Raw genomic sequence first — 55,404 nt, forward strand, 5'->3', positions numbered from 1 at the left:
TTCAAATAACGTAGAACGATTTGTATTTTTTCATCAGCTGTAAATTTAGCCATAGAAAAACTGCACCTCCAATTGTTAGACTGTGTCTAACAATTGGGGTGCAGTTCAATATTACATGGTCTCTTTTTATTATTCATTAATACTAAGTAAATGTGGAAAATATAGGGTGATTTGTAGTTTAATAGTAAAGAGAGTGATTAGTGTTAATTTACTTAGTTTTTAAAAAAGGATATAAATGTTTTAATAGGGGGGAGTAAAGTGAAATTTGTAAGCATTGAAAAAGAGGAGATCCTAATTGGAAATATGGCAAATTTGTATTGTAAAGTATTTGAGAAAACAAATTTCAATGAAATGATCAAGCGAATGAATAGGCATATAGAATATACAGGTTTTAAAGGTATAGTAGCAATAAATGATGAAAATGAAGTAGTTGGTTTTACTTATGGTTATCGCTCAATGGAGGGACAGTACTATAATCAATTAATGAGAGAAGCGTTACATCTAGAGCAAGTAGACGAATGGTTGCAAGATTGTTTTGAATTTGTAGAGTTAGCAGTTCACCCACAATATCAAAATAAAGGTCTTGGAACGAAATTACATAATAAATTACTAGAAGGGGTTTCAAATAGAACGAGTGTTTTAACAACACAAATAAACAATGAAAAAGCACGTTCGTTATATGAAAGATTAGATTGGATAAATGTATTGGAGCCATTTCATCCAAGTAAAAATGATGTTCCATATGTAATAATGGGAAAAGCATTAAAAACAAAAGTGAATTGATAATTATGGCATTCACAAAAATTATTGGTTTGTAATAATGAAGGGGAAAACAACAATGATATCTATAGAAAAAGCTACAATTTTAGATGCTGAGAAATTAACAGAAATAATGAAAAGAACATTTGATGCAGAAGCAAAACAATGGCTATACGGCCAAGATGATGTCATTGATTATAACATTCAACCGCCAGGATATTCTTCAGTTGAAATGATGGAATATTCCATTGAAGAATTGGATTCTTTCAAAGTTGTAATGGATAAAGAAATAATCGGAGGGATAATAGTTACGATTTCTGGTAAGTCGTACGGTCGAATTGATCGTATTTTTGTAGATCCTGTTTATCAAGGAAAAGGAATTGGATCACATGTTATGAAATTAATAGAAAAGGAATATCCAAACATAAAGATTTGGGATCTCGAAACATCTAGTAGACAAATTAATAATCATCACTTTTATAAAAAGATGGGCTACCAAATGATTTTTGAATCGGAAGATGAGTATTGTTACGTGAAAAGAATAAAAACAAGCTCAAATAAAGAGAGTGTAGTTGCAAATAAAGATATGAAAAATAGTCAATACGAAAACTGTAATTTAGCAAATACAGAGTATTATCAAGTGAATTTAAAAAACAGTTCATTTGTTGGTAGCAATATAATGAATACGAATATGAGTAATTGTAATGTAAGTCAATCAAAGTTTAGAAATATAAATTTTAGATGGTCATCATATGCAGATTTAAATCTTTCTGGTAGTAAATTTAATTTGGTGACTTTAGGTGGAGTGCAATTTAAAAATACAAGTCTCGGAGATGAGAAGGAACCTATTTTATTCGATAAATGTGATTTGGAAGGTAGCACCATAAGTAATAGTAATCTGAAAAATATTGAAATAGAAAATTGTGATATAGTCGGCATGAAACTAAATGGTATTCTGATCGAAAATTTGCTTAATTTATATAACAAGGTGAAAAGTTAACCATATAGTTGTTAATCTTTTTGGAAATTAAGTATTATATCGAAATAATTATGTAAAAATGACATAAAGAAATACGGTCGAGAAGGTCATTCGTGAACGTTTCTAGAATACACACAAATATATTGTTATTTATATGGAGGAGAGAAAGATGGGGATCAACGTTAGAGCAGTAGAAATACAAGATGCTAGAGCAATTCATCGTATATGTATACAGGATGACGTTTTACCGTATATGGTTTTCTTACCTAGCATGCGTGTAGAAGCTATGGAAAATAGAATTCGAAATTTAGCACCAAATCAATTTGAATTTGTTGCAGAATATGATGGAGAAATTGTTGGGTTTGTAGGTTTAACACAAAGTCCGGGACGAAGATCTCATTCAGGCGATTTATTCATTGGGGTTGATAGTGAATATCATAATAAAGGAATTGGGAAAGCACTTCTTACGAAGATGCTTGATTTGGCTGATAATTGGTTAATGTTAGAGAGAGTAGAACTAGGTGTGTTAGAAACGAATCCAAAAGCAAAAGCTTTATATGAAAAATTTGGATTTGTAGAAGAGGGAGTAAAGATAGGGAATTTGAAAGCTCACGGAAAGTTTATTAATGAAATTATGATGAGTCGTTTTAGACCGGATGGTTTAATTGTACATAATTAGCAGTTAAAAGCATGACATTATACTGTCATGCTTTTTTATTAGAATTTGGCTGTATTAAAAATAATACTAAACCAATAAAAATAACGGTAATTCCTAGTCCTTGTTGTAACGAAATGGTCTCATGTAATATAAAGTACGCTAGTATACAAGTGCCAATTGTTTCACCTAAAATACTCATTGAAATTACAGTAGCACTTATCCATTTTAATAACCAATTAAAAATGGTTTGTCCTAAAATTGTAGCAATGAAAGCTAATCCAATAAAGCACAACCAAGTTTGTGTAGAGTAATGGATGAAAGATTCTTGTTGCGTGAAAGCAAATATGCCAAGAAAGCCAGCACTACTTCCATAACTAATTATCGAATATGGTATAAGTGACAAATCTTTACGAACGTGTTGGCTAATGAAAAAGTAAGCAGTAATGATACCGGCAGCGATAAGTGCTAAAATATCTCCATATAAAGCTTCTCCACTAATTTGGAAATCTTGCCAGCCAATGATGATACTACCTGAAATAGCGATGAGGCAACCAATAACTGCTCCTTTCGTAAATCTCTCCTTAAATAAAAAATAACCACCAATCATTGAGAACAAAGGTTGTAACGTTACGATAACTGTAGAGCTTGCTACAGAAGTATATTGTAATGATTCAAACCATAGTACATAATGTGCAGCTAAAAATAGCCCAGATACGAATCCAAGTGCCCATTGTTTTTTCGTTAAAGTTTTTAGCTCATTTCGACTATTTTTATTAAATAGTAATAACGGTAACAGAATTAGTGTGGCAAAGAATAATCGGTAAAAAGCAATGATTGTCGCAGGAGCATCTGCCAATTTTACAAAAATAGCTGAAGTTGATAAGGCGAATACACCAAAAAATAAGATGCAATATGAAAGAATAGGTGATTTCAAAGTTTGTCCCTCCGATAGAATGTTTATTATAATAAACTTAATACGATATAATGTACAAAAGTAAGTATATAAGTCCCGGAGATAATAGGGAAGGGTTATTTGCCTTTGTTTAGTATGTCAGCACAAAGACAACGAAACATGCATTATGAGGGACGAAAGGAAGTTTTACTATGGTACATGATAGGCTTGGACAAACGGTATTAAGTTATCGTAAGAAAAATAATATGACAATTCGTGAATTTGCTGATTATGCAGGGATTAGTACGTCGTTAATTAGCCAAATTGAAAGAGGACATGCTAATCCTTCTTTAAATGTTTTGGAATTAATTGCAAAAGCATTAAATGTACCGCTGTTTACACTTTTTATTAACGATATTGATACAGATTCGCTCATTTCTAAGAAAAAAGATCGAAAAAAAGTATATCGGGAAAACAATGATCACATTGTATATGATGTATTAACACCTGATTTTATGAAAGCACGTATTGAAATGCTAATGATGGATTTAAATAAACAAGCAAACACAACAGAAAGCCATTATTCCCATGAAGATAAGGAAGAGATTGCTGTTATTATGAAAGGGGAAGTGTATGTGGAATTGGAGGGAAAAGAATATTTTTTAGAAGAAGGCGATGTTGTACGTATTCCACCGAATGTGAAGCATCGATTTTTGAATAAAAGTGATGAATCGAATCACATTTTATTTGTCCTGACACCATCTTTAGGATGAAAATATAGTGATTTTTATTAGGAGAGGAAGAAAATAGAAAATAAAAGTATTTTAAAAGGCGGTCTTTCAATTATTTCTCAATGTAAAAAAGAAACAAATGATATTTGGCATGCACATTTTGGAGCAGCTGCAATTGCTAGTTATTTTTTTATGAAAGATAATAATATTGATGAAGAAACAGCTCGTAATATGTATTCGCAAACAAGGATGATGCTGAACAAGAAAAAAATTGGTGAGATGATTGATGATAAAAAAGAAATAGATTTTAAAATTGCGGAAAATATGATTATAAAATCTTTAGAACAAACGATTGATGAGCTTCATTGGGTGGGGCATAACGTCATTTATGCGTCATTAAGTTTATTAGCTATGAAAGAGCTACAAAAATGGGGTGATAATCAAGCAATTGAAGGGATTACTACTCTTATTTTATCATTTCGAAAAACAATTCCAGGTAGATCGTGGATTGGTTATACGACGAAAGAAGTAAAACAATTAAGTTTTGAAGAGGAGATACAAAGTGAATTGAGTAATCCAACACAAGTATCTCAGTTCATTTTAAATGAGTTATCGAAATTTAATAATATTTATCGAGCGGAATCACATCATGATTTAATTGGGCATTTGCTTACATACTCCCACGCAATTAATATAATGTACGATTTAGGACATATAGATATATTTCAACGAGGGATACGTCCGCTGTTAAAACTAGTATACGTACTAAGAGCTAGCCAAAAGCTCAAGCTGAATACGGAAATAACTTTACACTCACCTATAGATCGATTACCTTTAATTCAATCTAAACGTGCAAATATTTTACCAACTGAAAATATATTTTGGATAAAAAACTATAGTGAATTCGATTGGGATTTTGGTCATGTATTTAAATTCTCATATAGTTATTTTAATCATATACAGAGAGCTCCAAATTATAAAGATATCACATTAGAAAAATTCCGTTATGTTATTAATTCTTAATGAACGTTAATGATCTGTAAAAGGAAGTTTAATCTAGTTTCTTTTTTTGTTAGTAGTATATTATTTTTTCAAATATGTAAGATTTTACATGCGTATTTTACTTTTACTAATTATGTAAGTAGGCTATACTGAAATACATACATTTTATTTTTGGAGAGATGTAAAACGACATGGAACTAGCGAAATTGGAAAAAGTAATTGAAATAAAAAAAGAAGAACTTTTATATTTAGTATCGGATTATGGAATTCAACATGAAAAAGTATTGGCATTGAGTCAAGAACTAGACAAATTAATCAATTACTTTATGTTTTTAAAATAAAGAGAACTATGACGGGGTTTGTAAATGTTATAGTTCTTTTTTATTAGGTAATTTGAAAATATATTAAAATATATTGTCTAATTTCTTACAGAATGCGCAACTTGCTAGTCGAATATAAGGACTTTTGGTTATAATAAAAAGGAATTATTAATTGTATCGGTTAGGAGCGCAGCACATATGAAAACAGTTGTTGTTATCGGTGGAGGTATAACGGGACTTTCTACTATGTTTTATTTAGAAAAATTAAAAAAGGATTATAATATCGATTTAAATTTAATTCTTATTGAGAAAGAAGAGTATTTAGGTGGTAAAATCCATAGTGTGGAAGAAAAAGATTTCATTATGGAGTCAGGGGCGGATTCAATCGTTGCTCGTAATGAACATGTTATGCCACTTGTAAAAGATTTAAATTTAGAAAATGAAATGGTATATAATGAAACGGGTATTTCTTACATATATTCTGAAAACATGTTACATCCAATTCCTTCTGATACTATATTTGGGATACCGATGAGTGCCCGGTCGTTGTTTAGCAGTACGCTAGTCTCAACGAAGGGGAAAATCGTAGCTTTAAAAGATTTCATAACGAAAAATAAAGAGTTTACGAAAGATACATCACTTGCTCTATTTTTAGAAAGCTTTTTAGGGAAAGAGTTAGTGGAAAGACAAATTGCTCCTGTGCTTTCAGGCGTATATTCTGGTAAATTGAATGAGCTTACAATGGCATCTACATTACCGTATTTACTGGATTATAAAAATAAGTATGGAAGTATTATTAAAGGTTTTGAAGAGAATAAAAAACAATTTCAATCAGCAGGAAATAAAAAATTCGTATCATTTAAGGGTGGACTATCTACGATAATTAATCGCTTAGAAGAAGTGCTGACTGAAACTGTCGTAAAAAAAGGTGCTATAACGACGGCTGTAAGTAAACAAGAAGATCGATATGAGATTTCTTTTGCAAATCATGAAACAATACAAGCTGATTATGTTGTTTTAGCAGCTCCACATGATATAGCGCAAACTTTATTACAGTCTAATGAGTTAAATGAGCAGTTTAATACATTTAAAAACTCATCTCTTATTAGTATTTATTTAGGATTTGACATACTAGATGAACAACTACCAGCTGACGGTACGGGGTTTATTGTAACGGAAAACAGTGATTTACATTGTGATGCTTGTACATGGACAAGTCGAAAGTGGAAACACACATCGGGTAAACAAAAATTATTAGTTAGAATGTTTTATAAGAGTACCAATCCGGTATATGAAACAATCAAGGATTACAGTGAAGAAGAATTAGTACGAGTAGCTTTATATGATATTGAAAAGAGTCTCGGAATTAAAGGTGAACCAGAAGTAGTTGAAGTTACAAATTGGAAAGATTTAATGCCGAAATATCATTTAGAACATAATCAAGCGGTTCAAGCATTGCAAGAAAAAATGACAAATCTTTATCCAAATGTATATTTAGCTGGTGCCTCATATTACGGTGTTGGAATTGGTGCGTGTATTGGAAATGGAAAGAATATTGCCAATGAAATAATGGCTACATTAAATAAATAATACTGTAGAATAAATAAAAACTGTTCCTTCAGCAAAATGAAGGAACAGTTTTTATTTATTTTATTTGAATGGAAATTTTATTGTTTTTTACATTGTTTTCTTTTATTGTTAATGTTATTTCTCCAGATTCTTTAAATGAATACGGTGATAGTTGATAAATATCTTTTATATCATGTTTTTCTTGTAATTTACTTATCGGTATTAATACGATATTTGGCTTCCATGTTTCTTGTTTTCCTGAAGGATATTCTATAAGTATTACCGGATTTTTTAACTGCATTTTTTTCCAAGAGACGAAATATAGTTGAACTTCTGTATCTTTTTTTAATAATTCTTCGGAGAAATAACCGAATTCGCCTACATTACCGAAAACAGTGTGGTTTTGATTTTTTAATTTAATATCTAAATAACTAGGTTGATATGTTACTGCATGATAAGTTCCATATGAAAGTGAGAGTATGGCAGCGATTAAAATACCGATTGAAAATGTCTTAAAGCTATTGCCTTTAAAGTTAGTCATCATGAATGAGTTTGGTGTGAATTTTTTTGCGAATAAAAAAATAAGTAATATGAGTAAGAGGGATAAGCCGATGAATATATACATAGGAAATTTACACCTCCACAATAAAATAATATATTAACTATATTTTACCATAAATGTATGGGGTAGGGTGGTTGTTTGGAAGGAGAAAATGAAGAAACAATTTTTTTACAGTTCTTGATAATTTGAAATTCGATTTATGGAAATTATAGCGTAATGTTTGAGTAGTAATCAGAAGGTATCCAATTCGTGTATATAGAATAAAGAGGGAATGCGTCATTAGAAATGTTTGATTTATGGAACAATAAGGACTTTACTAATTATAAATATTTTTTCTGATATAATGAATGAGTAGAGAGAAAGGAGTGATCCTATGGCATTTCCTATATTAGAAACAGAACGCTTACGTTTAGTTGAAATAGAACAATCTTATTGTCAAAAAATATATGAAATCTTTTCATTGGATGAAGTAACGTGTTATTACGGTATGAATTCTTTTACGGAGTTTGGACAAGCTTCACGTATGATCGAATCTTTTTCGAAAAATTACTTTGAGAAAAAGGCAATACGATGGGGAATTGTGTTAAAAGAAACGAACGTTTTAATAGGAACAATTGGACTAAACAATTTACAATTATGGAGTAAACGATCTGAGATTGGATATGACCTGCATCCTCGTTATTGGGGAAATGGTTATGCGTCAGAAGCGGCTCGAGAAATTATTGATTATGGGTTTAAAGATTTGGGTTTGTTTAGAATTGGAGCTATTACATATCCTGAAAATGTTACTTCTTGTAGAATGTTATCTAAAATCGGCTTTCAAAAGGAAGGTCTATTGCGCGGATATATTCATCAAGGAAATAAGCAACACGATGCATTATTGTATTCTATAGTGCGAACTGATGTTGAGGACATAAATTTATAATAAAAAAAAACCTCTTAATTAAAAGAGGTTTTTTTTTATTATAAATTAACCTAATTTAGGTAATAAACGTTCTCCGCTTTTCATGCTACTTTTACATAAAGGGCATTTAGGCTCTTCTTCAAATGAAAAGTTCTTTCTCATCCATCCTAAACAATCCTCTGATTCACATTCCCAAACAGGGGTTTGTTCTGGTGGTACTTCTGCTACATCGTTCTTTCGATTGCGATACATGTAACCACTCCTTTTATGTAAAAAATTTTAGTTATATATTAAAAAGGTTGTTAACCTTGCTGGTAACAACCTTTTTATTGTTTGAATTATAGCTTTACAACGTTTTTAGCTTGAGGTCCGCGGTTACCTTCTTCAACTTCGAAGCTAACTTCTTGACCTTCGTCAAGAGACTTGAAGCCGTCGCCAGTGATAGCTGAGAAGTGAACGAATACGTCGTTACCGTCTGCAACTTCGATGAAACCGAAACCTTTTTCGCTGTTAAACCATTTTACTTTACCTGTTAATGTCATGGTAATGCCTCCTAAAAGTAGAAAATTACAATATGATCGGCCTTATTTGAATGAAAATAAAAGTTCACATATTATCAAAAACCCATAAGGAGTACAAAATGTCCCTGATTGATACTTGATAATATGCAAAGAAAATATAGTGTTAAATTGACCTTAATTACTATCTTACAACAAATGGTGGGAAATAGCAAGTGCTGGTAATACCACTGAGTAATCTGGGTGATAATAGTAAAGGCACAAAGGTATCTCTTTTATTTATATATTATTCCTAATTTGAATTTATTCCAAACAAAAATTATTTATATGAAAAAATAAGTTTAAATAAAAGGCTAAATATTATTTTAATATTGCTGATGAGTACCATAATTAGGAGGATAGAATATTGCAAAATAAACAATTTAAAATAATTGAAGCAGCAAAAGAAGGAAGAAGAAAAGTTCATCCTGTTTTTGCTGTCATACTCGCGATTATATTTTTAACTTTAGGTGAATTATTTATGTTGTTTATGCTGATTTTACCGAAAGCAGAAACATCTTTTATGAAGGCGATTTATAGCGACATTGAGATGATATTAACGTTTGGCGGCGCAATATTTTTTGTGTTTTTATGGATTAGATTTGTAGAGAAAAGATCATTTTCATCCATTGGTTTTTGGAGAAATCAATGGATAAGAAAATATTTGAGAGGTACATTAATAGGATTTGTTTTCATTTCAATACCAGTAATTTTACTTCTATTAGCAGGAGTTGTAACATTACAAATACAAAAAATTACAGTAACCGCTATATTGGGTATTGTAGGTTCTTTAGTTGCATTTTTAATACAAGGGGCAACGGAAGAAATTATTGTACGAGGTTGGTTATTCCCGGTTCTTTCTGTTAGAAGTCGTATATGGGTTGGGATTGTTGTGACGTCTTTCTTATTTGGTTTTCTTCATTTACTTAATCCAGGTATTACAATTCTTTCAATATCGAATATAATATTAGTTGGTGTATTTGCAGCTTTTTACGTTTTAAAAGACAGTAGTCTGTGGGGGATTTGCGCATGGCATTCCATTTGGAATTGGGCACAATATAACGTCTACGGTTTTGCAGTTAGCGGGATGACCATATATTCAACTCCGCTATTTAAACCTGCAACAAATGGCCCCGAATTCCTTCATGGAGGCACGTTCGGAATTGAAGGTAGTATCATTACAACAATCATGCTCGCTATTGCTTCAATTGTTTTATGGAGAAAGTTATGGGGAAGAAAAGTGAAACAACGAAATTTTAGTTAATGAAAGAGGGAGAAACTATGGGGATAATAGCATTTGAGGGAGCAAGCGCTGTTGGTAAAAGTACCACGTGCCGTGAATTAGAAAAGAATTATGGTGCTTATATAATACCTGAAGTGAATTCTTTATTTGAAAGGCCAAAAAATGAACATAGAACATGGTATTTTGAAAAACAAGTTGAGCGCTGGAATATAGCTGTTCAGAAGTCGGAGCAATATGAATTAGTAATACTTGATGGGGATATATATCAACCACTTAGTTATAATTGGTGTTTTCATTTTGATATATTTAATCAGCCATTATCTGTAATAGAAAATTTTTATAAAGAAAAGATGGTAAATAGGGAAATTGGTTTTCCGGATCAATATTTTTATTTATATACGAACGATGAAGAACTTAGAAAGCGGAAAGTATATGATGAAACGAAAAGAAGGAGAAACTTTGAAAAACATTTACATATATCAAAATCGTTTCAGCGTTATTATGAAAATTTAAATACTGTTACAGATGGGTATTGTAAATTAATTGAGGCGAAAAGTGTAAAATCGAATGAAATAGAAATTGTAAATAATTTAAACAGTTTAAATGTTTGTGAAGAAAGACGTTTTGATGTTTCGAGGTTAGATGCTATTACGAAGTGGTTAAAAGAAAATCGTGCATAAAGTAAAAACAACGAGTGTTGTAGAACGCGCTCGTTGTTTTTTTGCTTCTTTATAAATATAAAGGAAAAATTTGTAGAATACTTTCAATATTTAACAGAATAATCTTTCAATTTTAAAGGAAAAGAAATACAATATGAGAAAGTATATATAAATAATATGATAGGGGATGGGATGCGATATTTTAAATGAAGTAACAGTTTTTATATAAAAAATAATTAGGTAGTCAGAACAGAGATATTTGGGAGGAAACAAGCGCGATGAAAACACTATTTAAAATAATCGGTATTCTAGCTGGTATGGCGGTAATCGGAGTAGGTTTAACATATGGTATGCTGCATTATTTAAATAATAGTAAACCAGCTGAGAAAAAGGCATCACCAGCTGCTCCAGCAGTAGAAGTACTAGCTGATAGTAACGTAAAAGCAGAAGATGCAAAGCTTTTAGAAAATGGCAATTATTCATTGCCGAATAGTGGTTTTAATAAAAATTTTAAATGGACAGATGAGAACATACAGACAGCATTACATGAAATGGCACATCAAAAAGCGAAAGCTGATCAAAAGTGGGGCTATATTTTTATTACACAAGAACGGATTGAAAGTTTAATTGATATTGTAAAGAGTAATGATCTTGTACAGGGAAGTACATATGTAGAAATTTTAGAACGATGGAAACAAGGAAAATATGAAAAAGTTGATGGGGATCATAATAAGATTTGGAAATTACAAAGTGGGAATTTAGGAGAAGGAAAAGGAGTAATGTCGGAAGCTGAGCAAAAAGAATTAATTAATCAAGTGTTTATGAACAAAGGTACATATTCAGGTAGTAAATTAATTGCAGGTGGGGGACAGACTAATAAATAATATACTAATTAATGAAAGAGAGTAATTGCTTATTAGGCAATTACTCTTTTTATATGTACTTCTTAATTTCTTAATCTCGTTCAAGTAAGGAAAGAAACGACTGTAATACCGGGGAAATCCATCTAGATTTATGATAGATTACATGACTTTGAATAACGGATGGAGTTTCGATAGGCTGAAAACATAGTTGTTCTTTTTGGCAACTTTCTTGTACAACGATATAAGGAAGAATTGAAATGCCTAACTCACACATGACGGATTGTTTAATGACTTCAACATTGGAAGTTTCAAATGTTTTAGCTGGAATATTTTCGCTTTGACGTAAAAAACGATCTACCATTGGCCTATAGCCGCAGCTTTGTTCTGTAAAAATGAACTGGGTGTCCTGTAATAACTGGAATGGATTTGTATGTGCAGCGGAATAAGCTGGTAAAATCCATCCAAATGTTTCATTACTAAAAGTTCGCGTAATAAAATCATTATGTTCTATACTTTCTCCAATTATGAAGACAACGTCTGTTTCTCCTTCACGTAATTTTTGTAATGCTTGTTCATTTGTGTTTGTTTCAAGTACGATATTTACTTTCGGATTTTTCTGTTTGTAAGTACGTAATAACTTTGGTAATCGGTATACCGCTAATGATTCATTAGATGTAATACTTAATGTACCTTCTAAATAATCTGTATTTTGGGGGATTTCTTGCGCTTTTTCATATATTGAAAGTAATTCTAATGCATAAGGATGAAATTGATGACCTGCTTTTGTAAGTAGCACTTTTTTCCCTAACCGATCGAAAAGAGGAATATGTAAATCGTTCTCTAAAGCTTTCATATGTGCTGTAACAGTAGATTGCGCATAACCTAGCGCATGCGCAGCTTTAGAAAAATTACCATACTTCACAATGGCGCAAAATGTTTTAACATGTCTCATTTCCATAAGCGATCCCTCTTTTATTATCATGATTTGTGAATGATTATATCATGTATTTTAATTTTCCAAATGATTAAATTCTGTATAAAATGAAATTGTAGAAATATTCATTCAGGTGATATTGGAGGAGAAAAGATGATCAAAAAGGGCTATCATGTAGCTGTTGTTGGGGCTACAGGTGCGGTAGGGCAAAAAATTATTGAACTGTTAGAGAATGAAATGAAGTTTAATATAGTTGAAGTTACATTGCTTTCGTCAAAACGATCCGCTGGTAAGAAAGTAAGATTCAAAGGACGAGAGATAATTATACAAGAGGCAAAAACAACTAGCTTTGAAGGTGTAGATATTGCCTTTTTTAGCGCTGGGGGAGAAGTATCTAGACAATTTGTAACTCATGCAGTTTCTAGTGGTGCGATTGTAATTGATAACACTAGTGAGTACCGAATGGCACAAGGTGTACCGCTCGTTGTTCCGGAAGTGAATGCGCACACTTTAAAACAGCATAAAGGTATCATTGCAGTTCCAAATTGTTCAGCATTACAGATGGTAACAGCACTTCAGCCGATTCGAAAATTATTTGGTTTAGAAAGAATTATCGTTTCAACATATCAAGCTGTATCGGGTTCTGGCATTCATGCGATTCATGAATTACAAGAGCAGGCTAAGTCTATACTTGCAGGTGAAGAAGTGAAGAGTGATATATTACCGGTGAAAAAAGATAAAAAACATTATCCAATAGCATTTAATGTACTGCCTCAAGTAGATATATTTACAGACAATGATTTTACTTTTGAAGAAGTCAAAATGATTCAAGAAACGAAGAAAATATTAGAAGATGAAAACCTGAAAATGGCAGCTACTTGTGTACGTGTTCCAGTTGTATCGGGGCATTCAGAATCGGTTTATATAGAACTGGAAAAAGAAGCAAGCGTTGCGGAAATCAAGGAAATACTAATGGATGCACCAGGTGTTATTTTGCAGGATAACCCTAGTGAACAGCTGTATCCAATGCCATTATATGCAGAAGGGAAAATAGATACATTTGTCGGAAGAATACGTAAAGATCCTGATACGCCAAACGGATTCCACCTCTGGATTGTTTCCGATAACCTATTAAAAGGTGCGGCTTGGAATTCAGTTCAAATCGCAGAGACTTTAGTGGAAAAGGGGATACTTTAATATAGTTTAAAAAACTGGGGAATCGTTAATGATTCCCCAGTTTGTATTTCATAATTGTTTTCTTTATTTCGGCCAACTTTAATTAAAATTAGTCGTTATTGAATTTTTATAAATATCTACTTTATGTGCAGTGAAGCGTAAGGTTTTGGATTCTGCATGAATTGTAAGATTAATAATAATCGATAACGGCATTTCGACCGTTTTCACAATATCTTCTATAGCAATATACTCATTTTTTGCTTCCTTGTAATAAACAACAGAACGAATTACTGCCTCGTTATTTTCAATGTCAATTTCACACATCATAGGGAATTTTTCTCCATTATGTAAGAATAGTTCACCTAGTACGATTGAACCGTTTAATTCTTCTGTAAAATTAGTAGTTGCCGCTGGTTTTACCCATGTTTCGTCATGTTCTTCGTTTTCTTCTTCATCTATTGCCCATTCCCAAATGGGGTTTTGTTTTAAGTCCTCAATAGTTAATTTATCAATTGGTTTGCAACTACTCATACATAAATTCTCCTTTTATTTTGATAAATAAGTTTTTTGATTTCATGAATTAGATGATTGCTTATAAGTGGGTTTAACAAAGTATTTTGCTCATTTGATATCCAAACTACTTTATTTTGAAATAAAGCTATTACAGCAATATTAACAAAACTTTAATTTTCTAGTAAATAATTATTAGTGGAGATATTAAAATGGGATGGTGTTAAAGAAAGATAGTAAAAAACATCAAGGATGCATGAAATCCATTTGGTATGATATGGATATATCCAATATGAGGGGGAGTTTGATGTATCAAGTAAAGGGGTATTTTTCATCATTAAAAGGAAGTTATTATGAGATTGGAAAGCAACAAGGGGAATTCGTGAAACGAAATCCGTATCTCATCCCGCAATTTATACACGAAGAAAATGTAATATCTAATAACCATTGGACAGAATCGAGAAATATACTAAACAAACATTGTCCAGGCATAAATGAAGAAATTGAGGGGTTTTGTGAAGTGTTAAAAATTCCTTCAAAAAATATGATGTATTACTATCAAACACTATTGAAAGCAGGGTGTAGTCATTGTGCAGTATTACCTGAAAAGACCGATTTAGAGCACACATATGTATTAAGGAATTATGATTTGTCACCAGTAATAGATGATATGCGTTTTTGCTCGACGCATGTTGAAGGTGCGTATGCACATAGTGGTTTTTCTACTCAATATTTTGGTCGAACAGAAGGGATAAACGAACATGGATTATCTGTTACATTTTCAGCATGTGGTCAACCAGTAGGAAACATTGCAGGTTTAAGAAAGCCAATGGTGAATGGTTTACAATGTTTTGCGGTAATTCGATTGTTGTTGGAGAAATGTAAAAATGTGCAGGAAGCTAAGTTACTAATAGAAGAAATCCCAATTGCTAGTAATATTAATTTAATAATAGCTGATCCTTTAAATGCAGCATATATTGAAATATTTGACGGTCATAAATCGACAATAACGATTGATGGTAAAAAACAAGCTTTTATTGTATCAACAAACCATGCAATTAGTTCATCAATTCAGAAATTAAATAATAGGAAATTAGAACAATCTACAAAGAGATATCACGTTTTACATGAGCATTTAAATAGATATGAACAAGTGAGCATAGAGTCTTTAAAAGAGTTAGTAGAAGAAGAATATCCTGCTGGACTAACTGTACATAACTATGAAGAATGGTTTGGAACTTTACATTCTGTATTATTCGATTTACATGATCGTACAATGAAGATTTGTTTCGGATCACCACTTTTAAACGACTGGTACTCATTGAAAGTTGGAGGAAGTATGCCGTTTTCTGAGGTGAACGTGAACTTTAAAAATAAAACTTATACTGACTTTTGGAGGGAAGATAAGAATAAATTGATGCCTAAAAGATAAATGGGACAAGATGGTAATATAAAGAGTGCATTTACACTGGAGGGATTACCAATGCGAAAAGTTATGTTACCATTTGTTCTTATCTTTTTTCTTATTATTGCGATGTATATTGCTTATCAAAAGAGAAAAAAATCTGGGATAAATGGATTGAAAAGTGCGTTAACTTCTATTTGCTTCTTTTCACTCGCAATCTTAAATATGTTTGCATATTGGTTTCGTTTTGGCGGTGCTTTTACTTGGTTATTTTCAATTGTATTATTGCTAGTTGGTTCATATTTTACTAAATATATTCCAATATCTAAAAAGGTACATTAAAATCTATAAGAGTTTAATATAATGTTTACTTTGTTTTGAAAAGAGATTATTCTACTAAATTGTTGTGAAACGGTTTCATAGGATAATCTCTTTTGTTTAGTTTTGGAAAGAACGTACTGTGATTTTTAGTTGCTCAATAAATTCTCGAGTTGCAGCACACATATATTTATCTTTTCTATAAATTAGCCCTATTTCAATTGTTGGAGTAGGGTTTTCTATTTTAATAGCTTGAATGTTTTTATTTTGTAAAAAGTCTATATATGGTTTGGGTAACACTGTAATGCCCATTCTTTTGGAAACCATTTGGATTAAAGATTCCATCGTACTAATTTCTAAAATTGGCCTTGGTTTAAAGTTTAATTTTTGACAATAAGATGTAATTAGTTCGGTTAAAAAGAAATTTTTAGGCAAAAGAATTAAAGGGTAGTTCTGTAATTCAGCAATAGATACATGATTACGTTCAGCTAATCGATGACCAGTGGGCACGACCAATGTAAGATCGCTTTTGTATAGAGGGATGGAGATAATCTCTCTATCTTGCACCGGGAGAAATGTAATTCCAATATCTAGTTCGTTTTGTAATAATTTTTCACGAATATCTCCTGTACGAAGCCCTAATACAGAAAGTTCTATATTAGGATATAAATTATTAAAATTTAAAATAGCTGGTGGTAGTAAATAATTTACGACGGTTAACAAAGCACCTATTGTTAAGGAACCTTGCTGTAATCCGTTTAGGTCTTGAATAGCTGAACGAGCTTGTTCGACTTCATGAAAAATGATTTTACTATGTGATAATAAAATCTTCCCTGCTTCAGTTAATGATATTTTTTTACCAATTCGATCGAAAAGTGGCATTCCTACTTCATGCTCTAATGCACGTATTTGTTGACTAAGTGAAGGCTGTGAAATATTTAATTTTTCAGCTGCTTTTGTGAAATGTAATTCTTTTGAAACAGCTAAAAAGTATTCAAGTTGTCGTAATTCGATTGGAATCACCTCAAGTATAATAATAGGTTATACCTATCATTATTATATAAATAATTGAATTGAACAATGATTTTAGAGGTTTTATAATCATCTTTATATAGCAGAGAGGGTTGTAAAAATTAATCGAGAGAAAATACATGTAACACCTTTAAAGGAGGAAATAGAATGGCTAATGAATATCGATTATTATCTTTAAATATAGGATTACCAAAAGAGGTTACATACGGCGGAAAAGTAATTCATACAGGCATAAATAAGAAACAAGTAAAGGAACCGGTATATTTATCCTTTGTAAAATTTAATGGAGTTGGACAGGCGGACTTAGTTCATCATGGAGGAGTAGATAAAGCAGTTTGTGTTTATACTGATGATCACTATCCATACTGGGAAAAAGAATTGAATCAAGATCTTGTATATGGGGCTTTCGGAGAAAATATAACAGTTAGTGGTATGCGCGAAGAGGATGTTTGTATTGGTGATACGTTTGAGCTCGGAGAGGCAATCGTACAGGTAACACAACCAAGGCAACCTTGTTTTAAATTAGCAAAAAAATATAATATTCCAAAGTTACCACTATATTTTCAAGAAACAGGATATACAGGATTTTATTTTCGTGTATTAAAAGAAGGATGGGTATCAGCAGTCGATACCTTAAAAAGGCTACAGTCTGATCCGAAAGGTGTTTCAGTAGCGTTCGCTAACCGTATCATGCATAAGGAAAAACAAAATATTGAAGGGATAAAAAGAATATTAGAAGTAAATGCACTTTCAAGTAGTTGGAGAAAGTCTTTTGAAAAGCGTATAAGTGGAGAAGAAATTAATACGAAGGAAAGACTTGAAGGGATAAAAGAATAAAAATATTTTATTATAAATAGTGTATTTCTATTAGTAAAAACTAATTAGAAAGCGCTATTTTTATATAATAAACTAATTAATATCCAGGAATCTTAATATCGTTTTATTCGACTTATTTTCAAATAGTCAAAACATAAAATTAATTAGACTTTTTTTTTATGTTTTATGATAGTATATTGATTGGTAAGACCTCTATTTTTAAGAGTAGGTCATATAAGTATATCTAATTTAATGGAATTTAACATTTGGAGGTACAACATGGGGAATGTTGAAAAATTGGTAAGTCTTCTAATAGAAGAACCGAAAAGAGAGCAGTTATTTCCTTTATTTGAAGAAGTGTTTGGAATTACAACTCAAACATTGAATGATTTTTCGGATAAAGGGTATTGGGATGATACATATAAAGCTTTATCATTTTTACAAGAAGATAAAGTGATTGCAAATGTTGCTGCATTTTCACTCCCATTATTAATTAATGGTGAAAAAATAAATGCGGCGGGTATTCAATCAGTCATGACACACCCTAATTTTCGTAGACAAGGGCTAATGACACAATTAATGGATAAAATGATAGAAGAAATCGATAAGAAATGTGAATGTGCATTATTGTTTACGGAAAAACCTGAACTATATACAGCATTTGGGTTTAAAGTTGTGCAGGAATATTTGATGACTATACCATATGATAAAAATATTAATAATAACGATTCACTACTTAAAAAGTTAGATTTCTATAATATAGAGAATAGACAGTTAATACATGAAACTATTGATAGTAGCCAAAGACTTTCAAATAGTTTTTCAACTTTAAACTTCCATCCTTCATTTTATTTGAATATGTATGATTCGGAATGGAATGAGAAATTGTATTATTCAGAGAAACTAGATGCTCTAATCGTTTATGAAGTAGACAATGAAAAGTTGAAATTATTTGGAGTATTTGCGCCAGTACTTCCGGTTTTAGATGAATTATGTGGAGAAATCAATGAAAGGTTTACGGAAATCGAATTTTATTTTTCTCCGGATCAATTAGGGGTTGAGGATGTACAGTTTACAGAATTACAGTCTAGCAAGTATTTAATGGTTCGAAGTGATAAAGAGTTAGATTTTAAAGGTTATAAATTCCCAGTATTAGCGGAGTTTTAAATGTCTATATAAATGCTTTATTATGGAGGAGCTATGAATATATCGTATATACCAGAACGTATTGAGCAACTCACTATAATGAATGTACCTGAATACTATAAGATTAATGACAATCATGCGTTTATTGTCCGTTCGAAAGCAGAAACCGATTTTTGGCTTAAAACACATTATGGTTTTGAAGTAATGAATGGTCATGTATTTTATAATGAGATGATGACAGACTTTCAAGCTGAAGTTCAGTTACGTATGAATCCAAATTCAAAATTCGATCAAGCAGGTCTTTTTGTTATGATTTCGGAAAAGTGTTGGCTGAAAACTTCATTAGAATATATTCCAGATGGTCCATCTCACTTAGGTGCTGTCGTAACGAATAATGGATATTCTGACTGGTCAACGCAAGATTATCCAACTGAAGCAGCTAAGCAACAACTTCGTTTTCGCATTATTCGAAAACGCGGTGATTATACAATATATGTGAAAAAGAGCCATCAATGGGAACAAATAAGAATCGCTCATTTAATGGAGGATATAGGGAATGAGCCTATTAAAATAGGTTTTTACACGTGTAGTCCTTCTAAAAATAATGGGTTTGAGACTGAGTTTTTAAATTTTACAATTGAAGAAATATAGATGAAAAACCGTATTCTTTTCATTAAGAATGCGGTTTTTGTATTTACATAATATAAAGCATATGTATTGACCAGAAAGTCATTAATACTTATCATTTAATAATGTTAAATATTAATTTACATAATATAATAGAAGTAATGAAGAAATTACAAAATATATCGCTTAAATAAGGAGGGATTTGAATTATTCAGTGGTAATTTCATGGGAAAAGGAGATTATGTATGAAATCATTTCGTAAGTTATTACAGTATTTAAAACCATACATGTTCTTCGCTATTATTGGACCGCTATTTATGGTACTTGAGGTTGCGATGGACTTAATTCAACCGACTATTATGCAACATATCATTGATGTTGGGATTGCAAATCGGGATTTAAATTATGTAATAAAAATGGGGCTTCTTATGATAGGAGCAGCAGCACTCGGTTTAGTTGGAGGGCTTGGGTGTATGATGTATTCTACAAAAGCAGCTGTTAATTTCGCTACTGACATACGAAAAGATGTGTTTGCGAAAATAGAAACATTTTCTAGTAATAATCGTGATTCATTTGGAACCGGTAAATTATTAACGATCGTGACGAATGATATCACTTCCATTCAATCGGCAATGACAATGACATTACGTGTTCTCGTTCGTGGTCCACTGTTATTTATCGGAAGTATAATTATTGTTTTTGTAACAGCACGAGAGTTATTTCCAATATTACTTGTAGTTGTTCCGATTTTATTACTTGCGATTATTTTAATTGCAAGCAAAGCAAGTGGTACATTTAAAAAGGTGCAAGAGGCATTAGACAAAGTGAATACAAAGTTACAAGAAAATTTATCTGGTGTGCGTGTTATAAAAGCGTATGTAAGACAAAAATATGAAATCGCTCAATTTGGAAATGTAAATACAAATTTAACAAAGATAAATATTCGAGCTGTGCAGCTTATTTCTTTAATGATGCCAATCATTATGCTAGTTGTAAGTGGCGGGATTGTCGCAACATTATGGATTGGTGGAGAAAAAGTATTCAATGGAACGCTTCAAGTAGGAGCGATTTTGGCATTTATTAATTACTTGAATATCATTTTAATGTCACTTATGTCGATTAGCATGGTATTTATTCAAATTGCGCGAGCTTTTCCATCTGCGGATCGTGTACAGCAAGTGTTAAATACAGAGGTTGATATTATAAGCGGAGCGAATGCGATCGAACCTGAGAAAATCGAGGGGAATATCGAATTTAAAAATGTTAGTTATAGCTATACGAAACATAATGAATACGTTTTAAAAGATATTTCGTTTAGCATACAAAAAGGTGAAAAAGTAGGGATTATTGGATCGACTGGAAGTGGTAAATCTACCTTAGCGAAGCTGTTACCACGTCTATATGATGTTGATCAAGGTGAAATATGTATAGATGGAATAGATGTTAAAACATATGATTTGCAAAAACTCCGTGCTTCAATAGGGTTTGTACCTCAGAAGGCTTTGTTGTTCTCAGGTAGTATAGAAGAGAATTTACGTTATGGTAAAGAAGATGCAACACATGATGAGCTGGAAGTAGCAGCTGCATCAGCTTGTGCGACTGAGTTTATCAATAAGCTGGAAGAATCTTATCAATATAATTTAACACAAGGTGCGACAAATCTATCAGGTGGACAAAAACAACGTGTATCAATTGCAAGGGCACTTGTGAGAAAACCACCGATTCTCATATTAGATGATTCTACATCAGCAGTTGATGCGAAATCAGAGGCTACTATTCAAACAGCTTTAAAAACAAAATATAAAGGCACAACGACTTTATTAATTGCGGCCAAAATTTCTTCCATAATGGATGCGGATAAAATACTTGTATTAGATAATGGTGAATTAGTTGGCAATGGTACACATGAACAACTATTAGAACAAAGTGAGGTTTATCAGGAAATTTATCTTTCCCAAGGTGGTAATTTGCATAAAGAAGGTGGGGAAGAACATGCGTAATTTTCAAGGGCAATTTGCTAATAAAGGTGGACGAAACAAGCCAAAGATGGGGAAAGCTAAAAATGCTCAAGGAACTGTAATGCGGATATGGAACTATATGGGCTATCAAAAAGCCGCTCTTATGTTTGTTATATTTCTAGTCGTTGTTACTACTTTACTTGGATTATTAGGTCCCTATTTTATGGGGGTCATTATAGATCAATATATTGTACCGAAAGATTTAAGTGGTACAGCAAGAATGTGTATGTTACTTATCGCGATTTACGGTGCAACTGTACTTTTAACATGGTTACAAACATTTGTCATGATTAACGTTGCATTAAAAACAATTCAAAAAATACGACAAGATATTTTTGAGAAAATCCAAACGCTTTCTTTACGGTTCTTTGATGTGCGTTCTCAAGGTGATTTAATGAGCCGGGTGACAAATGATATAGATAATTTGAATCAAGCTTTGACACAAAGTGTTGTACAAATTATTTCATCAGCGTTAACTTTTATAGGTGTAACGATTGCGATGTTCGCTTTAAATTGGATTTTAGCAATTGTAACTTTAATTACAGTACCTATTATGTTTTACGTTACAAAAAAACTAGTCGCATATAGTGGTAAAAACTTTGCGAAGCGTCAAAAAGATTTAGGTGAATTAAATGGATTTATTGAGGAAGCAATTACAGGTGCGGATGTTACAACGTTGTATGGAAAAGAAAAAGAAACTGTACAAAATTTCAATAAAATTAATGAACAGCTAAGAGTTTCAGCTACGAAGGCTGATACATTTTCAGCTTTTATTTTTCCAAGTATGAACTTTATTAATAACTTAGGTATGGGGCTTGTCATTGGGACTGGATCAGTTATGGTCTTAAACGGAATGACAACAGTAGGAGTTATTGCGGCTTTTATTAATTATTCTCGTCAATTCTCAAGACCGCTAAGTCAATTTGCGACTTTAATGAATACAATTCAAGCGGCAGTTGCTGGTGGAGAACGTGTTTTTGAGATTATGGATGAGGTACCAGAAATTCAAAATAAAAAAGACGCATTTGTTGTACAAAATTTACAAGGGCATGTTGTACTTGAGAATGTTTCATTTGGCTACGCAGAAAATAAAACGATTTTAAAAGAAGTGAGTCTTAAAGCGCAGCCAGGAGAGACAATTGCTTTAGTTGGTCCGACTGGATCAGGGAAAACAACAATTATTAATTTGTTAACTCGCTTTTACGATATACAGCAAGGACAAATTCATATTGATGGAAAAGATATAAAAGATTATGATATTAATTCTTTACGAAGTAAAATAGGAATAGTTTTACAGGATACGTATTTATTTGCTGGTTCGATTATGGATAATATACGTTATGGACGCTTAGATGCTAGTGATGAAGAAGTTATCACTGCAGCTAAGGCAGCATCTGCACATTCTTTTATTAAGCATTTGCCAAATCAATATGAAACAGAAATTGCTTCAGAAGGATCGAATTTAAGTCAAGGACAAAAACAACTTCTTGCGATTGCACGAGCAATTTTAGCAGATGCAGATATATTAATTCTCGATGAAGCGACATCTAATATTGACACAAGAACAGAATTACAAATACAAGCAGGACTAAATAATTTAATGAGAGGTCGCACAAGTTTTGTAATCGCTCACCGACTTAAAACAATTGAAAAAGCAGATCAAATCCTTGTTATAAAGGATGGGGAAATTTTAGAAAGAGGGAATCATGAATCTCTTATGAAAGATAAAGGATTCTATTTTGATTTGTATACGAGTCAGTTTAAAATATAGTAAAAGCATTGATATGTTGCGGTTTCTCTTGAGAGGAGAAACCGCATTTTTTATATTTGTAAATATTACTATTCAAATGGTTTTTCACTACATGTTTTAACAGTATCCTCCTGCATTCCAGGCAAAACATGTGAATAGCGATTTAATGTTATGAACATATCTTTATAACTGAAGTATTCACTTACAGTTTTTGGATGTATACCTTGTTTCAAAAGTAGCGTATCATGTGTATAACGTAAATCATAAAATCGAACCTTAAAAATTGGAATTTAAATAAAAAGAGCGCTGTTAAAAGCGCTCTGAGACAAACCATATATTTAGAGAGGAATCAAGATAATATATGGATATTGTGTGAGAATGTTGTAGGTTTTAATTAAAAATAAAGCACACATATAAGTGTGCTTTTATGAACGCTTTAGATTTGTATGACTATATAGTCATACAATAAAATATGCTTGTTTAATATAAATGTGTGTCAAATCTATAAAAAGATATTGTGTATAAGGAACATATTAAATGTTAATTAGCCAAGTCTTTTGTTTTTATCCTGCTATTTGCCGGGCAGTAAGACCCCCACCTCAAAATTCAGCGGAAGCAAAGAAGTTAGGTGAGGGCTCATTAAAGTTTCACTTTATTAACGAATTTGCGCAACTGTTAACGCTGCAGAACGAATATCTACTGTACCTATTACTTCAACGGGGACAATTTGAATTAAATCACCAGGGTTTAAGTTAATTAGAATGACACCACTTGATACATCAACTTCACCAGTTCCGATAATATTAGAACGGACTGCGGTTCCGGATCCTGCAATAACATTAGTCGATGAATTTAATGTCAAGAAAAAGCGTGCTGCTTCCGGAGCTACTGGAACGTTATCAAGGCTAATCGTTAATGTATAGCTAATTTGATAAATACCAGCTATCTGAATTTTAATACCAGTTCCAGTACTAATTGTATCATTGATTACAGGGACAGTAATGTTAGGATTTGGGCCTGTACTAGGTAATAGTAGTGGTGTAAATAATGTTGCAAATTGAGGTGAAGTAGCATTGAAGGCAAAACCTAGGGCAGGTAGTGTACTAGATGCTTGTGCTTCACAATTAAAATTAGCGAATTTACGAATGGATGAGCGCATATTTTCACTCCTTTCTTGTATTTAGATTTCGTGAATATTAACTTCACATTTTGGACAAGCATAATACAATATATGAAAGTTTATAGTAGATAGTGCACAAGCGTTACTATTACGGATAAAGCTATGAATAATAATAAATACTATATGGAAAAAGCAGTTAGCTAATTTAGCTAACTGCTTAGTAGGTTCTCCAAGAGAAAATAGACGAAAAATTATTGCGCTATATAAAAGATCACTATAGATAAGTGCTCTTTTTGAGAGTGAGTATAAATTTCTATCATTCTATCTAGTATATGCACTGTATTATGTAGTTGCTACTAAAATTGATGTGAATTATTAAAATTAGAGGTTTCTTTTAATGAAACCTCTAAAAAGACAACTAAAGTTACGTTATAGTAAATTCAATTGCGATAGGAGTGCCTCCATCTAGGACTGCTCCTCCTACAATAGTAGCAGCTGTAGTAGTTACACCAGTAATAGTATCACCTGTTTGAATAACACCATTAATATAAAGTGTTAAAAAGGCATATGAAGCAGGGAATGTTGTTACAGCACCAGTGTCATCAGTGAAGTCTGTGTTAGCAAAAGTTAAATCTGCACCAGCAGCAGTTCCTGTTGCGGCTGTACTTACAAATCGTCTTCCGGCTATAAAAGGTTTAACGATAGGCATCTATATTCACCCCTTTTTGAGAATTAACTTAGACAAGTTTTTTGAAAGTTTTGTCCTGTATCGTATATTATGCTGTGCTTCTACTAAGAGATACGGCTTGTATACTAGTAAATAAGTATAATTATTATGCGTTTTATAAGTTAGGTTCTTATAAGTAATTAAGTGGTTAAGGTTGGATTTTGTATATGGTATGTTTATGTTAAAAAAGAGAGCTCTTTTAGAAAGAGCTCTTAATCAAATTATTATCTTAGTGTTGGAGGGAAACTGGCGGCCTCAGTGACAGATGGTAGAAATAATTTACGTGGTATTGTAATACATAGCCTTTAAATCCTTGATATATAAAGGTTTTGAAGACTATATATATATGGATTGCAAACATTTTGCAAACATTGTCATCCGAAAATGTTTTTTGCGAAGTTTTTAACAGCATCCTCCTGCATATTCGGAAGAACATGAGAATATATACTTAATGTCATAGATATATTTGAATGTCCTAATCTTTCGCTAACGATTTTCGGGTTTACACCTTGCTTTAATAATAGAGTTGCGTGTGTATGCCTTAAGTCATGGAATTTTATTTTTGGCACGTTAGCTTTTTGGATTATTTTATAGTAACATTTTCGGAAATAGTCTCTGTATACAAAATTCCCACTCATTGTAAAAACAATCAGATTAGAATCGCTGTATGCATTTCCAAATCTCAATTTTTCTTTTTTTATAAATAGGTGGTGTTCCTTTAAGGCATTTATAGTTTCTATCGGTATAGGTAAAGTGCGTTTAGAAGAATTTGATTTAGCGCTTTGTTTAATTTTATTATCATGACCTAATGTTTGATTAATTGTAACTGTGTGGTTATCGAAATCAACATCTTGCCAACGTAGCCCTAAAACTTCACCTAGCCTCATTCCTGTTGTTATTGCCAGAATATAGCCAGTATGATATCGTGAGTTTTGTGAATGTAACAAAAAAGTTTTTACTTCTTCCTCTGTCCAAGTTTGGATAGAGGTGCTTTCTTTTTTGGGTTTCGCTGCAAATCTAGCAGGATTTGTGATGATTAAATTTTGTGCAACAGCTTGATTTAATGCAGTGTTTAAAATCCTATGAATCAATATGATTCTACTGTTAGATAATTTTTTAGTTAAATTTCTATAAAATTGTTGAATCTGTATCACATTCAGTTTATTAAGGTTGTTTTTTCCAAGCGCAGGAATAAGATGCTTTAAAACAATACATTCGTAACCACCATACGTACTTTTGTCGACTTCCATTTCTTTTACTTTTAACCACTCTAACAAATAATCCTTTAGAGTAATTTTAGACGGTTCGATAAAAGTCCCTTCATTCAACTCCGTAATCTTTTTCGCTACATCTTTTTCAGCTTCTTTTTTTGTCTTATATCCAGAGAACCACTTTTGTCTTCTTTTTCCTGTCTCCGGATCAGCCCCGATATCAATAACGATGCAATATTTATTTCCTCTTTTTCGAATATGTCCTTTCACTTAAAACACTCCTTCATTTTGTTTTGAATCATGTTGTGTAAGTCTAGTTGTAATTTTGCTGCTATGAAAATTACATAGTTGGACATATCAGCGATGGATATATTTTACCATATATGAGCAAATTCAGTTATAGGATATGATTGTCAGTCGATGTTAAATAATAGTAAAATATTAATAGAATTAGATAAAGGGGGAAGTAAGACTATGAGACAATTCATAAAGGATCCAGGTGGGCATAAAGTAACTGATCCCGGTGGTGGTTGGGAACATAATCAAGAACCTGGTACAGGGTGGAAAGTGATTTCTGATCCTGGCGGAGGTGGATGGAAAATCAGTTTAAATCCAGGAACGGGTGTATAATACATAAGAGCCTAACGGCTCTTTTTTTATTGCAGAAAAAAAGAGAGCATCCGCTCTCTTGCTCAAATTGTAAAAAGAAGAAAATTTTACAATTTGAAAATGGAAATGATTTCTTCTACAATCAAATCATAACAATTCGTCAGTCTCCGCTAAGACTTTAGAATAAAACGCGAGTTGTTTGCAAAAACGCTCTCGTTTAGGTTCTTCTAACGCCGCATACGTTTGTTGAACTTCTTCGAGAGTGTTACGTAACAATACGTCATTTGTATCGCTATAACCATTACAAAGTAGGTCTAACGAAACATTGAAAAACGAACTGATTTGAAGAAGTGTTTCCATACTCGGTTCAAACATTGCATTCTCGTAATTATTTATCTGATTTCGACTGAGGTTTAGTTGTTCACCGAGTTGTTCTTGTGTTAAATCTTTAGACTTTCTAAGCTTTTTTAAATTTTGACCAAACAATTCTAACGCTTTCATAATTCGAGTATAGTCTTTAAGTATTAAACATACTATAATTGATTGTAAAACAATCATTATTAGTATTTTGATTGGTTTTTTGAAAAAAATCACCCAAAAACAAGAACTTGTGTTCTGTTTTCGGGCGATTAGTGGTAATATATGCATATGGGACTTTAAAACACGAAATGCAAAATTGCATATTTTATTTCGGTGAATACGAAGAACGTTGATATATAGCGTTTTTTGAACTTTCTCAATAATTGTCAGATTACTGCATGACCGAATTTTGGGAAATTTGTGTTATTATGAAAATAAATAAAATAAATGGACGTGAAAAAAGACCCACGGTGTAAGTAGTGTTACCAGCACTCTTACACTGCCCCCTAACCTGACTAGGGAACATTGTCGCGGATCTTATACATAACTATTATAACACAACTTAGAGTGGAAGTGACACGTTCTCCTTTATATGTAAGAAAATGGGGTAACGTGTCTTTTTGTCCAAAGGAGGACAAAATGGAAATATTATTGAAGAAGATGCACGAAGACTTAAAGTCTAATGGTTACACAAATCGTAAATTAGCAACTTTATTTAATGTTAGCCATACTACAGTTAATAGTTATTTTTCTCAAAGTACTAAGTTTGATTTTATGCATTATGTCGAAATATTAAGATTGTATGAACCAAATAATCTTAATTTTAGAAGAGAATCGCTAATGAAGTCTTTTGCATATATGTCTCCTAACAACGAAAGATTAGGACTTGAAGTATTAAATATGTATGGTGAATTTGAATTGCAAAAGATTTTAATTTCTAAAATTTTTAATAATAATGATACAAACAAAAATGCAAGATTGAACAAAAAGATGGCGGAAATATACCAATTACTATCAATGCGCAACGAAGGATTTATAAACAAACATGAGTTTTTTCGAGCAGTTGATGAATTTAGAAAGTCAAAGAAAATATCTACTAATGAATTGAAGATAATTTCTGACTTCGCGTTAATATATTCACATCTGAATTTTAACGATCATAAAATGATTATGAAATATACGAAACAATTGATTCCGTATATTGAAGATATAAAAAAAGGAACGTTGAAAACCTCTTTCATACTAAGAGCGAAAGAGATGTTAGCTACAAGTAGTCATCATGCAAATGATTTAGAACATGCTAGAAAATATTGTTTTGAAATCATAAATGAACCTTTAAATAAATACGAATGCATGAAGGCGCTAGCTTATTGTATTTTAGGAGAAACTTATATATTTGAAGATTATTGTATAGCCAAGTACTATTTTGAACAAGGAATATTAACATTAGAAAATCCTTCAAATCGAAAATGTATAGTTAGAAAAAAAGCTATAGAGAACACACTTAATTTCCTGAAAATTTATTGGAGAAAGGGATTAGAAGATATAACTCCTACCGATATAGCCGAGGAAGCATTTTTATATGCTGTAACAGATCGTAAAGAACAAGCTTTATTTTTGCTAGATAAGTTAGAAAAAGAAAATAACAAGTTAAGTCCAATTCAAAAATACTATAAAGGATTAGCAACGGGAGATCAAAAGTTTTTCGAAGAATCAATTGCAGATTTTGAAAAATTAGGGGATTTTTTCTATTCTCAGCTACCAAGAGAATGCCTAAAATGATATAATGAAAATATAAAAGGGAGTGATTTAATTTGAAGCTAAAAGCTATCAAAATTGTAATAGCAGCAGCAATTATTGCCTGTGTAGGTTTTACACCAATACATAATGATAAAGAATCCAGCCAACAATCTCAAACTCCAATTGAATATAGAATGATGGTCGACCCTGGAGCAGGAGGCGGCTGAAAATAAAGAATGACGCTATCATAAAGATAGCGTCATTCGTGCTTTATAAGAGTTGGAAAGTAAATGACCAAATGGTCAAAAACTTTCCAACTTGTGTATAACTAAAAGAGGGTGTAGGGGGAAAGGTAGATGGAAGATATGATCAATCAAGTTTTATTGATGGAAAAAACAGAGGGGATATGTGCAGATCATTTACGTGATTTATTAAAAGAACTTTCTGAACAAGATAAAAAGCAAAACAAAACTCCGTAGACAATTAGAAGTCTTACGGAGTTTTGTTTTTAGATATAAAGCTTTGTATTGTTGATTTAAATAACTCTTTGTTTTCCTCTGAAAGTTGGTTAATCAGTTTCATCCATTCGTTAGTTTCTTTACCAATTTCCTCGGATTCTTTAACTGTTAACTTCTCATGAATTGCTCTTCCCAATAAATAATCGACAGAAACCTCATATATGTCTGCTAATTTAGTTAGTGTCTCATAGTCAGGTTTACGTCTTCCTGATTCGTAGCTAGATAAAGTTGCTTTATTTACGTCTAATTTTTCAGAGATGAAAGTTTGTGTGTAACCGTTTTTTTCGCGACACGCCTTCAATCTTTCATTTAAGTTCATAATTTTATTATTCCCCTTTATAAATAAGATCCGATTGTGTAATACATAATGTTTAGCATTGCAAAGTATTATTCTCTAATTACAGTATATATACTTTTTGACAACATTTCACTATCTGTAAAAATATTTTTTACGAAATGACAAAAAGGGGTTTACATTTACGAAATGACAACATATAATGAAATCAATAAGTTGTCATAACGACAACAATGGGAGGTGAGGCGGATATGACATTCGGAAATAGAGTTCGAGATATTCGCAAACAAAAAAATATAACACAAGAAAAACTAGCCAAGGAGCTTGATTTCAGACATGCTTCAGCGATTTCTTTCATAGAAAATGGCAAAAGAAGATTGGATGCTGAAAAGATACCCACTTTGGCGAATGCGCTTGGAGTATCGATAGATGAGCTTTTTTTTGAGCAAAATGTTGTCAATTCGACAACAGAGAGAGCGATGGTCGAATGAGACGATATCATACATAAATGCATGGCGACCAAGGTTAGTATGATTAGCTATCATTAATACAATTTGGGAAGGAGCAAAAAAATGGGATTAGATCAAATTATTAAAGAATCAATCCGTGAAGTTGTTCGAGAGGAGATTCAAGCAGCATTAGCTTCATTTCAACAACAAGCACAACCAAATAAAGTAATGAGAGTGAAAGAAGCGGCAGCGTATCTAAACATAGCTGTTTGTCGAGTGTATGAATTAGCAAACCATCCACAGTTTCCGGTGATTAGAGATGGGCGCAAACTACTTTTCCTACAAAAGGATTTAGAAGCTTGGCTTGAAACACAAAAGGAGGTGATCTAGTGGAAGATACAACATCGTTAGTTATATTCGCAATGTTTATCGCGTGTGGCGCCTTGTTACTTTACATTACTTACGAACCAATAAAACGATGGGCTTGGAGTGACGTAAAACAAAATAAAAAGACCCATGGCAGTGGGTCCTTTAAGAAAAAACACTTGTTATAAGTATATCACGGAAAGTAGGGAAATAGTACATGCATTCAATTGAATATCAAGTGCTATTACCTAAAAAGTTCTGGGACTTAGCAAAAAGTAAAGATGAATTAAAGCGAATGATTGAACAGTATTTCAAAGTTGGTTATCCGCATTATGAAATTCAACGAATAATCAAAAGTGGACAAGCATATGTGGCAGTTTGCATTAGGAGGTAAATATTTATGGCAAACGTAGTAACTGAAATTGGTGGATTAAATTTCAAAGGTAATGTAGTGGATCATGAATGGTTTAATTACATCACTTTTAGTAATGGTAAACCTCACATTGTAGCAATTATGGTATTGAGCGAAATTGTCTATTGGTATCGTCCTACAGTTATTCGAGATGAATATACTGGCAAGGTTACTTATAAGAAAAAATTCAAATCAGATAAGTTACAAAAGAGTTATCAGCAATTAGCAGAAACATTTGGGTTTTCAAAGCTACAAGTTAAACGAGCTTGTGACTTATTAGTGGATATGAACTTAATCGTAATCGAATTTAGAACAATCATTGTAAATGAAATCACTTTAAATAATGTAATGTTCGTTGAGCCTAAAGTAAGTGAAATAAAAAACATATCAAGTATGTATCAACAAGTCGAAGAAGACCCTGTTGACTTTGAAGTAAAGAGGGTAGTCACTTCAAAATCAGGTACCTCTTCACATGAAAGTAATGAAGCTCCTGACTTTAAAGTAAAGACAAATACAGAGATTACTACAAAGAATACTACAGAGAATGTAAGTAGTAGTAATATATTCTCTTTCTACGAAAATAATTTCGGTATTTTAAATTCATTCATAGCCGAAAGTATTTCGCAATGGGTAAACGATACAAGCGAAGAACTTGTACAAGCAGCTATGGAGCGTGCTTTGAAACAGCAGAAGAAATGGAATTATGCTGAGGGCATTTTGAAACAGTGGGTTAATAAAAACATTCGTACTTTAGCTGATGTTAATGCAGCAGAAATAGAGTTTAAAAACAAAGGTAAAAAAGGAGCGAATAGAAATGGCAACGCCAATGAAAAAACTGGCAGAATCCCTGGAATCGAAGGTGAATTACCATTCTGATCAATGCATGAATCACTCTTATGACATAGGTGGACAAACAATCATTAAGCCAGTTCAAATGATTATTTATAAAGGTAAGCCTGTTTGTCCAAGATGTGTTGTTGAGCAAAACAATAAGGTTTTGGAAGAACAAGCAAACGCTCATTATAAGAAGATTAGCCGTTTGCAGAAATTCAACATGCTGGAAAAGGCTAGTGTTATTACAAACAAGAAAATTCCTCTTTCAAGATTATCTGATTACAGAACCGGATGTGATGAAACGATTAGCCACAAGAAAGTTGTAGAAGAAACCTTGGAAGATTTAAAGAACGGAGAAATTAGAAAAGTTGTATTTACAGGAAATCAAGGGACGGCAAAAAGTTTCCTAGCATACAGCTTGCTTCATGAATTAAATCAATATTTTTGGGATATCAGTCAAAAAGAAGAAAATTATCATCTTATGAAAAGTTGCTTGTACGTTGAATTAGAAGCAATAACAAGAATGATTATGGATTCTTTTGATGATAAGAGCAGTAAATATACACTTCAATATTTTGTTCAATTAATTGGACAAGCTGATTTTGTAGTATTAGATGATCTTGGGGCTGAAAGTGGTTCAACGGATTCAAATAGACAGGCATCTGATTTCATACAACGCCTGTTATATGCGGTATCAAATGCTAGACAGGGAATGAGTACATTTACCACAACAAATTTTACTGGAAAACAACTCTTTAATAAATACGATGCTAAAACAGTTAGTCGTTTATTAGGTGATTCAAGGGTTTTGAAATTTACAACAGCTGATCAAAGGCTTGCAAATTTAGGTTTCTAATAAGGAGGAATAACGATGTGTGTATTATGCCGTAATACAGGAATTATTCGTAAAGAAATTTATCCAGGTGTAGGTCTAACGGAAGGGTGTAACTGTGAAGTAGCAAAGCAACAACAAGAAGAAAACGATAAGCGTTGGCAAGCATGGTTAATCAAATTTGAATCAATGAAACAAGAGTTGCAACGGAATCAACAACAAAAAGTTAGTTAACAAGGGGGAGAAAGGAATGAAAAACACAGGTGTTGCAAGAAAAGTGGACGAGCTAGGGCGTGTGGTAATTCCAATAGAGTTACGCAGAACTTTAGGGATTGCTGAAGGTACAGCATTAGGCTTTCATGTTGAAGGAGAAAACATCGTTTTAAGAAAACAGGATAAGTCGTGCTTTGTAACGGGTGAAGTTTCTGAATCAAACATAGAGTTGCTAGATGGTCGGATGTTTTTAAGCAAGGAAGGTGCAAGTGAGTTGCTAGGCGTTATTGAGAAGAGTGGGAATGTAAATGCCTAAACAACTAAATATTTTCGATGTAGAGCCAGCAATTTATGAGTTTGATGTAATGAAGGCCAATGTTAAGAAAGGAGCTGGACGTAATACATACGCTGATGTACGCGTCCAAGTTCCAAAGAATGCAAAGTGTACGGATGAGTTACCACGCACAACTAAACAAGATGATCGCTATGACATCTTTGAACAATATGTAATGGCAATATGGAGATTTCAAAGAGCTGTAGATAAGTTTTTCAATTGGGATACAGCTGAAGAATTGTGTAAGGCAGCAAGGGATAAAAAAGAAATAATTCCGGTAAGGGTTTATTTAGGAAGTGGATTCAAACCTGATGTTGTCGAGTACATGCGGTAGTGACAAAGGAGAGGGACATATGAAAAAAATAGAAATTGATGTTAGTAGCAACAAACTTTTAATAGTGAAGGACGGAAATGTAACAGCAGTAAATCCACCAATGAGCGGATTCGGTGAGCAAGTTGCGGTTTGGGTAAACGGTAAGGTTGATCGTGTGGATACTAAGTTTACTGAAAAGATAAAATAATCATTTTTAGAAAGTAGGTTCGCTTATGAGTGTAGCAAGAAATCATGAAGCGATGAAGGAATCACGCTTAAAGGTATACATCGCTTTAGAAGAGGCTAACTTTATTTGGGATGAAAGAGATGTAGTTCGTTTCCGTGAAATGTGGAGTCAAGGGATGAGCTTACCAAAGATGGCAAAAGCGTTAAGGAGACACCAAGCGGAAGTTGCACTTCTTGTAATAGATCAAGCTGATAAGTATTTAATTGAAAATCGTCCAATAGGATTAGGGATTTGCTAAATAGGAAGGGGAAATCAAAATGAAAGTAATGAAAAACAGCGTTATGGAAGTAACTAAATTAATCAGTAAATCAAAGGAAGGACAAGTCTTTATGAGCAACAATCAAATTTGTGAATTAGATCAATATCAAGAAGCGGCATTACGTACATGGAATACAAATCAGGATTTTGGTGGACGTGTTTTAAATGCAGCATTAGGGCTTTCGGGAGAATCTGGTGAGGTTGCTGATATTGTAAAAAAAGCTATTTTTCATGGACATGGATTTGATCCAGCTCATTGTCCAGGAGAAGAAGAAGGAAATACGTATAAAATTGCTTTAGAGCTGGGAGATATCTTGTACTACATTTCGATCATGTCTCACGAAATGGGATATACCTTAGAAGATATTGCTCAAATGAATATCGCAAAATTAGCTAAAAGATATCCGGATGGTTTTAGTCGAGAAGCAAGTCAAGCGCGTGTAGATGTAAAGTAAGACAAAATTTGAATTTTATACAAATATACAGAAATGATTGAGGGATAAACCTATAAATAAAACCTGTACTCTCATTATATACAGAGTACAGGTTTTGGATACAGTTGTTGAGTTCTTGGGATGGTGAACACCAGCAACAAAATAATATCACGAGTATTAAGAAAAAACATCAGATAATTGTTTCTGATTTTTCAAATAATAGTTAATTAGTTTTAAATAAACCAAAGCGTTATTTTAGTAGCAATATCCTAGGTGCAGGAATGCATCATTAAATACACTGTTTTAGTTAATGTATTTGGTGATGCATTCCTACATTAAGCCTTGTAACACTTGCTATTTTTAGCTGCCCCAACCAATTTGGACCCCTGAGGAAGTGCCAAGGCACCTAGGAATATTACAGCTAAGTTATACCACATGAGCGTTACCTCCGATACTAGATTGTTGCTTACTAAGTAAGCGAATAAACCAGAAATGGAGTAGGAGATTAGACCGCCATAGAAGATGCCGGCAAACCATCCTTTTCTCATCAGCCACGATTGTAGACCGGACAGGGGTGATTGAGTTGAACAAACGGCAGTTAAAATCAAATTAGTTTTCGTAAACATACTAATATTTTTGTTAGGTTATGTCAAATTAGCTTTTTATTAGAAAAGGAGCTTTTTCAGCTCCTTAAATGTTTTGTTCTAGCTCATTAATAACAGAACTAGCGCCTGTATGAATTTCTTCTAATGTAGGCAATACCGATTTGTCGATGTCTTTGAATACAAAATCAACATATGTAGTAGCATTTAAATGTTTAACATATGGATGCGGCTTATCATTAGAAAAATTAACAGGCGTATTACCATAGACAATTGGTTGACCAATACCTTCGAAAGTACAATTAATAATTTTATTACCAAATATATCTTCCATATAACCAATGTGAGTAGTTTGCTTACGCTCTTGTTTTGTAAGATTTCTATGTTTGTTGTTATTAACAAGCAAATTAAACCGAGACAACCAACTTGATCCGGAAGGAAATGGTTGACATTTCTCGAATGCAGAAATAATATGTGGGCATTCTGTTCGTAAGCCAGGATACGTGTCATCTATTTTCTTATTAAACCAATCTTTTCCACTATACAAAGGGAAATTCACTCGTTTTTTATGTTGTTCTAACTTTTCGGGTTTCACATTTTTAGCGCAGTATCGAGAAAAAATATCAAAAGCTTGATAATCTAGCGCTGATTCAATGTTATTTAAGAAGTACCTAATTTTGTTTCGGAGTTCTCTAGGAATAGATTCTTCATTGAGATAATTTTTGTAAGAGTATTCAATTTCTTCTAAGAGTTTTTTTGCATCATGTAACATAAATTGCGATTCTGATTGTGTCATTATTAGCACCCCTTTTCTTTAGAATTTTAAAATAAAATGGGAGGGTTGTATATGAAAAAGGATAATCTTTTGAAAATATTTGAAGAATTACTAAAAGAGTGGGAAGACTCGGAAAGTATCGTTATTCACGATCGAGGTTCATTAGATGATTATACTCAATTGGAAAAAAGGATTGAAGGATATAGGCAGAGATTTTTTGATGCTTTAAACGGAACGGAAAAGTAAGTGTTTTAAAAAAATAATCCTTTTAAAGCAAACAGAATATAGTCCGGCTAGAAAACTAGAGGACACCAATTCCTAAAACAGTAATTAAAACTGTTTTAGGAATAGGTGTCCTTTTTATTTTGAAAAGGGAGATGGGGAAATGAAGGTGTTAAAGGATCAGCTACGTGAATGGAAAAAGCAATCGAATCAAGCGAAGAAGAAAACTAAGAAAAAACGAAAAGAGAAATTAAGTACTCGTGATATTGAAGATTTAATGGGCATACATAGACCTTGTTATGAACGAAGACGTGGAGCAATAAGACAAAAGTAATCTAAAAATAAAAAGGAGTGGTCTTACATGACTAAACAATTATCTTTCTTACCAAAAATCGATAGAACAGCGACACAAGAGGAATTAGAAGGTGTGTTGGAAAGCGTACGTATACATAGACAATTTGGGATGATGCGTAAAGAAATGAAAGTCACTCCTTCTTATGAAATACGTGAGCACTGTCCTACACATACAGTTGGCAAGCCACTAGAAGATGTTGCTATAGCAAATATTCAACAAAGTAAACGAGAAGAGTGGCTTGAAAGAATGTCAGTACGTATTGATCAGTTTCTAAATCGATTAGGAAACGGACGTGCAGGAAGTATACAAAGAGATATTATTTATAAACGTTATTTAGAAGAAGAGGACGTATGTGATTACATGGTTTATAACGAAATAGGGATGTCAGAGCGTACTTATCGACGTTGGAAGTCTAAAGCGTTTTATAAGCTTGCTTTTGCACTTGGATTAGAAGTTTACGAGACAGAAGAAACGGGAGGTAATAAATAATGAATTTCGTTCAACCGATACGTGATCCAGAGCAAATACAGCAAATTAAAGAATATCTAAAAGAAAAGAATGTCCGCAATTATATCTTGTTTGTAATGGGAATTAATACAGGACTACGTATAAGTGATATTCTGAAACTAAAGGTTGGAGATTTAAAGGGAAGTCACATTTCAATGCGTGAAATGAAGACAGGTAAGCAGAAACGTATTCAGATTACTGTAGCATTAAGAAGAGAGATAAAATGGTACATTGAAGATATGGAAGACTATGAGTATCTAATTAAGAGCAGGCAAGGAAAGAATCGACCAATAGGAAGAAGCATGGCATATAAAATACTTAGTACCACAGCAGCAAAGTTTGGTTTAGAAGAGATTGGGACACATACATTACGTAAGACATTTGGATATCATATGTACATACAGACAAAGAATATCGCCTTGCTAATGGAAATATTCAATCATTCAAGCGAACGGGTAACATTAAGGTATATAGGTGTAAACCAAGATGTAATGGATAAGGCTATGGGGAAATTCAAAATATAATTTTGCTCTTTTTTTGAAATCTATTAAATGATATTATGTTTGAAAAAACGATTTAGAATGTGAGTTAGATGCTATATTATTTAATTTGCTGTATAATAATATAAAAAGTTATTCGAATATAAAAATTCGATAATGTGAAATGAGGGGGATTATCTTGACGGTAGAGAATCAAGAAGTGACTATTTCGAGTATCATGGAATTAGAAGATTTTTGTGTTGTTTTCGATACGAATATTTATTTGAATCTTTATGAATATTCACCTGACGCTACTGAGTTTTTTATAAAGTTATGTAATCGTATTCAAAGTAAACTTGTACTTCCTAGGACTGTAAAACGTGAGTTTGAAAAGAATCATCAGACTTCGTTGAATAGACAAAGAAACAAGTTTCAGAATGCAACTGCAAATTTAATAAATCCTGTTAATCAATTTAGAGATAAATTGAATCGGCAATTTGAAATTTTAAATTCTTTCAAATTTCCGATGATTTGTGAACTGCAACAAGATGTACAAGAAGATATTGAGAGTTTGACAGAAAAATTGAACGCATACACTGAGGAACATGAAAATTTTGAAGCAATTAACCATATTTTTTTGGACAACGATATTATCTCCGGATTAATTGAAAATATAATCAGTGCCAATAATTTATTATGTGAACTTTCAGCCGAAGAAATCTATCAATTATGTGCTGATGGAGAAAAACGTTATAAACGTAAAATGCCACCAGGTTATAAAGACGGTGAGAAAAAATCTGGTGTGCAAGCATATGGGGATTTTATTATCTGGAAAGAAACTTTAAAATTCTGTCAAGAAAATAATAAGAATTTAATTTTTGTTACGGATGACGTAAAAGAAGACTGGTACGAGCTTGAGAATAAAAGACGAATTGGTTTTAGGAAAGAGCTTATAAGCGAGTTTGAACAGATAACTCGAATGAGTATGGTAGGAGTTACTTCGACCGAATTTTTCAACGAATTAGCAAGTACCTTCAATGAAGATGTTCCATCTACAGTTGAGTGGATAATTGGTTATGATCTTGAAAATTATTTTAACGATTTAGAGGAAGCGATGATTGGTTCTGACATATCAGACATTATGATTAATGCTGGAGAAGATTACGTCGATACATCTTCTTTATCAGGTTATGATGGTAGTGATTTTGAATACGTTGAAGATTCATTTGAGATAGAAGTACAGTCTGCAGAATTTCAAGGTTACTATAATGGAACAGCTGAATATCTTTTAAATATTAATGTAACAGCTGAAGCCATTTCTAGAGAGTATTGGGGAAGGGATGATGATTCTAAGGATATAATTTTATCACCAGGCAAGTATCATAAGCTTGATGGCAAATTTGATGTTCAAGTAACCCGAAATATAGAATCGCATCTAGATTATTGGGACAGTTCAAATTTATACGATGAACTTGAAATAATAAATGGGTTATTTTATGAAACGTTATCATATACTGATGATGATATATGTGTTGAATGCGCAAGAGAAATTGGCAGCTACTCCAACCATAGAGGAGAACCTATATGTGAGAATTGTATTGCTGATGATTCGACCGGAGCGGTTTGCACACATTGTGGGACGAAAGTTCCTTTTGATAATATGTATGACGGTTCTACTTGCCATTCATGTTTTGAAGAAATGGATTAGTCTGTAGCTAAATAATAAGTTAATAATATTTTAGGGACGAAGTAATCTCATTTTAAATTAATTCTAGTAACTACCTATCTAATATTTTAGTAGGTAGTTATTTTTTTGAAAAAAATTAATCGACTGTATTGTCTGTACTAAAATATACAGTTATTCATTTTTATTGTGTTGTGTAACTCAAAAAGGAAAGTGTTATGAAGCTATGAATATCTAGGGCTGTAGTGTTTGGCCTAGTTACACACAATAGAACATATGGGTAAGTCGCACTATTAATCCAAGAGTGTGATTTGTTAGAATTAAATAATAAGGAGGTGATGACATGAAGACGTATATTGTTAACGGCTTATTTGTAAAAGGACTAGAGGAAAAGATTCGATTTGATAGAGCTTATCTATATGTACATAAAGTAGGCTCTGTAAGCTGGAGCTTAGAAGTTGATGAAGTAGAACAAATTGATACTTTTGTTCAGGCAATTAGAAATAAAGAACATTTGAATATTACTTTTTCTGCTGAGTACATGAATGAGTTATCAGGTAATGTAATGGTTAAAAGGGTAAAGAATGATTCTGTTGAATTAAAAGGTTCAGGGGAATTAAAAGGTTTTAATGATTAATAAAATAAGTGGCAGAGTCGTGACCGCTTTTTGGCAGGAAATGTGCCGGTTGTTTTGGAATTAACGTGATATATTTGTATTGTGAGAAGTGGCGGAAAACACAACTCACTATGTTGTTCTTAAATTTCTAAACGGTTCGTAATGACGGCACATAAAATCCGAAGCCAGCAGATGGTAACGATTGAATGATACCGTTATTAAGGAGAGCTTTTGCTCTTCTTTGAGCCAACAATATCCTAGGTAGATGAGCTGAGGGAAACCTGATAAGTTTGCCAAGAGTGCCTGTCGTGGTTGTTAGCTGAGAGAAGAATAAAACTTCATTTACTGCAATTGAAAGATAAATAAGAAAACTATAGCAAAGCATCCATTTGGGTGCTTTTATTTTATTCAGGAGAAACATAAATGATTGCATTCCTCCTGAATAAAATTGGTATACATGATACTGCTTTTAAGGGTTAAACGGCTCATCAATTCCAAGACATACTACAGTTCCGGTAATTAAACCCTTCCATTGGTCGTCGGCATTTATATCACTAATTCCAGCTGATACCTTTAGTTTAATAGTGGTATTAGTTTCAAATTCAAGGTTAAATATAATTCCCGAATGAGTGAATGGTCTATCAAAGGTTTCTGTATCATCACCAAATTCCATGGAATAATTCCCTAGGCAGACATAAGCATACACAGTACCAGCTGGAATATTTTCAAGTTGCATTTCTTGGGTTGCCCAGCGATTATCATCTCTTCTAAATGGTTCTGTAAATACAAAGCCAGCTTCTAATACAGTAAGAATGTTGAACCTTAAACCTTGAGTCCGATCTTCATTCCATCCAGGAGCATAAGCTCTTAATTTATTATTAGGTAACATTATTAAAACCTCTTTTCTTTCTAATTTCTAGATTATTATGGACCACTCAAGATAATTTATACATCTTAACATTAAGTATTAGTGGAGAAGTATTTTAATTATGAGGTGAATAAGTATGCTTTTAAAGTTATGTCGGTGTGGCAAGACAGTACTCATAGAACAAGGTATGTGTGAAGCGTGTGCTGTTATTGCTGAAGAAAGACGGAAGCAGAGACACAGAGATTACAAGGCGAAGCGAACGGATACGGACAACCAGAAGTTCTACAACTCAAAGCTTTGGCGAGTAACTAGAGCAAGGATAAAGGATAGAGACAATGGGTTGTGTCAACTGTGTTGGAGTGAGAACAAGGTTAAACCAATGAACACAGTACATCATATTATTCCTTTAGAAGAGAATGATCGATTATCTTTGGTAAGAAGTAACTTGATTTCGTTGTGCGAGAAATGCCATCAGAAAGTTCATAAGCTGTATGACGTTAGAACGGAAAAGTTCAATATACAGAAGAAGTTAAGAGGTTTAATAGGGTAGGGGGATATCAAAAACTTTTTAAGGAGGGCGACGAGTCGCCGGGTGGTCTTTTTTTTCGTGAAAACTCCCTAAATTAATTTTTGGAAATAGGTAAATTTACAGAATAAAGGATATTAGATTAAACATATCCTTTATTCTGTAGAATTGTTTATTCTGTAGGTACGTTTTTGGGTCCATATGCTTCGAACGCATCAAAATTTTTAGGAATAGGCCAACAAAGATGACCACTTCCTCCATCACATGAAGAGGCACTAGCAGGAAATATGGCATTAGGAGCATTAGGGATCGTCCAAGTTAAATTTTCATAATTTGTAACTATGACGTGCTTTAAATCATTGTATTTAATTGCAATAGGTCCTTCAAAAATGCGACCGCCAGTTAATTTCGCTTTAAATCCTTCGGGAATGTAAATACCGTCAAAGTCAATGTCACTTCTTGTTTTTTTCCCTGGAGGTAGACCATAAAGAGAATTGTGGAAATTATCATTTTTATAATTAGGTGTTGCATAAATAGGGATGAATTGGTTCGTTCGATTATCACAAGAACCGTTTAGAAATGTTTTTGGGTTTTCTAGTTCATCTTTTAGAGATGTAATTAGTTCAGACATATAATTTCCTCCTAATAAAATGTAATTAAATTTAGTGTTTACAAAAAAGCAAATAATATGTATAGAATAGGTGCAAATTCAGAAAGGAGGAAGGTGGATGGCTAGGCCGAGAGAACCTGTTGATTTAGTTGTACTGAAGGGAAAAAAACATTTAACAAAAGCGGAAATCGAAAATCGAAAATCAAAAGAAGTCAAGGCGCCTAGTGATAAAATTAGGGCGCCTTCTTATTTGCCAAAAGATTTAAGAAGAGACTTTAAAAAAATATCTGATGAATTAATCAGGATTGAAATTATGTCCAATCTTGATATTGATGCTTTAGCAAGATTTTTAATAGCAAGGAAAATGTATGTAGAAATTACAAATGCGATACTTGAGCTAAGTCCGTTAGAAGAAGTAGTGGATGTAAAAAAAGATCCAGAAGGTAACATCATATCTGAGAAAACATACACGGTATCTAATGGTGTTTATTCAGACTTACTTATAAATCAAGACAAACTGTTTAAACAATGTAGACAAGCTTCCAGTGATTTAGGTTTAACAATTACATCAAGATGCAGATTAGTAGTCCCAAAGGGAACCGATGATAAGCCCAAAAATAAATATAGTAAGTTTATGTAGGTTGTCATATGAATAGGGTCACACAATATGCTCTTGATGTATTAGAAGGTCGAGAAATTGCAGGGAAGTATGTTAAGTTAGCTTGCCAAAGGCACTTAGATGATTTAGAAAAAAGTAAATTAGCGCCGTTCGTCTATTATTTTGATGAGGAAAAGGCAGATAGGTTACTTGAGTATGCTGAAACTTTAATGATAGGTGAAGGAGAAGAAGTAGAACCACTTATTTTAGCATCATTCCAAGCATTTATTTTTGGATCATTACATGGTTGGGTCCATAAAGAAACGGGTTATCGTAGATTTAGAAGTAGTTATGTTCAAGTGGGCAGACAAAATGGTAAATCTATGATGAATGGTGTATTAGGAACATATTATAGCAATTTTGATGGCTATAATTATGCGCAAGTATACTGTACAGCTACAAAACAGGATCAAGCAAACATAGTTCTCAAAGAAATGATTAAGTTCATTGAAACAGATGAAGATTTAAGTGAGTGTTTCAAGGTGAAAGAATATAAAAATACCATTGAAGCACTTGTAACAAATGGAGTTGTCCGTGCTCTGGGAAGAGATACGGAGAGTATAGATGGATTTCGCGCTTACCTTGGCATTGTGGATGAATACCATAAACACCCTACAAATCAAATGTATAAATTATTGGAGGGTGGAACAACCAAATTAAAAGAATGCTTAATATCAGTTATCACAACAGCAGGATTTGATTTAAACAGTCCTTGCTACGAGTTGTATGAAGATTGTTGTAGACTTCTTGAAGGTGTATATGAAGACGATAAACAGTTTGTATATATTGCTCAATTAGATAAAGATGATGATATTTGGGATTCAAGTAATTGGATAAAAGCTAATCCTTTAGTAGCAAGAGATGAAGAAGGAATAGAAACACTTTTAACTATGGCAAGTGCAGCAAAACGTAGGGGCGGAAGTGAACTTCGCAATTTCCTTACAAAGCACTTAAATATTTGGGTACAATTCACAGACAATCAATATATGAACATGGAACATTGGAAAAAATGTGCTTCAGATTTAGATTTAGAGGATTTTAGAGGGAAAGAGTGTTATTTAGGTCTGGATTTATCTAGCGGTGGTGATTTAACGAGTTTAGGGGCAGTATTCCCATATTTAAAAGAAGAAGTGAAAAATTATTTCGTACATTCTCATAGTTTTATTCCTAAAAATCGGGTAACAGAACATATAGAGACTGATAAAGCTCCTTATGACATCTGGATTAGAGATGGGTTATTAACTGTTACAGAGACATTAGGGGGTATTAAAACAGATTATAAATATATAATCGCTTATATAAAAAGAATTGTAGAAGAGTACGAGTTAATTGTAAATATAATAGCATACGATCCCCATAATGCAGACGCCTTTTTGAGTGATCTTGAAGAGCTTGGATATAACAGCATCATGATTGTCCAATCAGCAAAGAATTTAAATGATGCTACAGTCGATTTTAGACTAGAGGTTGAGGCTAAAAACATTCAATATAATCGTAAAAATAAATTGTTAACATGGAGTATAGCCAATGCAAAGACAGTATCCAATAGTTTCGGTGAAATCAAGATCGATAAACACTTAAAAGAGAAAAGAATTGATCCAATTGATGCGGTTATTGATGCATATAAGATGGCAATGAAGGGTGAAGTAGGGTTGAAATTAAGCCAATATGTTACGGATGAAAATCTAGATAAACTTGGTTGGTAAAGGAGGTGAGTGAATGTGGGAATGGCTCAATAAATTTAAACCTAAGAAGGTTCAAAACTCAGTATCACTTGATTCGGACGAGTTTTTAAAGATGTTAGGTATTGATATAGGTAGTGTAAATAAAAATAAATTAAGTGAAATCACATATTTTACCTGTTTAAGGCTTTTATCTGAAAGTATTGGGAAGTTACCTTTAAAATTATATAGAGATACAAATAACGGTCTTGAAAAAGCAACAGATCACAATTTGTATACACTTTTAAAAATGCGGCCTAATCCATATATGACTTCAAGTACATTTTGGTCTACAGTAGAAGCAAATAAAAATCATTATGGGAATGCGTATGTCTATGTTAATACGGAGAGTGATAAAGTAAAAGATTTGTGGATTCTTCCTAGCGAACACGTACAGATTTGGATTGATAATGCAGGTATATTCCAAAGGGAAAATGCGATTTGGTATATATGGGGAGATAATAAATCTGGTAAACAATATAGGTTTCGATATGATCAGGTTATGCATTTTAAAACTTCATTATCTTTAGATGGTATATCTGGTTTAGCAGTAAAAGACATATTGAAGGTATCAATTGAGAACATACAAAGTGGAGCTTTATATCTCAATAACTATTTTTCAAATGGTTTAATGGGAAAGGCAGTTGTCCAGTATACTGGTGATTTGGATCATGACAAAGCAAAGAAAATGGCAGCAAAAATTGAAGAATTTAGTAATGGTTTGAAAAATGCAGGAAGAATTGTTCCGCTACCATTAGGTTTTCAACTCACTCCATTAAATGTGAACATGGCAGATGCTCAATTCTTAGAGATTAACAAATATACAGCACTACAGGTTGCTGGGGCATTTGGTATTAAACCTGCACAAGTAAATAATTATGACAAGGGTAACTATGCAAATGTTGAAACGCAACAGCGTTCTTTTTACGTAGATACCCTTTTATATATTTTGAAAAATTACGAGGAAGAAATGAGTTATAAGCTTCTTCTTAGTGATGAATTTCAAAATGGATATTGCTTTAAATTTAATGTGAATGGTATTTTACGTGCTGATTTCGCAATACAGATGGAAGGCCTATCAAAGGGTGTAAACAATGCTATTTATACTCCAAATGAGGCAAGAGAATTTGTAGATTTGCCGCGTAAAGATGGCGGAGATTCATTAATGTGTAATGGAAACTATGTTCCATTAGTATCGGTTGAGAAAGGAGGTGATGGAAGTGGATTGGCTACAGATTAAAAATCAAGCTGAAGATACTGCTTCTCTTTATTTTTATGGTGATATCGTTTCTTCTTGGTGGGGTGCTTGGGATGATGAGGACCAATATCCTGAGAATGTAAGAAATATCCTTGATAGTGTAAAAGGGAAAGACTTAAACATCTATATAAATAGCGGTGGAGGCTCAGTTTTTGCAGGAATGGCTATTTATAATATGATTAAACGTCACGAGGGGCATAAAACGGTTCATATTGATGGGCTTGGAGGTTCAATCGCTTCTGTAATTGCATTTGCTGGGGATAAGTTGATCATTCCTTCTAATGCATACTTAATGATTCACAAACCGTGGAATGGTATATATGGAAATGCTAATGATTTTAGAAAGATGGCCGATGACCTAGATGCAATAGAGGAAGGGATCATCAATGTTTATAAGGATAATCTAAAAGAAGGAGTAGACATCGAAGTAATAAGAGAAATGGTGCAAAATGAGACGTGGCTAAACGGTCTTAAAGCAAGTGAATATTTTAACGTTGAAGTGGCAGAAGAAAATACTGCGGTTGCATGTACAAGTAATCTGTTTAAGGAATACAGGAATACCCCAAAGGCTTTTAAAGAGCCAAGAAGAGAACCGATGCAAAAAAGTGAAGAAGAAAAAATTAATAATTTGATGAGAGAGATAGATTTAATCTAACTCTTTTTTTATTGCTCAATTTTAAGGAGGAAGAAAGATGCCAAAAGAATTAAGAGAGTTATTGAATAAGATTCAGAACAAAAAGGCAGCAGCAAGAGAGTTATTGGCTCAAAAAAAGCTTGAGGAAGCAGAGCAACTTACAAATGAAATTAAGGATTTGCAGAAGGAATTTGATATTGCATCTTCTCTTTATGAAGATGAAAAAAACAATATTCCAACAGACCCTATTCCACAACCACAAAATAATACAGTAAAACCTGCTGATGCATTTGTTAATGCAATGAAAGCGGCTGTAGGGAAACATAAACTTACAGATGACGAAAAGGAAGTATTAAATGCAACTACAATGACAGAAGGTGTTCCATCCGATGGTGGTTTAACAGTACCAAAGGATATTCGAACAGCTATTAAGGAATTACGTCGTAGTGCTCCAGATGCACTTGAGAATTATGTAAATGTAGAATCTGTATCTACTCTTACTGGTTCTCGTGTTATTGAAGTAGAAGCGGACTACATTCCTTTCGATAATATTGATGAAGCGGCAGACTTTCCAGAAATGGAATCACCAAAATTTGAAGATATTCAATTTGCTGTAAAGAAAAAAGGTGGAATTTTAAAATTCTCTAAAGAATTACTCGCAGATACAGCAGAAAATATTCAAGGATATGTTAGGAAATGGACAGGAAAAAAATCAAAAGCAACTCGTAATGCTCTGATATTAAAAGCAATAAATGATAATTTTGGTACAACAAAGGTTCCGGTTAGTAAAGTAGATGATTTAAAGGACATTTTCAATGTTAAATTGGATACTGCGTTTGAAACAACGGCAATTGCCATCATGAATCAAGATGCTTTTAACTATTTAGATAAACTGAAAGATTCAGATGGTAAGTACATTTTACAACCAGATCCAACGATGGCGACGAAGAAACTGTTATTTGGTAAGTATCCAATTGTTGTATTAAGTAATAAGACGCTAAAAACAGATGGTAAAACAAAGAAAGTGCCAATGTATTTTGGTGATTTAAAAGAAGCAATAACTATTTTTGATAGAGAAGCATTATTTATTGAATTCTCTGAGCAAGCATTAGATTTATGGGGGAAAGATTTAGTTGGTATGAAAGTTAGAGAGCGCTTAGATGTTAAATCAGTTGATAAAAAAGCGTTAGTAGTGGGAGAGCTTACATTAGCAGAACAAACACAAGCATAAGAGGGGATATCCCCTCTTTTTTAGGAGGGGTTTCATGTTAATAGATTTAAAGTTGGCAAAAAAATGGCTGAGATTAGAAGAAGAGGATATAGAAGAGGATGATATCTTAGAACTTTTAATTGATAATGCCGAGATATATGTAAAAGGATCTGTAGGTAAGCATTACAATGCTACTGAGGATAACCGAAAACAAGCGCAAAAAATCGCATTAGTTTTAATCACAAATTGGTATGAAAATCGTGATTTTTCTGGTCAAGTAGATGAAAAAGTACGATATACCATTAAGAGTATGGTATTGCAACTTCAATTAAGCGAGGAAACAGCATGAATCCAGGAAAAAGAGATAAAAGAATTATGATCGAACATAAAACGGAAAGGAAAGACGATGAGGGAAACGCGCTACCAGCAGGATGGGAAGTCTTTTCTAAAGCGTGGGCGAAGGCTGAAACTCCCGTAGGTTCAGGGTTTAATTCTGAAGTTTTTAAGGGAAATGCAGAATTTGTTATTAAGTTAATAAATTTTACAATTCCGTACAGAAAAGGTGTTCATTCTGATATGCGTGTGAAATATAAAGGGAAGCTTTTTCAAATTAAATCAGTGATCGATATTGATGAAAAACACAAAGATATGTGTTTAATCTGTGAGGAGCGATCTAATTGGCAGAATTAGAGGTCTTCGGTATAGAAGAATGGATTCGTGAATTAGAAAATTTAGGACAGGATGTCCCCAAAATTACAAAAGAATCATTAAAAGCTGGTGCAAGGGTATTTAAAGAGAAGTTGGAATTTAATTCTCCAGTTGGCCCCGAACCTAATAAACCAACACTAAAACAACCGTGGTGGGATGGTAAACACGCGAAGAACGCTATTGAAGAAGGAAAGGTTGTAAAAAAAGGTGGTTCTTATTTCATTGAAGTTGGATGGGATAAAGCGGATCGCTCTCCTCACTTTTATATGAAGTTTCAAAACTGGGGGACTAGTAAAAATCCAAATCCTCCACATAAAGGTTTTGCAGAAAAGACTTTAATTCAAAGTGAAAAAGAGGTCTTGAGAGTTATGGAAAGAGAATTTATGCGTAGAGTGACAGGCCGATGAGAAATTTTAATAAGGAAATATTTGATGTTTTACGTACAGATGTAGTTATTAAATCTGAGTTAGGTGGAGAATTTATATATCAATTTGTCAAAGGAAATGACAAAACAGATATATGGCTTACATTTTCAGAGTTAAATAGTTCTCCTGGGCTATATGCGGAGAATGAGGAAAAAACCACTAACGTTATATATCAGGTTGATATATGGTCAATGGCACCAATCAAAACGCAATTAAAAAGTGCAGTTCAGGCAGCTATGAAAAAGCTGTCTTTTCAGCGTTTAAGCACTTATCCAGATTATGAAATGGATACAAAAATTTATCGATATGGTTTTCGTTTTGTAACGGAAATTATTAATTAAGGAGGAAAATGAAATATGGCAATGACAATAGATTTTAGAGATTTACATTATGCAGTTTTAACTGAAACATCAGATGGTAAATTTAATTATTCTACACCAAAACGAATCGGTAAAACAGTTAGTGGTAAAGCGTCACCTAAAGCGGAATCAGTAACTTTTTATGCTGAAGGTGGACCAGCAGCAACAGCTAGTGCATTTGGTGGAACAGAAATTGAATTAGAAGTTGATACATTACCTTTATCCGTTTATGCCGAATTGTTAGGTAAAAAGGTTGTAAAAGGTCAAGTTGTAGATAATACAAGTGATGTTCCTCCTTATGTAGCATTGCTATATCGTTTACCATACGACAACGGAAAAAATCTATATGTATGTTATTACAAAATGAAGTTTGAGCTTCCAAGTGATGAACATAAAACAGCAGAAGATAAACCAACATTCCAAAGCGCAAAAATTAAAGGTAAGGCAATTCAACGTTCGGACGGTAATTGGAGACATCGATTAGATGAAGAGGAAGAAGGACACGATGCAGCAGTTGCAGCAAAGTGGTTTAAAGAAGTACCAGCTCCACCAATAGAAACAGCCCTACCAAGTGGGAAGTAATTAAGAAAAGGGATGGCGAAATGCCATCCTTATTTTTATTAAGGAGGAAACAGATTATGAAAATCACATTACAAAATACAGAAGGTAAAAAAGATTTTTATTTACCACAATTTATCCCAGGTTCAGCTACTTTTGAAGCTTCAACATTAGCTGATGAATTACAAGCGGACTTAGTACCAAAAGAAACAATTGAAAGAGCCGCTAATTTTGTTGCCAGTGTGTACGGAAATCAATTTACAGCACAGGAATTTGTGGATGGCACTCATGTCTGGTTTTTAAGTCTTACTATTCATTCGGTTTGTTTAACAATTATGGGACGCTTAAATGATGCGATTAAGGTAATGGAAACGGTAGAAGATGCGAAAAAAAAGTTAATGGCACAACTAGAAATGAAACCGACGGAGGAAAAATCAAATATAGCGACGCTGTAATTGATATTTATAACATATTGATGGATGCAGGTATGACACAAAATCAAATCAATGAAATGGATATTGCGTTTTACTTTACCTGTTTAGCGAGAAAACAAAAAGTAAATCGAGTGACAACAGCAGATAAAGTACCAATGTGGTTGTAAAGGTAGGTGAGAATTTGAATGGCACTAGGAGATAATACAATTGGTGGTCGTGTCCGTTTGGATACAGATCAATTTGAAAATGGGATTGCGGGCATTAATAGAAGTCTGAAAAGAATAGATGCTGAATTTCGTAACACGTCTGAGCAGTTACGTGGCGTTGGTTCTGAGATGGATCAATTGCAAAATAAGTCAAACCATCTAAATCAAAAGATAGAAGCGCAAACGCAAAAAATGAAGCATTATGAGCAAGCTTTGAGAACTTCACAACAAAAACAACAAGAAATGCGTCAAAAATGTGAACAATTGGCTACATCTATGCAACAATTGGAACAAGAAATACAGCAAAGTACTCAGGCATATGGGAAAAATGCTCAAGAAACAAAAGATTTGCAAGCTCAATATAATCAATTACAGCAAGAATACAAACAAGGCACACAAGCTTTACAAAGATTAACCGCTCAAGTTTCTAGAAATGATACAGCATTTAATAATGCTTCAGCAGCTTTACATCGTTATCGTAATGAGCTAGGTGATACGGAAGAAAGAATAGAGCGATTAGGTAACGTTTCTGGAAGATTACGCGAGCGTATGAACGAAGTTGGAAACACAATGCAAGAAACTGGTACTAAAGTGAGCCAAGGGTTTGGCGCAGCAGCAGTTGGCGTGGCGGCTGGAGTTGGAGCTTTAGTCGTAAATGCAAGTCAATTTGAAGAAGCGAACAAGAAGGTACAATCTGGTTTAGGATTAACAAGGGAAGAAAGTTTAAAGGTTAGTGCTGTAGCCAAAGAAGTATGGCGCGAAGGCTATGGGGAAGATTTAGCTAGTGTCAGCGATTCTTTAGTTAAAGTAAAGCGCAATATTAAGGATATTAATGATGATGATACTTTAAAACAAGTAACTCGTGATAGTGAAATCTTAGCAGAAACAATGGAATCAGATGTAAACGAGGTAACTCGTGGTGCAGCCCAATTAATGGGACGCTTTGGTTTATCTGGCCAACAGGCATTTGATTTATTAGCACAAGGTTCTGTAAAGGGTTTAAACTACTCAAATGAGCTATTTGATAATTTAAGTGAGTATGGTCCTTTGTTCCATGAAATGGGATTTAGTGCAGATGAAATGTTCACAATTCTCATTAACGGTTCGAAAAATGGCGCATATAACTTGGATTATGTGAATGACGTTGTAAAAGAATTTGGTATCCGTGTAAAAGATGGTAGTAAGTCCACAACAGAAGCAATGGGTCAAATGAGTAAAGAAACGCAAAAAGTATGGAAAGCGATGCTAGAAGGAAAAGCGACTTCCAAAGATGTTTTTAATGCTGTTTTAAATGAATTACGAACAACGGATGATCAAATTAAAGTGAATCAGTTAGGCGTTGCACTTTTCGGCGTGAAATGGGAAGACCTTGAAGCTACTACTATGTTATCACTAAATAATATGGAAACAGGTCTTGGAAACTACAGTGGCGCAATGAATAAAATGGTTGATGGTTACGATACAAGCGCTAAGCAATGGAAATCTGTAACAAGAGAACTACAAATTGCTCTAGAACCACTTGGTAAGGTGATTTTAGATATCGCTAAACAAGCGATTCCTGAATTGAAAGAATCTGTGAAGGGTGTCGCTGATTGGTTCAACGGATTAGATGATAGCTCTAAAAAAGTATATGGGACAGCATTATTACTAGCCCCGGCAGTTATGGGAGTAGTTAGTGCACTTGGGTTCCTTTCTTTTGGTATTGGTGCAATTATAGCAAATCCAATTGTCGCAACAATTGGTGGAGTTGTAATTGGACTTGGTGCATTAGGTTTTGCTTTCGTAGATGCTGGGAAAAAGGCACAAAAAGCAGAGGAGGACAGTAGGCGCTTTGGTGATGGTGTAAGTGAAGGTACGAAAAAAGCTCTTGAAGGGTATGTGAATTTAAAAGAACAGGCTTTTAAAACATTAGATGAAATACCAACAATGACAGGTGATAAGGCTAAAGAGGCTGTACAACGAGCACATGACGAATTTGGTAAGTTAGCAGACGAGGCAATCCAAGCGATTAATAAAGATAGAGGCAAGTTACAAGCTCATTTAGATAGTTGGTTTGCTGGAGAAACTGATTCCGCAGTATTAAGGGCAAAAGATAAAATTGTTAACGATCAAATGGAAGTATTTAAGGCACAAGAAGAAGCAGTTATTAAGGCAAATGAGAAAATTCAGAGCTTACTTACACAATATAATGGACAAATATATAAGATGACTGCGGCCGATAAGTCGGTATTTCTTACAGCTTTAAAAGCTATTGATGCAGAGGTTGGAAAAGCAGCTTCAAAAAGTGTGGATGAGATTCAAAAAATAGGTAAAGCAATGGATAATTTCAACAAAAATACTTCTGTTGAGACAATTCAAGGTAAAGTAAAAGAGCTAGGTTCAGAGTATACGAAATTAACAAATGAATTAGATAAAGCAAGACAAAAAGAAATAGAGTTTGCGAAAAGCAAAATAGCTGATACTAAAGGGCAAGAAATTGCGATAGCTCAAATTAACAAAAAATACTCTGAGCAATCTGTATTGATAACAAAAGGGTATGAGCAACAACTTCAACAAGCGCAAAAAGTGTTAGAATCCAAAGGTGTTGAGATGGATTTAACAACAGGTATTACGAAGGCTGAAACTGAAAAAATTAAAATTCAGGGTCGAGGATTCGGAGAGTACGTTAAGAATTCCGAAATAATTGAAAGCACAAATGAGAATCTATTCAAGCGACTTCAAGATAGAGCTTCAAAAGAAGCTGATCTGAGAAAGAAAAGTGCTGATGAAGTAAAAACATATGGAGAGTCATTAATTGCAAATTCTAATATTGTTTATGATAATCTTTTCCAGTCAACTCGTGAAAAATCTATTGAAGTTGCAAATGACATCGCAAAAACATTTGAAGATGGAAGTAAAACGATTGATTTAGGGGAGCAAGGTTGGGTTGCAGTAGAAGAATTCGTTGATGGAATTAAATCTGGTAAGTACAAAGTCCAAGATGTAGCGATTGCAATCATAAACACTATGCGGTCAGAAATGGGTAATAAACCATTGACACCAGAAGGTATTAAAGTCATGACTTCATTTACCGATGGTTTTAAACAGATGAATATCGGGGAGGTCGCATCTAAGTTAAACTTAGATTTAAAGAAGAATCTCGATATAGATTTAGGACCACTCGGAAAAATGAAAACTACACAATTTGTAAATGGATTACACGAGGGCACAGTAGGTATTGACGCTGTGTTTATTTTTTTTCAACAACAGTTATCTAAATTAACAGCAGCAGATTTAGCACAAGACGGCACTCGTATAATGGCTACGTTAAAAACTGGTATGGAAACAGGGTTTATTAATGTACAAGACGTTCTCAATACATTGGGAGTTAATATTGAAGATAAGACTAAGTACAACTTAGGGCCGAATGGAGAAGTGACAATTGCGTCTCTTGTTCAAGGCTTACACAATGGGAAGTTTAATATAGATCAGGCTCTCGAAGTTATAAGACAAATGGTTGTACAAAAAACAAACATTGATACAACTCAGCAAGGGGCAGCTATTCCGCAAAGTACCGCAGATGGAATTCGTCAAAATGGAGGTCAACCTGTTCAAGCCGCAGAGGAAGTTAAGCAGGGTGTAGAACAAACACTGGGATCAACCACAGACGGAAATGGTGGAGCAGCTTCTACTACATTAATGAATCGAATTATGGCTCAATATAAGCCAAGTATTATAGGTGAAGCTTTTAATATTAAACTAGGCGTTGAACAGCAATTAGGAAGTACAACTGATAATAATGGCGGTAATAACGCGACTTCTATGATGTTTAATAATATTAATAATAATAAAGGCAATGTCAATGGAGCGGCCGTAGGTGTTAAACAAAGTGTAGAAAATACTTTAGGATCAACCACAGACGGAAATGGCGGCGCATCTTCTACTCTTCTTATGCAACGACTAATTAACGGGAATAAAGGAAATGTGGTCGGAGCAGCTAGTAATGTTAAATTAGGTGTAGAGGGCATGTTAGGAAGTGCAACCGATGGTGGCGGTGGTGATAAGGCTGGTAATAAATTCGCAAGTGATATGGGAGCAAAACGTGGAGCCGCTGTTGCAAGCGGAACAAGTGTTGCTCAAGGTGGTAAAGATGGATTAGGGAGTGTCAGTTCTCTTAGTCCTGGAGAAGCTTTTGCTAGTGGGTTTGCTAAAGGTATATCTAACGGCGAATGGAATGTACAAAATGTAGCAGCTAGTTTGGCACGAGGTGCATTTGATGCATTGAAAGCTACACTTAATGTAAACTCTCCATCAAAATTAACACGTGATCAAGGTGGTAAGCCTTTTAGTGAAGGATTTGCGCTTGGTATTCAGAAATCAGCTCACATGGCTGAAAAAGAAAGTAGAGAAATGGGTACCAAAGCAAACGCAGCTCTTGTAAATGAACTGAAATTAAATAGTGAATCAAATAAGTTGAGATTTTCTGGCGTTCGTATGGCACAAGGAATTGCGATAGGTATTAAAAGTCAATATTCTGTTGTGCGAGATGCATTGCAAGATACGGTAACAGGAGCTATTGATAGTATTCGTTCCATAAAACCAGAAGAAATATTTAGTTTTCAAGGTGATGATCCATTAACAAAGTATTTTAATGCTATCTTTGTCGATGGAGATTGGCAAAATGATTGGATTACACATATCCCTGAAAATATGCGTGATGCGGTAAGAGAAATCGGACGTCAAATGGAACGCTTTGAAGGACTTTCAATCCACGATGTTGGTAATCTTTCTAGATGGAGAGAAGTGTTATCCGACAATCCGAATGTCATACAATACAGACCTGACAATGATAACCCAGATAAGCAACCATATATAAAACCAGAACCTACTTATATCGAAATTCCTGTCATACTAGAAGGAAGGGAAATAGCGCGTGTGAGCCATCCCTATGTAACTGAATATCAAAATAGAGCACAAGCAAGAAACTCAGTCTTTTAGATTTGGGTTTCTTTTCTTTTGTGCAAAAGGAGGGAGACAATGAGTTCCTTTGAATTTAATGGAGAAAGAAAAAGTTATATTCATATTGAAAGAGGATGGAATCCTCCAACATGGGCACCTTTAAGGAGGAATTTTTTAAAAACTCCCGGATATCCAGGCGCAAGGTTATTAAGTACAGATACCGAAATCCGTGCTCTTCCTGTACCTGTGGGGGTTATTGTTCCAGATGGGACAAATTTAGAAACATTAAAAGAAGAAATAGCGGAGTGGCTTATTACTGAAAATCCAGCAGAACTGATTTTTGATGTAA

Annotated in this window: 70 protein-coding genes (1 of these 70 only partly in view); 55 read left to right on the forward strand and 15 right to left on the reverse strand. The window is 33.3% G+C overall.

Translation table 11 applies throughout. The features are described from left to right. Positions 1-258: 258 nt before the first annotated feature. The 3 genes from ACS2FK_RS25005 (at position 259) to ACS2FK_RS25015 (ending at position 2,417) form a co-directional block, all read left to right on the forward strand. Entirely contained in the window at positions 259-783 is a 525-nt protein-coding gene (locus tag ACS2FK_RS25005) for a GNAT family N-acetyltransferase (protein WP_000673976.1), read from the forward strand. A gap of 37 nt (positions 784-820) precedes the next feature. Then, complete coding sequence (locus ACS2FK_RS25010; RefSeq protein ID WP_063547204.1) at positions 821-1,759, forward strand: GNAT family N-acetyltransferase; 939 nt, start codon at positions 821-823, stop codon at positions 1,757-1,759. Between the two features lie 148 nt (positions 1,760-1,907). Further along, on the forward strand, positions 1,908-2,417 hold the full coding sequence (locus tag ACS2FK_RS25015; protein ID WP_063547205.1) for a GNAT family N-acetyltransferase: 510 nt from the start codon (positions 1,908-1,910) through the stop codon (positions 2,415-2,417). 25 nt (positions 2,418-2,442) lie between these two features. Here the strand turns inward: ACS2FK_RS25015 and ACS2FK_RS25020 are convergent, their stop codons facing one another. Further along, on the reverse strand, positions 2,443-3,330 hold the full coding sequence (locus ACS2FK_RS25020) for a DMT family transporter (protein ID WP_063547206.1): 888 nt from the start codon (positions 3,328-3,330) through the stop codon (positions 2,443-2,445). A gap of 170 nt (positions 3,331-3,500) precedes the next feature. On the opposite strand from ACS2FK_RS25020, the gene ACS2FK_RS25025 reads away from it, so the two are divergent. The 4 genes from ACS2FK_RS25025 to ACS2FK_RS25040 all read left to right on the forward strand — a co-directional run bounded on the left by ACS2FK_RS25025 (position 3,501) and on the right by ACS2FK_RS25040 (position 6,931). After that, complete coding sequence (locus ACS2FK_RS25025) at positions 3,501-4,061, forward strand: helix-turn-helix domain-containing protein (protein ID WP_053564531.1); 561 nt, start codon at positions 3,501-3,503, stop codon at positions 4,059-4,061. A 33-nt stretch (positions 4,062-4,094) separates the two neighbouring features. Beyond that, positions 4,095-5,042 (forward strand): hypothetical protein, encoded by a 948-nt coding sequence (locus ACS2FK_RS25030; RefSeq protein WP_063547207.1) that lies wholly within the window; start codon positions 4,095-4,097, stop codon positions 5,040-5,042. Between the two features lie 170 nt (positions 5,043-5,212). Then, positions 5,213-5,362 carry an aspartyl-phosphate phosphatase Spo0E family protein gene (locus tag ACS2FK_RS25035; RefSeq protein WP_000417698.1) on the forward strand — a complete coding sequence of 50 codons (150 nt, stop codon included), beginning with the start codon at positions 5,213-5,215 and terminating at the stop codon, positions 5,360-5,362. Positions 5,363-5,539: 177 nt separating this feature from the next. Continuing rightward, on the forward strand, positions 5,540-6,931 hold the full coding sequence (locus ACS2FK_RS25040; protein WP_061661081.1) for a protoporphyrinogen oxidase: 1,392 nt from the start codon (positions 5,540-5,542) through the stop codon (positions 6,929-6,931). A gap of 55 nt (positions 6,932-6,986) precedes the next feature. Here the strand turns inward: ACS2FK_RS25040 and ACS2FK_RS25045 are convergent, their stop codons facing one another. After that, the gene (locus ACS2FK_RS25045; protein WP_063547208.1) at positions 6,987-7,535 is read right to left on the reverse strand and encodes a hypothetical protein; all 549 of its coding nucleotides are present in this window, start codon (positions 7,533-7,535) and stop codon (positions 6,987-6,989) included. 310 nt (positions 7,536-7,845) lie between these two features. Here ACS2FK_RS25045 and ACS2FK_RS25050 point away from each other — a divergent pair, with 310 nt between their 5' ends. Next, positions 7,846-8,397, forward strand: a complete 552-nt coding sequence (locus ACS2FK_RS25050; RefSeq protein ID WP_053564527.1) for a GNAT family N-acetyltransferase — start codon at positions 7,846-7,848, stop codon at positions 8,395-8,397. Positions 8,398-8,442: 45 nt separating this feature from the next. On the opposite strand, the gene ACS2FK_RS25055 is transcribed toward ACS2FK_RS25050, so the two are convergent. Both ACS2FK_RS25055 and cspD read right to left on the reverse strand, forming a co-directional pair. Beyond that, the gene (locus ACS2FK_RS25055) at positions 8,443-8,628 is read right to left on the reverse strand and encodes a cold-shock protein (RefSeq protein ID WP_000286203.1); all 186 of its coding nucleotides are present in this window, start codon (positions 8,626-8,628) and stop codon (positions 8,443-8,445) included. Positions 8,629-8,714: 86 nt separating this feature from the next. After that, positions 8,715-8,918, reverse strand: coding sequence for a cold-shock protein CspD (gene cspD, locus ACS2FK_RS25060; protein ID WP_000176366.1), 204 nt, complete (start codon positions 8,916-8,918; stop codon positions 8,715-8,717). A gap of 382 nt (positions 8,919-9,300) precedes the next feature. Between cspD and ACS2FK_RS25065 the strand changes: the two genes are divergently transcribed. The 3 genes from ACS2FK_RS25065 (at position 9,301) to ACS2FK_RS25075 (ending at position 11,719) form a co-directional block, all read left to right on the forward strand. Continuing rightward, complete coding sequence (locus ACS2FK_RS25065) at positions 9,301-10,197, forward strand: CPBP family intramembrane glutamic endopeptidase (protein ID WP_063547209.1); 897 nt, start codon at positions 9,301-9,303, stop codon at positions 10,195-10,197. Beyond that, positions 10,197-10,856, forward strand: a complete 660-nt coding sequence (locus tag ACS2FK_RS25070) for an AAA family ATPase (protein WP_142338410.1) — start codon at positions 10,197-10,199, stop codon at positions 10,854-10,856. Before ACS2FK_RS25065 ends, ACS2FK_RS25070 begins: the two co-directional genes overlap by 1 nt. Positions 10,857-11,113: 257 nt before the next feature. Next, positions 11,114-11,719, forward strand: a complete 606-nt coding sequence (locus tag ACS2FK_RS25075) for a PRK06770 family protein (protein ID WP_063547211.1) — start codon at positions 11,114-11,116, stop codon at positions 11,717-11,719. Between the two features lie 70 nt (positions 11,720-11,789). On the opposite strand, the gene ACS2FK_RS25080 is transcribed toward ACS2FK_RS25075, so the two are convergent. Beyond that, a complete protein-coding gene (locus ACS2FK_RS25080) occupies positions 11,790-12,656 on the reverse strand; it encodes a LysR family transcriptional regulator (RefSeq protein ID WP_063547212.1) in 867 nt (288 codons plus the stop codon). 129 nt (positions 12,657-12,785) lie between these two features. Here ACS2FK_RS25080 and ACS2FK_RS25085 point away from each other — a divergent pair, with 129 nt between their 5' ends. Continuing rightward, positions 12,786-13,829: an aspartate-semialdehyde dehydrogenase gene (locus ACS2FK_RS25085; RefSeq protein ID WP_063547213.1), complete on the forward strand. Its 1,044-nt coding sequence runs from the start codon at positions 12,786-12,788 to the stop codon at positions 13,827-13,829. Between the two features lie 78 nt (positions 13,830-13,907). On the opposite strand, the gene ACS2FK_RS25090 is transcribed toward ACS2FK_RS25085, so the two are convergent. Then, positions 13,908-14,339: a hypothetical protein gene (locus tag ACS2FK_RS25090; RefSeq protein WP_063547214.1), complete on the reverse strand. Its 432-nt coding sequence runs from the start codon at positions 14,337-14,339 to the stop codon at positions 13,908-13,910. 286 nt (positions 14,340-14,625) lie between these two features. On the opposite strand from ACS2FK_RS25090, the gene ACS2FK_RS25095 reads away from it, so the two are divergent. Further along, positions 14,626-15,750: a C45 family autoproteolytic acyltransferase/hydolase gene (locus ACS2FK_RS25095; protein ID WP_063547215.1), complete on the forward strand. Its 1,125-nt coding sequence runs from the start codon at positions 14,626-14,628 to the stop codon at positions 15,748-15,750. A 51-nt stretch (positions 15,751-15,801) separates the two neighbouring features. Then, entirely contained in the window at positions 15,802-16,065 is a 264-nt protein-coding gene (locus ACS2FK_RS25100) for a hypothetical protein (RefSeq protein WP_063549298.1), read from the forward strand. A gap of 96 nt (positions 16,066-16,161) precedes the next feature. Here the strand turns inward: ACS2FK_RS25100 and ACS2FK_RS25105 are convergent, their stop codons facing one another. After that, positions 16,162-17,064: a LysR family transcriptional regulator gene (locus ACS2FK_RS25105; RefSeq protein ID WP_063547216.1), complete on the reverse strand. Its 903-nt coding sequence runs from the start codon at positions 17,062-17,064 to the stop codon at positions 16,162-16,164. Positions 17,065-17,220: 156 nt separating this feature from the next. On the opposite strand from ACS2FK_RS25105, the gene ACS2FK_RS25110 reads away from it, so the two are divergent. The 5 genes from ACS2FK_RS25110 (at position 17,221) to ACS2FK_RS25130 (ending at position 23,451) form a co-directional block, all read left to right on the forward strand. Next, on the forward strand, positions 17,221-17,910 hold the full coding sequence (locus tag ACS2FK_RS25110) for an MOSC domain-containing protein (RefSeq protein ID WP_063547217.1): 690 nt from the start codon (positions 17,221-17,223) through the stop codon (positions 17,908-17,910). Between the two features lie 258 nt (positions 17,911-18,168). Further along, positions 18,169-19,056: a GNAT family N-acetyltransferase gene (locus ACS2FK_RS25115; RefSeq protein WP_063547218.1), complete on the forward strand. Its 888-nt coding sequence runs from the start codon at positions 18,169-18,171 to the stop codon at positions 19,054-19,056. 33 nt (positions 19,057-19,089) lie between these two features. Further along, entirely contained in the window at positions 19,090-19,686 is a 597-nt protein-coding gene (locus ACS2FK_RS25120; RefSeq protein WP_063547219.1) for a DUF1349 domain-containing protein, read from the forward strand. A 221-nt stretch (positions 19,687-19,907) separates the two neighbouring features. Further along, a complete protein-coding gene (locus ACS2FK_RS25125) occupies positions 19,908-21,662 on the forward strand; it encodes an ABC transporter ATP-binding protein (RefSeq protein WP_063547220.1) in 1,755 nt (584 codons plus the stop codon). After that, a complete protein-coding gene (locus ACS2FK_RS25130) occupies positions 21,655-23,451 on the forward strand; it encodes an ABC transporter ATP-binding protein (RefSeq protein WP_063547221.1) in 1,797 nt (598 codons plus the stop codon). The genes ACS2FK_RS25125 and ACS2FK_RS25130 overlap by 8 nt, the downstream gene beginning before the upstream one ends. A 634-nt stretch (positions 23,452-24,085) precedes the next feature. Here ACS2FK_RS25130 and exsF read toward each other — a convergent pair. The 3 genes from exsF to ACS2FK_RS25145 form a co-directional block, all read right to left on the reverse strand. Further along, complete coding sequence (gene exsF / locus ACS2FK_RS25135; RefSeq protein WP_063547222.1) at positions 24,086-24,589, reverse strand: exosporium protein ExsF; 504 nt, start codon at positions 24,587-24,589, stop codon at positions 24,086-24,088. 385 nt (positions 24,590-24,974) lie between these two features. After that, entirely contained in the window at positions 24,975-25,259 is a 285-nt protein-coding gene (locus ACS2FK_RS25140) for a DUF4183 domain-containing protein (protein WP_001123247.1), read from the reverse strand. A gap of 392 nt (positions 25,260-25,651) precedes the next feature. Beyond that, entirely contained in the window at positions 25,652-26,758 is a 1,107-nt protein-coding gene (locus tag ACS2FK_RS25145; protein WP_063547223.1) for a site-specific integrase, read from the reverse strand. A 204-nt stretch (positions 26,759-26,962) separates the two neighbouring features. On the opposite strand from ACS2FK_RS25145, the gene ACS2FK_RS25150 reads away from it, so the two are divergent. After that, on the forward strand, positions 26,963-27,118 hold the full coding sequence (locus ACS2FK_RS25150) for a hypothetical protein (protein WP_196213901.1): 156 nt from the start codon (positions 26,963-26,965) through the stop codon (positions 27,116-27,118). A gap of 126 nt (positions 27,119-27,244) precedes the next feature. Here ACS2FK_RS25150 and ACS2FK_RS25155 read toward each other — a convergent pair whose 3' ends face one another. Further along, on the reverse strand, positions 27,245-27,598 hold the full coding sequence (locus ACS2FK_RS25155) for a helix-turn-helix domain-containing protein (protein ID WP_048558286.1): 354 nt from the start codon (positions 27,596-27,598) through the stop codon (positions 27,245-27,247). A gap of 498 nt (positions 27,599-28,096) precedes the next feature. Here ACS2FK_RS25155 and ACS2FK_RS25160 point away from each other — a divergent pair, with 498 nt between their 5' ends. The 3 genes from ACS2FK_RS25160 (at position 28,097) to ACS2FK_RS25170 (ending at position 29,676) form a co-directional block, all read left to right on the forward strand. After that, entirely contained in the window at positions 28,097-29,239 is a 1,143-nt protein-coding gene (locus ACS2FK_RS25160) for an AimR family lysis-lysogeny pheromone receptor (protein ID WP_063547224.1), read from the forward strand. A 32-nt stretch (positions 29,240-29,271) separates the two neighbouring features. Beyond that, a complete protein-coding gene (locus tag ACS2FK_RS25165; RefSeq protein ID WP_154400985.1) occupies positions 29,272-29,424 on the forward strand; it encodes a hypothetical protein in 153 nt (50 codons plus the stop codon). Between the two features lie 129 nt (positions 29,425-29,553). Next, a complete protein-coding gene (locus ACS2FK_RS25170) occupies positions 29,554-29,676 on the forward strand; it encodes a hypothetical protein (protein ID WP_255259040.1) in 123 nt (40 codons plus the stop codon). A 13-nt stretch (positions 29,677-29,689) separates the two neighbouring features. On the opposite strand, the gene ACS2FK_RS25175 is transcribed toward ACS2FK_RS25170, so the two are convergent. Further along, positions 29,690-30,034, reverse strand: coding sequence for a helix-turn-helix domain-containing protein (locus tag ACS2FK_RS25175; RefSeq protein ID WP_048558219.1), 345 nt, complete (start codon positions 30,032-30,034; stop codon positions 29,690-29,692). 227 nt (positions 30,035-30,261) lie between these two features. On the opposite strand from ACS2FK_RS25175, the gene ACS2FK_RS25180 reads away from it, so the two are divergent. From ACS2FK_RS25180 to ACS2FK_RS25235, 12 genes are all read left to right on the forward strand, one after another. After that, positions 30,262-30,501 carry a helix-turn-helix domain-containing protein gene (locus ACS2FK_RS25180; RefSeq protein WP_063547225.1) on the forward strand — a complete coding sequence of 80 codons (240 nt, stop codon included), beginning with the start codon at positions 30,262-30,264 and terminating at the stop codon, positions 30,499-30,501. An 81-nt stretch (positions 30,502-30,582) separates the two neighbouring features. Further along, positions 30,583-30,849: a helix-turn-helix domain-containing protein gene (locus ACS2FK_RS25185; RefSeq protein ID WP_059303819.1), complete on the forward strand. Its 267-nt coding sequence runs from the start codon at positions 30,583-30,585 to the stop codon at positions 30,847-30,849. Beyond that, positions 30,849-31,013, forward strand: coding sequence for a hypothetical protein (locus ACS2FK_RS25190; protein ID WP_033693158.1), 165 nt, complete (start codon positions 30,849-30,851; stop codon positions 31,011-31,013). The genes ACS2FK_RS25185 and ACS2FK_RS25190 overlap by 1 nt, the downstream gene beginning before the upstream one ends. A gap of 29 nt (positions 31,014-31,042) precedes the next feature. Then, complete coding sequence (locus tag ACS2FK_RS25195) at positions 31,043-31,219, forward strand: hypothetical protein (protein ID WP_080469789.1); 177 nt, start codon at positions 31,043-31,045, stop codon at positions 31,217-31,219. Positions 31,220-31,225: 6 nt separating this feature from the next. Further along, positions 31,226-32,113, forward strand: coding sequence for a DnaD domain-containing protein (locus tag ACS2FK_RS25200; protein WP_063547226.1), 888 nt, complete (start codon positions 31,226-31,228; stop codon positions 32,111-32,113). Then, positions 32,052-32,927, forward strand: a complete 876-nt coding sequence (locus ACS2FK_RS25205) for an ATP-binding protein (protein ID WP_080469790.1) — start codon at positions 32,052-32,054, stop codon at positions 32,925-32,927. The genes ACS2FK_RS25200 and ACS2FK_RS25205 overlap by 62 nt, the downstream gene beginning before the upstream one ends. Positions 32,928-32,942: 15 nt before the next feature. Next, entirely contained in the window at positions 32,943-33,137 is a 195-nt protein-coding gene (locus ACS2FK_RS25210) for a hypothetical protein (protein ID WP_063547227.1), read from the forward strand. Positions 33,138-33,153: 16 nt separating this feature from the next. Beyond that, positions 33,154-33,432 (forward strand): AbrB/MazE/SpoVT family DNA-binding domain-containing protein, encoded by a 279-nt coding sequence (locus ACS2FK_RS25215; protein ID WP_063547228.1) that lies wholly within the window; start codon positions 33,154-33,156, stop codon positions 33,430-33,432. Next, positions 33,425-33,784 (forward strand): hypothetical protein, encoded by a 360-nt coding sequence (locus tag ACS2FK_RS25220; protein WP_063547229.1) that lies wholly within the window; start codon positions 33,425-33,427, stop codon positions 33,782-33,784. Before ACS2FK_RS25215 ends, ACS2FK_RS25220 begins: the two co-directional genes overlap by 8 nt. A gap of 19 nt (positions 33,785-33,803) precedes the next feature. Continuing rightward, positions 33,804-33,971 carry a DUF3954 domain-containing protein gene (locus ACS2FK_RS25225; protein WP_000717826.1) on the forward strand — a complete coding sequence of 56 codons (168 nt, stop codon included), beginning with the start codon at positions 33,804-33,806 and terminating at the stop codon, positions 33,969-33,971. 25 nt (positions 33,972-33,996) lie between these two features. Beyond that, positions 33,997-34,248, forward strand: coding sequence for a hypothetical protein (locus tag ACS2FK_RS25230; protein ID WP_000109496.1), 252 nt, complete (start codon positions 33,997-33,999; stop codon positions 34,246-34,248). Positions 34,249-34,267: 19 nt separating this feature from the next. After that, a complete protein-coding gene (locus ACS2FK_RS25235) occupies positions 34,268-34,723 on the forward strand; it encodes a nucleoside triphosphate pyrophosphohydrolase family protein (RefSeq protein WP_063547230.1) in 456 nt (151 codons plus the stop codon). Between the two features lie 669 nt (positions 34,724-35,392). On the opposite strand, the gene ACS2FK_RS25240 is transcribed toward ACS2FK_RS25235, so the two are convergent. Beyond that, entirely contained in the window at positions 35,393-36,100 is a 708-nt protein-coding gene (locus ACS2FK_RS25240) for a hypothetical protein (protein ID WP_063547231.1), read from the reverse strand. A 51-nt stretch (positions 36,101-36,151) separates the two neighbouring features. On the opposite strand from ACS2FK_RS25240, the gene ACS2FK_RS25245 reads away from it, so the two are divergent. From ACS2FK_RS25245 to ACS2FK_RS25270, 6 genes are all read left to right on the forward strand, one after another. Beyond that, on the forward strand, positions 36,152-36,325 hold the full coding sequence (locus ACS2FK_RS25245) for a hypothetical protein (protein WP_154816431.1): 174 nt from the start codon (positions 36,152-36,154) through the stop codon (positions 36,323-36,325). Between the two features lie 139 nt (positions 36,326-36,464). Next, positions 36,465-36,635 carry a hypothetical protein gene (locus ACS2FK_RS25250; protein WP_080469791.1) on the forward strand — a complete coding sequence of 57 codons (171 nt, stop codon included), beginning with the start codon at positions 36,465-36,467 and terminating at the stop codon, positions 36,633-36,635. Between the two features lie 27 nt (positions 36,636-36,662). Beyond that, positions 36,663-37,145: an ArpU family phage packaging/lysis transcriptional regulator gene (locus ACS2FK_RS25255; RefSeq protein ID WP_063547232.1), complete on the forward strand. Its 483-nt coding sequence runs from the start codon at positions 36,663-36,665 to the stop codon at positions 37,143-37,145. After that, positions 37,145-37,687 carry a site-specific integrase gene (locus tag ACS2FK_RS25260; RefSeq protein WP_063547233.1) on the forward strand — a complete coding sequence of 181 codons (543 nt, stop codon included), beginning with the start codon at positions 37,145-37,147 and terminating at the stop codon, positions 37,685-37,687. Before ACS2FK_RS25255 ends, ACS2FK_RS25260 begins: the two co-directional genes overlap by 1 nt. 154 nt (positions 37,688-37,841) lie before the next feature. Then, complete coding sequence (locus tag ACS2FK_RS25265; RefSeq protein ID WP_063547234.1) at positions 37,842-39,350, forward strand: PIN domain-containing protein; 1,509 nt, start codon at positions 37,842-37,844, stop codon at positions 39,348-39,350. A 319-nt stretch (positions 39,351-39,669) separates the two neighbouring features. After that, the gene (locus ACS2FK_RS25270; protein ID WP_063547235.1) at positions 39,670-39,963 is read left to right on the forward strand and encodes a hypothetical protein; all 294 of its coding nucleotides are present in this window, start codon (positions 39,670-39,672) and stop codon (positions 39,961-39,963) included. A gap of 448 nt (positions 39,964-40,411) precedes the next feature. Here ACS2FK_RS25270 and ACS2FK_RS25275 read toward each other — a convergent pair whose 3' ends face one another. Next, complete coding sequence (locus ACS2FK_RS25275) at positions 40,412-40,831, reverse strand: hypothetical protein (RefSeq protein WP_063547237.1); 420 nt, start codon at positions 40,829-40,831, stop codon at positions 40,412-40,414. A gap of 166 nt (positions 40,832-40,997) precedes the next feature. Here ACS2FK_RS25275 and ACS2FK_RS25280 point away from each other — a divergent pair, with 166 nt between their 5' ends. Beyond that, complete coding sequence (locus ACS2FK_RS25280) at positions 40,998-41,360, forward strand: HNH endonuclease (protein WP_268865620.1); 363 nt, start codon at positions 40,998-41,000, stop codon at positions 41,358-41,360. A 148-nt stretch (positions 41,361-41,508) separates the two neighbouring features. On the opposite strand, the gene ACS2FK_RS25285 is transcribed toward ACS2FK_RS25280, so the two are convergent. Continuing rightward, entirely contained in the window at positions 41,509-41,967 is a 459-nt protein-coding gene (locus ACS2FK_RS25285) for a hypothetical protein (RefSeq protein ID WP_063547239.1), read from the reverse strand. A gap of 97 nt (positions 41,968-42,064) precedes the next feature. On the opposite strand from ACS2FK_RS25285, the gene ACS2FK_RS25290 reads away from it, so the two are divergent. From ACS2FK_RS25290 to ACS2FK_RS25350, 13 genes are all read left to right on the forward strand, one after another. Further along, positions 42,065-42,586 carry a phage terminase small subunit P27 family gene (locus tag ACS2FK_RS25290; protein WP_063547240.1) on the forward strand — a complete coding sequence of 174 codons (522 nt, stop codon included), beginning with the start codon at positions 42,065-42,067 and terminating at the stop codon, positions 42,584-42,586. Positions 42,587-42,594: 8 nt separating this feature from the next. Next, the gene (locus ACS2FK_RS25295; protein ID WP_063547241.1) at positions 42,595-44,310 is read left to right on the forward strand and encodes a terminase large subunit; all 1,716 of its coding nucleotides are present in this window, start codon (positions 42,595-42,597) and stop codon (positions 44,308-44,310) included. A gap of 13 nt (positions 44,311-44,323) precedes the next feature. Then, complete coding sequence (locus ACS2FK_RS25300; RefSeq protein WP_063547242.1) at positions 44,324-45,565, forward strand: phage portal protein; 1,242 nt, start codon at positions 44,324-44,326, stop codon at positions 45,563-45,565. Further along, positions 45,540-46,238, forward strand: coding sequence for a head maturation protease, ClpP-related (locus ACS2FK_RS25305; RefSeq protein ID WP_002134054.1), 699 nt, complete (start codon positions 45,540-45,542; stop codon positions 46,236-46,238). Before ACS2FK_RS25300 ends, ACS2FK_RS25305 begins: the two co-directional genes overlap by 26 nt. A gap of 37 nt (positions 46,239-46,275) precedes the next feature. Then, complete coding sequence (locus ACS2FK_RS25310; RefSeq protein WP_063547243.1) at positions 46,276-47,448, forward strand: phage major capsid protein; 1,173 nt, start codon at positions 46,276-46,278, stop codon at positions 47,446-47,448. A 34-nt stretch (positions 47,449-47,482) separates the two neighbouring features. Then, positions 47,483-47,776 carry a head-tail connector protein gene (locus ACS2FK_RS25315; protein WP_063547244.1) on the forward strand — a complete coding sequence of 98 codons (294 nt, stop codon included), beginning with the start codon at positions 47,483-47,485 and terminating at the stop codon, positions 47,774-47,776. Beyond that, positions 47,773-48,117: a phage head closure protein gene (locus ACS2FK_RS25320; RefSeq protein WP_001068032.1), complete on the forward strand. Its 345-nt coding sequence runs from the start codon at positions 47,773-47,775 to the stop codon at positions 48,115-48,117. The genes ACS2FK_RS25315 and ACS2FK_RS25320 overlap by 4 nt, the downstream gene beginning before the upstream one ends. Further along, the gene (locus ACS2FK_RS25325) at positions 48,105-48,542 is read left to right on the forward strand and encodes an HK97-gp10 family putative phage morphogenesis protein (RefSeq protein WP_063547245.1); all 438 of its coding nucleotides are present in this window, start codon (positions 48,105-48,107) and stop codon (positions 48,540-48,542) included. The genes ACS2FK_RS25320 and ACS2FK_RS25325 overlap by 13 nt, the downstream gene beginning before the upstream one ends. Then, the gene (gp17, locus tag ACS2FK_RS25330) at positions 48,539-48,901 is read left to right on the forward strand and encodes a tail completion protein gp17 (protein WP_063547246.1); all 363 of its coding nucleotides are present in this window, start codon (positions 48,539-48,541) and stop codon (positions 48,899-48,901) included. Before ACS2FK_RS25325 ends, gp17 begins: the two co-directional genes overlap by 4 nt. Positions 48,902-48,916: 15 nt before the next feature. Further along, positions 48,917-49,501: a major tail protein gene (locus ACS2FK_RS25335; protein WP_063547247.1), complete on the forward strand. Its 585-nt coding sequence runs from the start codon at positions 48,917-48,919 to the stop codon at positions 49,499-49,501. A 56-nt stretch (positions 49,502-49,557) separates the two neighbouring features. Next, positions 49,558-49,932, forward strand: a complete 375-nt coding sequence (gene gpG / locus ACS2FK_RS25340) for a phage tail assembly chaperone G (protein ID WP_015382157.1) — start codon at positions 49,558-49,560, stop codon at positions 49,930-49,932. A gap of 164 nt (positions 49,933-50,096) precedes the next feature. Further along, positions 50,097-55,094, forward strand: a complete 4,998-nt coding sequence (locus ACS2FK_RS25345; RefSeq protein ID WP_063547248.1) for a phage tail tape measure protein — start codon at positions 50,097-50,099, stop codon at positions 55,092-55,094. A 39-nt stretch (positions 55,095-55,133) separates the two neighbouring features. Continuing rightward, positions 55,134-55,404 carry the beginning of a distal tail protein Dit gene (locus tag ACS2FK_RS25350; protein WP_063547249.1) on the forward strand. It continues 1,187 nt past the right edge of the window, so 271 of the gene's 1,458 nt are visible here — the first part of the coding sequence; it begins with the start codon at positions 55,134-55,136; its stop codon lies beyond the right edge, outside the window.

The sequence above is a fragment of the Bacillus cereus group sp. BceL220 genome, from assembly GCF_051776965.1.
Classification (GTDB): Bacteria; Bacillota; Bacilli; order Bacillales; family Bacillaceae_G; genus Bacillus_A; species Bacillus_A cereus.

Excerpts from the sequence above, each read along its gene's own strand:
- ACS2FK_RS25305 (WP_002134054.1), top strand. The coding sequence starts at position 45,540 with ATGGAAGTGGATTGGCTACAGATTAAAAATCAAGCTGAAGATACTGCT.
- ACS2FK_RS25290 (WP_063547240.1), top strand. The coding sequence starts at position 42,065 with ATGGCTAGGCCGAGAGAACCTGTTGATTTAGTTGTACTGAAGGGAAAA.
- ACS2FK_RS25090 (WP_063547214.1), bottom strand. The coding sequence starts at position 14,339 with ATGAGTAGTTGCAAACCAATTGATAAATTAACTATTGAGGACTTAAAA.
- ACS2FK_RS25215 (WP_063547228.1), top strand. The coding sequence starts at position 33,154 with ATGAAAAACACAGGTGTTGCAAGAAAAGTGGACGAGCTAGGGCGTGTG.
- ACS2FK_RS25170 (WP_255259040.1), top strand. The coding sequence starts at position 29,554 with ATGGAAGATATGATCAATCAAGTTTTATTGATGGAAAAAACAGAGGGG.
- ACS2FK_RS25310 (WP_063547243.1), top strand. The coding sequence starts at position 46,276 with ATGCCAAAAGAATTAAGAGAGTTATTGAATAAGATTCAGAACAAAAAG.
- ACS2FK_RS25235 (WP_063547230.1), top strand. The coding sequence starts at position 34,268 with ATGAAAGTAATGAAAAACAGCGTTATGGAAGTAACTAAATTAATCAGT.
- ACS2FK_RS25200 (WP_063547226.1), top strand. The coding sequence starts at position 31,226 with ATGGCAAACGTAGTAACTGAAATTGGTGGATTAAATTTCAAAGGTAAT.
- ACS2FK_RS25300 (WP_063547242.1), top strand. The coding sequence starts at position 44,324 with ATGTGGGAATGGCTCAATAAATTTAAACCTAAGAAGGTTCAAAACTCA.
- ACS2FK_RS25015 (WP_063547205.1), top strand. The coding sequence starts at position 1,908 with ATGGGGATCAACGTTAGAGCAGTAGAAATACAAGATGCTAGAGCAATT.
- ACS2FK_RS25220 (WP_063547229.1), top strand. The coding sequence starts at position 33,425 with ATGCCTAAACAACTAAATATTTTCGATGTAGAGCCAGCAATTTATGAG.
- ACS2FK_RS25035 (WP_000417698.1), top strand. The coding sequence starts at position 5,213 with ATGGAACTAGCGAAATTGGAAAAAGTAATTGAAATAAAAAAAGAAGAA.
- ACS2FK_RS25225 (WP_000717826.1), top strand. The coding sequence starts at position 33,804 with ATGAAAAAAATAGAAATTGATGTTAGTAGCAACAAACTTTTAATAGTG.
- ACS2FK_RS25155 (WP_048558286.1), bottom strand. The coding sequence starts at position 27,598 with ATGAAAGCGTTAGAATTGTTTGGTCAAAATTTAAAAAAGCTTAGAAAG.
- ACS2FK_RS25120 (WP_063547219.1), top strand. The coding sequence starts at position 19,090 with ATGAATATATCGTATATACCAGAACGTATTGAGCAACTCACTATAATG.
- ACS2FK_RS25185 (WP_059303819.1), top strand. The coding sequence starts at position 30,583 with ATGGGATTAGATCAAATTATTAAAGAATCAATCCGTGAAGTTGTTCGA.
- ACS2FK_RS25230 (WP_000109496.1), top strand. The coding sequence starts at position 33,997 with ATGAGTGTAGCAAGAAATCATGAAGCGATGAAGGAATCACGCTTAAAG.
- ACS2FK_RS25255 (WP_063547232.1), top strand. The coding sequence starts at position 36,663 with ATGACTAAACAATTATCTTTCTTACCAAAAATCGATAGAACAGCGACA.
- ACS2FK_RS25260 (WP_063547233.1), top strand. The coding sequence starts at position 37,145 with ATGAATTTCGTTCAACCGATACGTGATCCAGAGCAAATACAGCAAATT.
- ACS2FK_RS25210 (WP_063547227.1), top strand. The coding sequence starts at position 32,943 with ATGTGTGTATTATGCCGTAATACAGGAATTATTCGTAAAGAAATTTAT.
- ACS2FK_RS25130 (WP_063547221.1), top strand. The coding sequence starts at position 21,655 with ATGCGTAATTTTCAAGGGCAATTTGCTAATAAAGGTGGACGAAACAAG.
- ACS2FK_RS25320 (WP_001068032.1), top strand. The coding sequence starts at position 47,773 with ATGAATCCAGGAAAAAGAGATAAAAGAATTATGATCGAACATAAAACG.
- ACS2FK_RS25160 (WP_063547224.1), top strand. The coding sequence starts at position 28,097 with ATGGAAATATTATTGAAGAAGATGCACGAAGACTTAAAGTCTAATGGT.
- ACS2FK_RS25045 (WP_063547208.1), bottom strand. The coding sequence starts at position 7,535 with ATGTATATATTCATCGGCTTATCCCTCTTACTCATATTACTTATTTTT.
- ACS2FK_RS25040 (WP_061661081.1), top strand. The coding sequence starts at position 5,540 with ATGAAAACAGTTGTTGTTATCGGTGGAGGTATAACGGGACTTTCTACT.
- ACS2FK_RS25100 (WP_063549298.1), top strand. The coding sequence starts at position 15,802 with ATGCGAAAAGTTATGTTACCATTTGTTCTTATCTTTTTTCTTATTATT.
- ACS2FK_RS25275 (WP_063547237.1), bottom strand. The coding sequence starts at position 40,831 with ATGTTACCTAATAATAAATTAAGAGCTTATGCTCCTGGATGGAATGAA.
- ACS2FK_RS25050 (WP_053564527.1), top strand. The coding sequence starts at position 7,846 with ATGGCATTTCCTATATTAGAAACAGAACGCTTACGTTTAGTTGAAATA.
- ACS2FK_RS25180 (WP_063547225.1), top strand. The coding sequence starts at position 30,262 with ATGACATTCGGAAATAGAGTTCGAGATATTCGCAAACAAAAAAATATA.
- exsF (WP_063547222.1), bottom strand. The coding sequence starts at position 24,589 with ATGCGCTCATCCATTCGTAAATTCGCTAATTTTAATTGTGAAGCACAA.
- ACS2FK_RS25070 (WP_142338410.1), top strand. The coding sequence starts at position 10,197 with ATGAAAGAGGGAGAAACTATGGGGATAATAGCATTTGAGGGAGCAAGC.
- ACS2FK_RS25240 (WP_063547231.1), bottom strand. The coding sequence starts at position 36,100 with ATGACACAATCAGAATCGCAATTTATGTTACATGATGCAAAAAAACTC.
- ACS2FK_RS25205 (WP_080469790.1), top strand. The coding sequence starts at position 32,052 with ATGGCAACGCCAATGAAAAAACTGGCAGAATCCCTGGAATCGAAGGTG.
- ACS2FK_RS25270 (WP_063547235.1), top strand. The coding sequence starts at position 39,670 with ATGAAGACGTATATTGTTAACGGCTTATTTGTAAAAGGACTAGAGGAA.
- ACS2FK_RS25280 (WP_268865620.1), top strand. The coding sequence starts at position 40,998 with ATGTGTGAAGCGTGTGCTGTTATTGCTGAAGAAAGACGGAAGCAGAGA.
- gpG (WP_015382157.1), top strand. The coding sequence starts at position 49,558 with ATGAAAATCACATTACAAAATACAGAAGGTAAAAAAGATTTTTATTTA.
- ACS2FK_RS25115 (WP_063547218.1), top strand. The coding sequence starts at position 18,169 with ATGGGGAATGTTGAAAAATTGGTAAGTCTTCTAATAGAAGAACCGAAA.
- ACS2FK_RS25245 (WP_154816431.1), top strand. The coding sequence starts at position 36,152 with ATGAAAAAGGATAATCTTTTGAAAATATTTGAAGAATTACTAAAAGAG.
- ACS2FK_RS25335 (WP_063547247.1), top strand. The coding sequence starts at position 48,917 with ATGGCAATGACAATAGATTTTAGAGATTTACATTATGCAGTTTTAACT.
- ACS2FK_RS25055 (WP_000286203.1), bottom strand. The coding sequence starts at position 8,628 with ATGTATCGCAATCGAAAGAACGATGTAGCAGAAGTACCACCAGAACAA.
- cspD (WP_000176366.1), bottom strand. The coding sequence starts at position 8,918 with ATGACATTAACAGGTAAAGTAAAATGGTTTAACAGCGAAAAAGGTTTC.
- ACS2FK_RS25285 (WP_063547239.1), bottom strand. The coding sequence starts at position 41,967 with ATGTCTGAACTAATTACATCTCTAAAAGATGAACTAGAAAACCCAAAA.
- ACS2FK_RS25175 (WP_048558219.1), bottom strand. The coding sequence starts at position 30,034 with ATGAACTTAAATGAAAGATTGAAGGCGTGTCGCGAAAAAAACGGTTAC.
- ACS2FK_RS25150 (WP_196213901.1), top strand. The coding sequence starts at position 26,963 with ATGAGACAATTCATAAAGGATCCAGGTGGGCATAAAGTAACTGATCCC.
- ACS2FK_RS25195 (WP_080469789.1), top strand. The coding sequence starts at position 31,043 with ATGCATTCAATTGAATATCAAGTGCTATTACCTAAAAAGTTCTGGGAC.
- ACS2FK_RS25295 (WP_063547241.1), top strand. The coding sequence starts at position 42,595 with ATGAATAGGGTCACACAATATGCTCTTGATGTATTAGAAGGTCGAGAA.
- ACS2FK_RS25250 (WP_080469791.1), top strand. The coding sequence starts at position 36,465 with ATGAAGGTGTTAAAGGATCAGCTACGTGAATGGAAAAAGCAATCGAAT.
- ACS2FK_RS25010 (WP_063547204.1), top strand. The coding sequence starts at position 821 with ATGAAGGGGAAAACAACAATGATATCTATAGAAAAAGCTACAATTTTA.
- ACS2FK_RS25125 (WP_063547220.1), top strand. The coding sequence starts at position 19,908 with ATGAAATCATTTCGTAAGTTATTACAGTATTTAAAACCATACATGTTC.
- ACS2FK_RS25075 (WP_063547211.1), top strand. The coding sequence starts at position 11,114 with ATGAAAACACTATTTAAAATAATCGGTATTCTAGCTGGTATGGCGGTA.
- ACS2FK_RS25085 (WP_063547213.1), top strand. The coding sequence starts at position 12,786 with ATGATCAAAAAGGGCTATCATGTAGCTGTTGTTGGGGCTACAGGTGCG.
- ACS2FK_RS25110 (WP_063547217.1), top strand. The coding sequence starts at position 17,221 with ATGGCTAATGAATATCGATTATTATCTTTAAATATAGGATTACCAAAA.
- ACS2FK_RS25315 (WP_063547244.1), top strand. The coding sequence starts at position 47,483 with ATGTTAATAGATTTAAAGTTGGCAAAAAAATGGCTGAGATTAGAAGAA.
- ACS2FK_RS25080 (WP_063547212.1), bottom strand. The coding sequence starts at position 12,656 with ATGGAAATGAGACATGTTAAAACATTTTGCGCCATTGTGAAGTATGGT.
- gp17 (WP_063547246.1), top strand. The coding sequence starts at position 48,539 with ATGAGAAATTTTAATAAGGAAATATTTGATGTTTTACGTACAGATGTA.
- ACS2FK_RS25345 (WP_063547248.1), top strand. The coding sequence starts at position 50,097 with ATGGCACTAGGAGATAATACAATTGGTGGTCGTGTCCGTTTGGATACA.
- ACS2FK_RS25025 (WP_053564531.1), top strand. The coding sequence starts at position 3,501 with ATGGTACATGATAGGCTTGGACAAACGGTATTAAGTTATCGTAAGAAA.
- ACS2FK_RS25140 (WP_001123247.1), bottom strand. The coding sequence starts at position 25,259 with ATGCCTATCGTTAAACCTTTTATAGCCGGAAGACGATTTGTAAGTACA.
- ACS2FK_RS25095 (WP_063547215.1), top strand. The coding sequence starts at position 14,626 with ATGTATCAAGTAAAGGGGTATTTTTCATCATTAAAAGGAAGTTATTAT.